Below are 54,806 nucleotides of genomic sequence, written 5' to 3' on the forward strand. Positions count from 1 at the left end.
GCTGACGTTGATCTTACGATCTTGTCGTTTAATTCGTAATTGGTTGTTTTGTTCAGTTTTCAAGAATCAAGTTGTTGCCGCTTGTTTCAGCGACTAGAACATCTTATCATGTCTCGATTGTTTCTGTCAACAACCTTTTTTAAAAAACTTGATAATCTGTTTGGCGTGTTTTTTCGTCTTATCTTAGCGCCGTTTAACAGTATACGATCTATTTCAATATACGTCAACACCTTTTTTCTATTAAAATTCAAAAGCTACCGAGAGGCCCTTCTACGGGGCTCTCAGGCAATGGGTTCGCAGCCTTAGACAACGTACTTATTACCCCATTTTATCATAAAGAAAAGCCCCGTTTAGAACGGAGCTTCCTAGTTATTATCTTCTATTACGTATAGCTTTGATAATCTCCATCAAGATGACCGCTGCTAGAGCAAGCCCTGTTGCGATGGACCAATCTCTCCAACCAAATGCATCGGGAATGGAAAAGATCCTGCGTACTCCCGGCAATACTGTGACCCCGTAAAGCAGAAAGCAAATTGCCACTGCACCGAGCACATACTTGTTAGTAAGAAACCCAACTTTGAAAATGGTCTGCGTATTGGACCTTGCAGAAAACGTTTGGAGTGTCCTGGCCAAAATAAGTGTCGTAAAGGCCATCGCTATTCCCATTTCGGTAGAATGCTGCAATCCAATATAGAAGGAAACAATGACTGCCGCTCCTATCAGCACTCCTCGAACGATTACACTTTGCAGCGTCCCGCCAGAGAATATTCCCTCGTTTATATCACGAGGTTTTCGTTTCATTACGTCCGGCTCTTCCTTCTCCATACCAAGAGCCAACGCCGGCAAGGAGTCATTGATTAAGTTAATGAACAGCAGCTGCAATGCTGTAAATGGATTTGGCATATTCAGAAAGACAGCGAACAGGATAGCAATAATCGCACCCAGGTTCCCAGCAAACAAATAACCTATCGCCTTTTTGATATTATCAAACACCGTGCGTCCTACTCCGACAGCGTTGACAATGGAGACAAAATTATCGTCCGCGAGTACCATGGCAGATGAATCTTTAGCTACATCCGTTCCGCTCCCCATAGCTATTCCTATATCTGCTTGCTTCAGTGCAGGTGCATCATTCACACCGTCTCCGGTCATCGCAGTAATAGATCCTTTGTTCTGCCACGCTCGGATAATTCTGATTTTGTTTTCCGGTGATACGCGGGCATAGACAGAGATTCGACCAAGCTTCTCATCCAATTCTTCTTCAGATAATTTATCCAGTTCCTTACCTGTCAGAGCAAGATCTCCTTCTTCCATCAACCCGATTTCTTTCCCGATTGCCTGAGCTGTAGTTTTATGATCTCCGGTGATCATAATACTGCGTATCCCAGCACTTCTTGCTTCCGCAATGGAAGCAGGAACAGCTTCGCGCGGAGGATCAATCATAGCTGTAAGACCCACTAATACAAGATCTTGTTCATCCTGTTCCTCCAACGAACGCTTATCCTCCGGTATCTTTTTGTAACCATAAGCCAGTACACGAAGGGCATTATCGGAGAATGTTTCGTTCTGATCCATTACTTCTTTAAGAAGCATTTCATCCAATGTTTGTTCTTCTCCATCAATTAAGATATGCGTGCATCTTTCGAACATCACATCGGGTCCGCCCTTAGTCAGCATCAGTCTCTCTCCATCCAAGCGATAGACAGTGGACATCATCTTTCGATCCGAGTCGAAGGGTAGCTCCATTTCCCGTTCCTTCTCTTTTCGGAGCCGAGCTGGATCCAGTCCCATCTTGTTTCCGAAATGAATCAGTGCTGTTTCTGTTGGATCTCCGATTTCCGCGCCTTCTTCACTAACACTAGAGTCATTGCAGAGAACAGCGATATTTAGAAGTAACTGCTCCGATTTGCTCCGTGCTGATTCATCTTCCGATATCCCTTCGCTTTTCCCAGGGACGAATGTATCTGTCACAGTCATCTTGTTTTGTGTCAAAGTTCCTGTCTTATCTGTACAAATTACACGAGTAGATCCTAGTGTCTCCACTGCTGGCAGCCTGCGAATGATTGCTTGTTGCTTAGCCATCTTGGTCGTACCTACTGCCATGACGATCGTAACAATAGAAGATAATGCTTCCGGAATTGCGGCCACCGCTACTGCTACAGAGAAAGTGAAGGCATTAAGAAAGCCTTGGGTCATATCTGCCTGACCATCTCCAAACCAAAGTCGCGCGGCTTGAGCAGCGAAGATCAAAATACACAGCACCAAGACACCAATTCCAAGTCTTTTACTGAATTCATCCAGCTTTTTCTGTAAAGGTGTCTGCTTGGATTCTGCTGTCTCAATCATATTGGCAATCTGCCCAATTTCAGTATCCTGGGCAATCGCTGTCACGATAAAGCTTCCCCGACCGTTCACTACTAGCGATCCACTATGTACCATATTGATACGATCCCCAATAGAAGCATCTTCCTCAATCACTTCTGTCTTCTTATCCGCAGCCTCTGACTCTCCTGTCAGCATCCCCTCATTGATTTTCAGTGATTCGCTGCTGATTAGTCTACCGTCAGCCGGTACATAATCCCCAGCATCCAGCTGCACGATATCTCCTTTTGTCAGTTCCTTGGCCGGCACCGTCTTGCTCTCTCCATCACGCATCACTTTAGCTGATGGAGCTGACATCTCCTGCAATGCCTCTAATGAGCTTTCCGCTTTCTTTGTCTGAACAACACTGATAACACTATTGAGCAAAATGACCAGAAAAATGATGATGGATTCTACCACTTCTCCCAATGCAAGCTGCACAGCTGCTGCTACAAGCAGGACAATGACCATAGCATCCTTGAAAGTGGCAAGGAATAGCTTCCATACTGGATCCTTTTCCTTACTCTTTAATTCATTGTATCCATCCGCGTCCAGCCTCCGTTGGGCTTCTTCCTGCGATATACCTGCTCTTTGAGTCCCCAGTTCCTTTAAAACCTCTTCTGCATCCATGCGGTATGCCTTCACTCCATGCGCCCCTTTCCAGATTCTCTCCTAATTGGTTTCCCCCAAATAAGCACAATGGAATCAGCTTTTTTGTAAAAATGTTGTCATCTCTATTAATAGTTAGCAGACAAGCATCATGTTCACGGACAGGCATGCATAGAATGGAACTACATTACGGAGACAGCGAAGGGAATGATAGGCATGCAGCACTTTTATGTATTCCGTTTCAACAAATGGAAAAGGTGGGCATTTGTCGTAGCAGCAGCAATGTTCACGGCGTTGATTATCTGGATGGAAACGAGCAGTTCGCTTTCCGTCTTTTCCTCTAAGGAAAAACCAGCAGCTTTGACACAAGGGAGTAAGGAAGCTCCTAATATTGCACTCACCTTCAATATAAGCTGGGGAGATACACAAGCTATCCCTATACTGGATGAATTGAAGGAACAGAATGTAAAAGCAACCTTCTTCGTCAGTGGCGAATGGGCCGAGCGCCATCCGCAAATCATCGACCGGATTGTCGAGGATAAGCATGAATTGGGAATGATGGGTTACCGATATAAGAGCTATATCGATCAAGAGCCTGCTCAGATAAGGAAAGACCTTTCCTATGCAAAAGAGATATTCCGTAAACTCGGTCATGAAGATATCGAACTGCTCCGGGCACCAACAGGAGATTTCAACACTGAAATCATCCAATTGTCCGAAACACTCGGTTTGAAAGTCATTCAATACAGTGTTAATCCGCAGGACTGGCGTAATCCAGGAACGCAGCTTATCGTGGATGAGGTCATGGAAGAAGCAAGCAATGGCGATATCATCCAGCTGCACGCTTCCGATTCAGTCAAACAGACTGAAAAAGCTCTGGAGACTATCCTGCCGGCACTGAAAAACAAAGGATATCACTATGTAACGGTCAGTGAACTGATTGCTGGAGGAACTCCTGAATTGAAAGAAGTAAATTAATGCATAAACACTGCTCCTTCTGCGCAAATTAAGCGTACTTACTACAGTGGAAGGAGCACACGTTTATGTTTGTACGGTTAGTGCCGATCTTGTTATTATCCCTATTCGTGCTTACTTCATGCACGGGCGGGCAAGCCGCAGAAAGCAGTCAGCCGGATTATGATACGACCAAGCAAATGGTCGCCGATATATTAAAAACAGATGAAGGCAAAAAAGCCATCTCGGAAGTAATGGCTGATGAGACAATGCAGGATTTGGTCTCCTTAGATGCCAGCAAGGTGGAAGATGCTATCAATAAATCATGGACCTCGGAAGAAGGACAGAAATTCTGGAAAGAACGTTTCGAAGATCCGGAATTCGTCGCAGCCTTCGCGAAAAACATTGGACCAGAGCAGAAGAAGCTCGTCAAAGATCTGATGAACGATTCCGATTTCCAAAAGCAGATGCTGCAGCTCTTACAGGATCCAAAAGTACAAGAACAGATGCTCAATGTCATGAAAAGTCAGGATTTCCGCAAAGAGCTGGAGAAAACAATCCAGGAATCTTCGGAAACGCCAATGTTTGAGCAAAAACTAATGCAGACTGTTCAAAAAGCATTGGAAGAAGCGCAGTCCAAACAAAAGGAAAAGTAAACCCATAAGACCTAGGCAGATTACTTCTGTCTGGGTCTTTTTTATCATCTTCTCTCAAAAGCGTTTCTACCTTTTTTACGGTGGGTAAAAGAAGAACGCTTTCATGAAACTAATCGGAGGGACTAAATTATGAAAAGATTCAGTCTGCTAGCACTTGCATTACTCCTCTTTCTGACAGGTTGTGCTGGATTTACCGGCGGATCAGAGGGAACTCAAGCTTCTGAAGGAAAAACCGAAGATGGCAAAGTAAAGATTGATTTCTGGACATTTTGGGGCTCGGAGATCCGCCGTCCTGTAATAGACAAAATCATCGAAGATTTTAATAACTCGCAAGATGAAATTGTAGTAGAACATACATATATACCATTCGGCGATATCTGGACAAAGGAATTAGCTGCTATCGCGGCAAATAATCCCCCAGATGTTGTCATCAATGACATTAATGCCACTGCCCTCCGCGGACAAGAAGGACAAGCTGAGAACCTGGCGCCCTATTTGGAAAAAGACGATATTTCCGGACGATTCTATGAGAATCTTTGGGACGCAACCTTGTATGAAGGCGATTCCTACGGGATTCCATTCAATACAGACACACGATTGTTGTTCTATAACAAAGATGCATTCAAAGAAGCTGGATTAGATCCGAACAAGCCCCCTGAAACTTGGGAAGAGCTTGAAGAGTATGCTGAAAAACTCGACAAGAAGTCCGGCGATACGTATGAACGAATCGGCTTCTATCCACTTTATGGTGTAGGATCTGACGTGTGGCTATTGAATGGATCTGGAATGAATTATTTCAACGAGGATGATGAACCGGTCATCAATAGTGAAACAAACGTTGATACGATGGAATGGATTAAGAGCTGGAAAGATAAATACGGCGAAGACACCATCAATCGTTACCAATCTCAAATCGACAGTCAGCAGAGCAATCCTTTCTTCAACGGATCGCTGGGTATGATGGCGAACGCTGCAACCTTCTACACACAAATTCGTGACTATGCACCTGACCTTGACTTTGGTGTAGCTCCCTTACCGGAGAAAACATCTGGCAGCGGCAACACAAGCTGGGGCGGCGGATTTGTAGCTGAGATTCCGAAAGGCTCTTCTCACCCAGATGAAGCATGGGAATTCATCAAATATCTAACAGACAAAGAAGCACAGGAATACTGGGCAGTAAAGAACTTCGATAATGTAGCCAACATCGAAGCATCAGAAAGTGCAGCAACATCTGATGAACTATCAGAAAAGGATCAAATGGTCTATGAAATGGCAGCCCAAAACCTGAACAATACATTGCTTACTCCAATGCCTGCTTATGCTCCGGATTATGTGAATCTGATCAATCCGCAGCTCGATGCTATTTTGATAGAAAATAAACCAGCACAGGAAGCATTGGATAAAGCACAGCAGGATGTCGAAGAACTTGTAGAAAAAACAGCACAATAGGGTTTCTTTGTGGGGGGATTCGATGAAAAAGAAAAAATGGTGGACGATGGGAAGACGTGAAAGTCTCCAAGGGTATATTTTCATTGCCCCTTGGGTTATCGGTTTCCTCGCATTCACACTAGGTCCGCTGGCGTTCTCTTTGTACGCCAGCTTTACCGATTACAACATTACATCCCGCATGGACTTTGTGGGTTTACAGAATTATGATCAGCTATTTACAGGGGATGACCTATTTTGGACATCCCTTTATAACACGTTATATTTTGTTATTTTCTCTGTTCCGCTCACAACTATAGGGGCTATCTTCATCTCGATGCTGATGAATCAAAGTCTGCCAGGCATGCGGATTTTCAGAACAATCTTCTATCTTCCAGCAGTTTTATCTGGTGTCGGCGTCTACCTGCTTTGGATGCAGCTTCTGGATCCTGGAACTGGTCTTGTTAACACCATTCTTTCCTGGTTCGGTATCAATGGACCGAACTGGCTGTTCGATCCCGATTGGACGAAACCGTCTCTTATCTTTATGAAGCTATGGAGTGTCGGCGGCAGCATGCTGCTTTATCTTGCGAGCATGCAAGGTATAAGCAAAAATCTGTATGAAGCAGCAGATATCGACGGGGCTGGGACTTGGAAGAAGTTTCTGCATATCACGTTACCACTGATCACCCCGGTCATTTTCTTTGATATCATTACAAGTACAATAGGCAGCTTCCAAATCTTCCAAGAAGCATATGTTATGAGTCAGAACGGCTCTGGAGGCCCAGCAAGTTCCATGCTGTTTTATAACCTTTATATGTGGATCAAAGCATTCCAATCGTTTGATATGGGTTATGCCATGGCAATGTCGTGGATCTTGTTCGTAGTTGTCTTGATCATTACGATCATCAACCTGAAGCTTGCACCAAAATGGGTGCATTATGAGGGGGATGATAAGTGATGGATATTACACAACGAAAACAACTTGCCCAAAAACGAGATCGAAGGAAGCCTGTCCTAAGCAATAATCTGCTGCGGTCGCTGAACTGGATCCTGCTCGTAGTCGGAAGCCTATTCCTGTTATCACCAATCTGGTGGATGATCAGCACCTCTCTCAAACCGATGGAGGAAATCATGCAGTTTCCGCCTACCCTGCTGCCGCAGGAATGGCATTGGGAGAACTATGTACATACATGGCAGGCTGCTCCTTTCACGACATATGCTGTGAACACAATTACCATCACACTCATTTGTGTGGTAGCCAATGTATTTGTAAATGCTTTTATTGCTTACGGGTTCGCTAAGATTCCATTCCCGGGCAAGAATATCCTATTTACAATCGTCCTATCTACTATGATGATTCCTGGCTTTGTAACGCTCATACCACAGTATGTACTGTTTGCTAAGCTAGAATGGCTGAATACATATTATCCGCTCGTAGTGCCTGCCCTGTTTGGCAGTGCGTTCAATATCTTCCTGCTTCGACAGTTCTTCCGGACGATTCCGAACGAAATGATTGAAGCCGCGAAAATGGAAGGCGCAAATCACTTCTATATCTGGAGAAAGATTGCCCTGCCCCTTGTAAAGCCGGCATTGGCAACCGTGGCAATATTCTCGTTCAACGGCGCGTGGAATGACTTCCTTGGCCCCTTGCTATATGTGAACGATGAGAGTCTCTATACATTGCAAATTGGACTGCAAGTATTCAAGGAGCAGGCTAGCACGCAATGGAATTACCTGATGGCAGGTTCGTTGCTTGTCTTGCTGCCTGTGATCATCCTGTTCTTCGTCTTCCAGAAGTACTTTATCAAAGGCGCAAATATCACAGGTTCAAGCAGCTTCGACAAATAGAAAAAGCTGAGAGCAAAAATGCTCTCAGCTTTTTTATTGCATATATTTCTCTAAAATCGCCCTTGCCAAATCATCATACGCATCTCCAAGCGGATGATTTTCTTGATAAACAGCCGGTGCAAAGACGCCTTCTTCCTTGTATGGCTGCGCCAGCGGCAAGCGTCCGATCACTTCTGTTTCAAGTGCATCTGCAAGCTTGTCTCCGCCGCCTTGGCCGAAGACGTATTCTTTCTCACCTGTTGCCTGTACCTCATAGTACGCCATGTTTTCTACAACACCAAGGATTTCATGCTCTGTGCGAAGCGCCATTTGACCAGCACGTGCAGCAACGAAAGCAGCGTTAGGATGCGGCGTTGTGACGATGATTTCCTTGGAGGACGGCAGCATTGTGTGGATGTCTAATGCCACATCTCCTGTTCCTGGTGGAAGGTCGACAAGCAAGTAATCCAAATCTTCGCCCCATTGCACTTCTTTGAAGAAGCTTGTCAGCATTTTACCAAGCATTGGTCCGCGCCAGATGACTGGTCCGTTATCTTCCACGAAGAAGCCCATCGAGATAATCTTCACGCCGAAACGCTCCACTGGTGTAATTTTGTCTTCAACCACTTCCGGCCGTTTCTCGATACCCATCATTTCGGGAACACTGAAGCCGTAAATATCTGCATCAATGATACCGACTTTAAAGCCGATACGCGCAAGTGCTACTGCCAAATTGACAGTAACCGTAGATTTACCGACACCGCCTTTACCGCTGGCGATGTTGATAAACTTCGTCTTTGTATCCTTGTCCAGCAAAGATTTCTGCTTACCGGAAGATTGCGACTGGCTGTAGCGGTCCACTACATCCTGTGGCAGCTGATCGAAGCGCAAACCTACTGTTGCAGCTCCTGCATTCTTCAGGACGTTAACAATTTCCTGCTGCAGCTGCATTTGTTCTGCAGTATTCGCCTTGCCAACCAAAATCTTCACGCTGACATGCCGTTTTTCTTCTTTGATCCGGATATCCGCGATAGCGCCAGTTTCTCCTAGCGTCGTATGTAGAAAAGGATCTTCGATATCATTCAGAAGCTCCCGTACTTTTTCTTCTGTTACCATGTGAACGCCCCCTACCTAGCTTGTTCCGGAAAACGTTTTCCAGATTGCTTTTACCGCTAGTATAACACATTCTCAAGACAGCTAGGCAAGCGGCGCTCGGTCATTCATCTTCCGGCATCTTCTCGGTTGTATAACGGAGGATTCCCTCATAAATACTGAAAGCCATCTGTTCCTGATAAGGGGAATCCTTCAAGAGTTCAAGCTCCCGCGGATTTGACATGAATCCAATTTCGACAAGCGCGCCGGTCGGCTTCGTATGCTTCAGCAGATACATCGTATTCAATGCCAGCGGCACCCGCGTCGTGTTTTCCAAGTTACGTTTGATTTCATCCTGGATAAAAGTTGCTAATGCTTTACTGCCTGCATTATCTTCATTGAAAAACGTCTGGGCTCCTGACCATTGGGAAGAAAGCAATGCGTTCGTATGAATGCTGATATAAAAGTCTGCTTCCTTTTCTTCGATGAAGGCTACCCGATTCCTTATATCCTCTGATTTCCGGCGGGATAGCCCTTTTGTATCTTCATCCGCCAGATCCACATCATCTTCTCTTGTTAGATAGACCAGCGCACCTGCCTGTTGCAAATAGTCTCGCAGCATTTTTGAGACTGCTAATGTAATTCCCGCTTCCTGTGTTCCATCTGAACCTTCCGCCCCGCCGTCGACACCACCATGCCCCGGATCTATTACAATCGTCTTGCCAGCTAACGGCAAGGACCAGGAATGAGAAGATTCCTCTGTCGTGACAATCTTCGGTACGTAGTAAGCGAGCAGCATGATAAACAGCGCAGCTGCTACGGCTCCTGCAATCCATCTTCTAGTCATTCGTGCTTCCTCCCATACCGCGCATTTGTACACTATATGGGACAACCATACTGGATATACGCTCTTCTTTGGAATTTATGCGGGCACTGGTATAATGAAGCTAGTATTAATAAGAATGACAGAAAAGGACGTACAAAATGAATTTCGATAATCAGACGAAACGCTTATATTTGAATGTTGGTATTTATGTCGTGCTGGGCGGATTGAGCTTTTTGCTTTACTTACTTCATGATAACTTGATCATTGTGGGAATCTGTTTGCTCGTCAGCTACTTGATCAGTTATGGTATCTCCAATTCTCTTTTTCCTCGCAGCAAAGATACCTTCTACCCGAAGGATGAAAGGAAGTAATAACGTTGGCCAACTATATCATGGACTTACGTGAAACAGTCGGCAGCCGGCCGCTAGTCATGGCCGGTGCCGGTGTAATCGTCCGGAATGAATTCGGTAATCTGCTCTTACAGCTCAGAGCGGATACAAAGGATTGGGGACTTCCCGGCGGCGCTTTGGAGCTCGGAGAATCACTGGAAGACACAGCTAGACGAGAGCTTTTTGAGGAAACAGGACTGCATGCAGAGCGATTCAGCTTTCTGCGTATGTGTTCAGGGCCTGAGTTCTATGCCAAGTATCCAAACGGTGACGAAGTGTACAACGTCATATCTGTTTATGAGGCTTACGACGTTTCAGGCGAATTCACTATGCTTGATGGAGAAAGCCTTGATTTACGGTATTTCCCTCTAGATGACCTGCCCGAACTCAACCATATCACCCAGAAGATGCTTTCTGGCCTACTCACTCCATAAAGGGGCACGATTATGACAAGAAAAACCTGGATGTACTTATTCATCATGCTAGCCGGCTTATCCATGGGCTTGTATAATAACTTCACCAACATAGGAACGTTGTTGCTCATGATCCTGCTTAGTGCCGCTGCCGTGATCATGATCATCTTTAACATCAGTGTAGGGCTCAAAAACCGGCGACAAAAAAAACAATAGGAGTGTTTGCCGAAATGAACCAGATCAATTTGATTTGCTTAGGTGTTAATGACATGCAAGCTTCACTTGCTTTCTACCGTGATGGCCTGGATTTCAAGACAAGCGTGAAAGAGAACTCACCGAATATCGTCTTCTTCAATAACAGAGGAACGAAGCTGGAATTGTTTCCGCTTGATGCATTACGCAAGGATATCAATCCGGATAATCCTCCTGAAACAGGAACTGGATTTCCTGGGTTCACCCTTGCTTATAATGCCAAGACGGCACAGGAAGTCGACTATGTAATTGAAAAAGCGGCACGTGCTGGTGCTACAATTGTCAAACAGCCGCAACGTGTGGATTGGGGTGGCTACAGTGGTTATTTCACTGACCCTAACGGCTATTATTGGGAAGTAGCGTTTAGTGAGCATTGGAAGTTCGACGAAAACAATATGCTGATCATTGATTAAAGCAAAAAGCCAGAAGCATGTTCGCTTCTGGCTTTTTATTGTGGTTCAACATGAACATTTACCCAATAGACGTCATGCTCTCGCTTCAACGTCTTCTCAACTGTTGTTGCTACATCATGGGCTTGCCGGATGTCCAGCGTGGAATTGACCAAGATCTCTGTATCAACGATGGCATTATTGCCGTAGCTTCTTGCTTTCATCGTCTTTATGCCCTTTACACCTTGGATTTTCATTATTGTCTCCGTATACGAAACCATTAGTGTTTCATCGAATCCATCGGTCAGCTGATGAGAAGAAGAAGTGAAGATATCCCAAGCCGTCTTACAGATAATCAAACCAACAATAATTGCTGCCAGAGGGTCGAGCCAAGGCAACCCGAGCTGCGAGCCAACGATACCAACTACAGTACCTACACTTACAAGTGCATCCGATAGATTATCTTTTGCTGCTGCCTTTACAGATTGACTGTTTATTTTCGAACCCAGCCGCATATTATAGCGATAGACAAAAAACATAACGATTGCCCCGAATACGCCTGTCCAGGCTGCCATCATATCTGGTGCCTCGTTCGACCCATCAAATACATTCAGCACAGCTGTATATAGTACTTGCAGACCGACCGTCATCATGATAAAGGAAGCAATAAGACTTGCGACCGTCTCCGCCTTCCAATGACCGTAAGGATGATCTGCATCAGGTGGCTTCCTCGCCAGTTTTAGCCCGATCAATACAGCAACAGAAGCGACAATATCTGTAGCATTATTTAAACCGTCCGCCCGCAAAGCAGCCGATCCACTTAAAAATCCAACAATTAGTTTCAAAGAGGACAAGACAAGATAAGCACCGATACTAATATAAACTCCGCGCTCTCCCATCTTCAGTTCTTTGTATTTTTCATTCTCCAACGCCTCGTCAGCCCTTTCATTCCAGTTCCATCATCATATCAGCCCAACATTGGGTGGGTCTACAGCAACGTTTTTTCTAGATGCCATATGAATAGCCACAAGCTAATAGTTTTTCCCTTAGCAAAAGCGCTGACAATTCACAAAAGGAGAGCTAGTCAAACGATTGATCAAGATAGGCACCAACCGCCCATAGGTGCATAAGCTAGCGTGAGGAAGGAGCGATGATAAGTTGAATAACAATAACAACGATACTGTCATTGTCGAAGAGGAAAGATATGAGTTCATCGCCACGGTGATATCTTATATAGGCCTAATCCTGTCCCTGATCGGAGCAACAATTGCACTTTACATTTCCTATGCCTCTTATAAAAGATCTGTACAGAATAAAGGAAGCGGAAACGGGTATGGCGCCGTCACAACTGCTGTTATTGCATAAGCATGAAAAAGCCTCTTGTTTACTAAAATGGTACAGAGGCTCTTTTATTAAGAGTTCTGAAGACAAGCCTAAGGAGGATGAAGGATGAAAGAAGATCTGGAACAGCGCATCCGTCTGCTCGAGCTGGAATTAGATAAAATGAAAGAGGAAAACAAGCACCCCCGACACAGCTGGATATGGGCTTTTGTGCCGATACTAGCATTGCTTATCCCGATAGCGGCCATCCTCCGCGATACATTCAATTAAAAAAGCCGAATTATTTGGGCTGCTGTCCTGCGCCTTCCGCTCTTGCCCGTCATACACTGGCACAGAAAGGAAGGTGTTTTTCATGCAAGAACAAAATCAAGATTTTGTACCTTATCACGCTGACGAGCAAGTTCAATATTCTTATCCCGTTTATACGGATGAATACCGACGCCGTCCTGGATATGGCTTCGGTGGCTTCGGTCGTCCTGGATTCGGTTATGGCCGCCCTGGGTTCGGCTACGGAGGCGGACCATTTCTAGGTGGTGTCGTCGGCGGACTTATCGGCAGCAGCTTGCTTTATCCGCCTTATTATAACCGGCCACGGCCTTACCCATACTATCCTTATCCATACCCTTACTATAACTATCCTTACTATGGTTACGGATACGGATATTAATATACGAAGAGGGATAACAGTCCCTCTTTTTGTTATGTTTTCATCACGCATAGGAAAGCTTATGTCGTCAGACAAAGGTGACGGAAGTTGCGTGTTATCATATTACTGATAATATTAATTAGAAATTTAGCGCATTAGGTAGATGGAGGAGAAAAGATGAAGGAGGAGCAAGATGACGAAACAATATAACCAAGTGAAAGAATTCCATAAAGCATTCGATCTTTTACACAATGATAATCCAACTCCTATGAGTAAGGAGATAGCTTTAAAACGTGCCGTATGGTCAGGTGAGGAATTAATTGAATTTCTATATGCTACCGTAGGCGGAAACATCTCTGAGTTCGAAAAGCTCTATGAACAATTCATGGCAGGGTTAGACAATGCTAAATCCAAAATACGCGAAGAGCAAAAACCAGTAGAAGACATTCTTGTTGCACAAGCAGACGCACTGATCGATGAAGCCTACTTTAACAATGGTTCCTTTACTATTCTAGGTGTTAAGCCTGAACCACTATTTGATATTGTACATGAAGCTAATATGGGCAAGTTGCACAATGGTATTGCTAAGTATCGAGAAAGTGATGGCAAAATAATCAAACCGGAAAACTGGGAAAGAGATTTTGCTCCTGAAAAAAGATTGAAAGTTGAAATTGATCGTCAAGCAAGTACATAACAGTACACTAACATTTCCACAAAAAAGCATACCCTTATTGGTATGCTTCTTTCAGTATTGGCTTCCTTTACGGGTCATTTTGACAAATGCGGCGATGAGCATCAGTACACCAGGTAAGAGGAAGTATAATAGCACTGCATAGATACCTACTGCTGCCGCTACAATAAGGAGAACACCACCAAGAACCGATTTCCGATCAAGCAAGAATGCGGCGATGATGCCTAGGACACCAGCTGCAATTCCAAGTAATCCGAAGTTCCCGACTGTATACGTATTTTCAATTAAGGTAAAGAACATAGCTAGAAGTGAGGCAATGATACCAAAAATGCCTCCTACAATTGCGACTGTTTTCATAGTTAATACTCCCTTCATTGCTGCATTAACTTCCTATCTCTATATCACTCCAGCGTGAAGCTAAACATTTGGACGCAAAAAAGGGAGTAAATCACTAGTAGTGATTTACTCCTTTATCTCCATCTTATTTGCCAAAAAGGCCGGATCATCCGAGAAAATTCCATCTACTTCGTATTGAAGCATCTTCTCTGTCCATTCCTTTTCATCTCCTCGGTAATAGGCATGAATCTCGAGCTTATGATTCTGTATTAAATCAACTACTGATTCTTCTAGAATGCCGGCATAGATACCCACACCAATTGCAATATCTTTTATTGCTTGAAGATCTTCCCTATCCAACTGCTCCACATCTTTTTTCTTCAGCAGCTGAACCAACGTAAGCTCAGGATCGAGTTCGTGCAGTGCATTGATGCTGTCTTTGCTGAATGATTGCAGAATGACTTGATCCTGTGGGATAGCATACTGCTTTAGCAATTGCAGTAGTTGCTCCTCCATGACAAGCTTTCCCTTATCATCTTCGCGTGTCTCAATATAATAATGTACTTCGCTGCCATATCGTTTCAGAATCTCTTCCATAGTCGGTACTGTCTGCCCTTCTCCCGCATCAAGTGCCTTTACCTTTTTCAAAGTAAGCTCTTCGACCAATCCCTTTCCGTCAGTTGTCCGATCAACTGTTTCATCATGCATTGCAACCAATTCTCCATCCGCTGTCCTGCGCAAATCGATTTCGATATAATCCGCTTCATCATCTATGGCCTGATCATAAGAAAGAAACGTATGCTCAGGCTCAACGGCAGATGCTCCGCGATGTGCAATGATTAGTGGACTATAGTCAGAACCACCATTGGCAGCTTCTGTATGGATTGAGGAGCAGCCCGCCAGCAAAAGCACACATATTAATAAGAATGTATTAGATTTTCTCATACAGCTAACTTAAAGGAGCTTGATATAGATTACCATGCATCCAGTGTTAAGAATGAAAGCACAGGTCGATTTCTATTTACATTGTCTTTATATTTGGATAATAGGTATCAATCCATGGATAGAATTTCGTACATAGATTCGATAATTGTCGCTCGTCTGTCATTACCAAATCAAACACATCCGCACTGATCTGAAACACCCGGTCTTCTGTATAAAATATAAGAGATGAACACTTCCGGCCCCGGGCAGTTTGTTTGCATAAAGCATACACGTTTTGTGTTGTAATACCCTCAACCGTCATCCAGAAAAATCTTTCTCCCTCACCATCATACACGTAGGTCTCCTTCCAATTGGAAAGCTCGATGATATTCTTAAGGTATTGTTTATCCCATATCCGCTTTGGACCTATATAATATCCGCTAAATCCCATCATGGAAATAAGTGTATGCACGGAGAAGATAGAGTGAACAAAATCTCGGAGAATAGGTAAGTTAGAATGATCTTCAAAATGAGAAGTGGCTATCCGCAGGCGATGGGAAGCTGGTGCTTGAAAATAAATTGTTGAATCTGTTTCGTAAAGGTTGAGCTGTTCCGTCGAAAAGTGCATACATAACTCCTTCTCTTTTATATATGATATTTTTCAAATATAAGGGATGGACAAACATGACATTCAGTATAGAGTGATAGACTACTTTAAGATTTTACTTCATAATGCAGTTCCGCAAACTGATTAAATGTTCTTGTCCCTTTTAAAGTAAATTCAGCTTGATACTGCCCTTCCTTGAAAAGAGGTATACCGCTGCCAATAATCACAGGTGCAATAGTAAGTATCATTTCATCTATCAGTTGCTCCTCCATGAACGAAGACAACAGCTCTCCTCCACCGACTATCCAGATATTCCTGCCTTCTTGTTGTTTTAGCTGATTTGTGAAACTCACGATATCATCCTTAATAAACTGTACGTGCTCTGTATCCTTCACATCTGAACGCGTAAAGACATAACATGCTTTATTTTGGTAAGGAAAATCTTCTATATGGTTTATCACCCAGTCATACGTCTTCTTGCCCATAATAACCGTATCAACTGTATCGTAGAATTCCGAATACCCGTTATCTCCTTCACCTTCCACCGAAAAGAGCCATTCCAGTGATTCCTCTTTGGTTGCGATATAACCATCCAGACTTGCGGCAATAAACAGTACGAGCTTACGTTTCTGCATCTGCATCCTCCTATTAGATTTAGATATGTACTTCTGATTAAATGCCAAACTTATATATACCATACACTATTAGCTAAAATAAAAAAGACTCTAATCAAGTGAGAGTCTTTAGAAGACGAATTAGCCACCTATCCAAATCTTAATTGTTAGGATTTGTTATGAAGTTCTACGTTTATAATGACATTCCCTTTCTTGTGCCCCTTCTCGACATAACGATGTGCTTCCACTATCTCTTCAAAGTCAAAAGACCTATCAATTATCACTTTCAATTTTCCCATCTCTACTAGTTCTCCGAGGAAGTTTAGTGCTTCTGGTGTTTCAGGTGCATTTCGACTTAATATTAATTTCTTTCCAGTTGTCAATGTCGTCCATAACATAAGAAAACTCGGCAGCGGCTCTGTGATATTTATATAAGTGCCATCCTTTTTTAGCACTTTTATGCAATCGGTAAAGGAGCTTTTGTTAACTGCTTCAAAAATAACGTCATATAACTCAGCACCCGTAGAAAAGTCTTCGCTGGTATAATCTATTACCTTGTCAGCTCCTAATGATTTCACCCATTCCAAATTTGACGTGCTACAAACTCCTGTTACGTTTGCTCCGAAATACTTGGCAATCTGAACTGCATAGCTGCCCACACTTCCTGATGCTCCATAGATCAGTACCTTTTGACCACTTTGAATCTTAGCTTTTCGCAAAAAGTACAATGCTGTTCGTGCTCCTATTGGAATGGCAGCCGCTTCTGCATAAGAGATATTCGAAGGTTTGATGGATACAGGACCATCTTCCGATAAACACTTATACTCTGCATAAGCACCGAACTCTTCAAGAGATGCCGCAAAAACTTGGTCACCTTCCTTAAACCGCTTAACATCTTTCCCTACTGACACAATCTCTCCAGCTAACTCAACTCCCAACACCTCTTTTTTGGGTTGTCTAAAACCAAGTGTAATTCGGGCAGGCAGCCAAAAGAACGCTGGAACGGTGAAACTTCGAGCTCGAATATCTGCTGCTGTTACAGTTGTCGCTTTTACTTTTACTAATATTTCATGATCTTTAGGAATCGGTTCTGCTGTCTTTTTCAGTTGAAGAACGTCTGGGGGTCCGTACTTTTTGTATACAATGGTTTTCATGTCCCACCTCTGATTCGTTATATTCGTAATATAATACGAATACTGAGGGCAAATAGACCAATAGGTTCAGTCTTTCAGTACTTTTCTTAAATCTCAGCTCGGCATAGGGTATAAAAGTACAAAAAAAGACCCCCAACCAATAGGTTGAGAGTCTGTTGTAAGTGCCCAAAAATTAACGTTTTGAGAACTGTGGAGCGCGACGTGCACCTTTAAGACCGTATTTTTTACGTTCTTTCATACGTGCGTCACGAGTTAGGAAGCCAGCTTTTTTAAGTGTTCCGCGGTATTCTGGATCCGCTTCAAGAAGCGCACGAGAGATACCGTGACGGATAGCACCTGCTTGTCCTGTGAATCCACCACCCTGTACAGTTACAAGAACGTCGTAGTTGCCAGCAGTTTCTGTTGCAACTAGAGGTTGGTTGATGATTGTACGAAGTGTTTCGTATGGGAAGTAATCTTCCGCACTACGGTTGTTTACTGTTACTTGACCTGTGCCTGGTACTAGACGTACGCGGGCAGTAGAGCTTTTACGGCGACCGGTGCCGTAGTATTGTACTTGTGCCACGATTGTTTACCTCCTTTTTATTAACCGCGAAGTGTATAAGCTTCTGGTTGTTGTGCTTGGTGTTTGTGCTCAGCGCCACGGTATACGTGAAGCTTTTTGATCATTTTACGTGCAAGTGGACCCTTAGGAAGCATGCCTTTGATAGCAAGCTCAAGCATTTGCTCAGGGTATTTTGTACGCATTTCGTCAGCTGTACGCTGTTTCAAACCACCTGGGTGGTTAGAGTGACGGTAGTAGATCTTGTCAGCAAGTTTGTTACCAGTAAGTTCGATTTTCTCAGCGTTGATGATGATTACGTTATCACCAGTGTCGGCATGTGGAGTGTAAGTTGGTTTGTGCTTACCACGTAGGATAGCAGCAACTTCACTTGCAAGACGACCAAGAGTTTGGCCTTCTGCATCCACAACAAGCCATTTGCGTTCGATATTGCTTTCGTTCGCCATGAATGTTGTACGCATGTCATTTCCTCCATTTTTTCGATTGAATCGTTCATTTATTATTCTACACAATTAGTCTTCCGGGGCTAACCGTGGTATAGAAATAAAATGCCATAAACCATAGTATATCATCATAGTCCCTCATGTCAAGAGCATGTAACACCCGAATGCGTTGTTTTACAAAAATAGTTTTCAGTAGTCCACTTTCCATAGGCAAAGTCCGCTCGCAGCAGCGGTTTTACTCGCCAAGTGCCGATCCTTCGATTCTAGTATTCTTGCCATGTCTTCCGGCTCCTTGCGTGCGTTTGCGATGTCGATTAGTGTACCTACAAGGATACGTACCATATTGTATAGGAAGCCGCTTCCTGTGAAGGTAAAGACGAGCATGTCGTCCTGCTTTTCACATACAGCTTCATAGACCGTCCGGACCTTGTCACCTTTGACTCCTGTACTCGCGGAACAAAAAGCACTGAAGTCATGCGTTCCCTCGATAGCTGTGATAGCTCGCTGAATCCTATCTAGCTCGAGCTTATAAGGTACATGATGCACATAATGACGCTTGAACACATCCTGTTCAGGAGCATTGAGGACAAAGTACTTATACTGCTTCTGTTTTACACTGTAGCGTGCATGGAAATCTTCATCAGCTTTTGCTATGTCTATTATCCGCACATCATCCGGCAGCAAGGCATTGAGCGCCTTACGCCAATTATAGTCTCCCATACGAATCTCCGTATCAAAATGGATAACCTGCCCTCTGGCATGCACACCTGCGTCCGTACGACCCGAGGCTTGAATCCTTATTGTCTGTCCTTTATGAATCATCATAAGTGCCTTCTGCAGCTCTCCTTGGACCGTTCGTTGGTTGTCTTGGACCTGGAAGCCGGAAAAGCGTGTACCGTCATAGCTGACAGTCGCCTTTATACGTTGCGTCATCTTTGTAACTCCTAACTATAATCTCTCGTTATCAAGGTTGCAGCAACCACTATAATGAAGATGAGGAGTGCCGCAACATCCCGCTTCATCACTTGCAGCTCTCGAAGCTTCGTACGTCCTTCTCCTCCTCGATAGCCTCTTGCTTCCATCGCCATAGCAAGCTCCTCCGCCCGCTTAAAGGCACTGACAAACAAAGGCACCAGCAAAGGAATTACAGCCCGTACCCGCTCCCTAAATGGCCCTGTACGGAAATCTACACCTCTGGAAGCCTGAGCGTTGGAAATCTTCTCGGTTTCCTGAAGCAAAGTTGGAATAAATCGTAATGATATAGACATCATCAACGCCAGTTCGTGTACAGGGAACTTGAATCGGCGCAGTGGTCCGAGTAGGGATTCAACTCCGTCTGTGATTTCTATCGGCGTAGTCGTTAACGTCAGCAGAGATGTCAAAAGGATAAGCAAAAAGAAACGCAGCGAGATGACAGCTCCTTGTTCCAGTGCTCCGCTATAGATCGGCAATCCCAATACATTAACCAATACAGTGCCTTCCTTTGTAACGAATAAGTGCAGGATAAACGTGAAGACAATCAGAAACCATACTGGTGTCAGCCCCTTGGCGATAAACCGCCATGGCACCTTCGTCAGAAGTGTCCCTCCGACCGCAAACACAGTGAACAGCGCATAGCTGACGACGTTATTGGCAAAGAAAATAAAAATTACATAAAAGAAGATGATAAGCATCTTGATTCTCGGATCCATCCGGTGAACGATGCTATTGGTCGGAACATACTGACCAACAATCAGAAGATTGTTCATTTTCTATCACCTGCCAAATCTGCCAGCTGCTCAGCGAGCCTGTCAACATTCTCTCCCTCATAAGCTAACTGTTTGCCAAAGCGTTCCGATGTCTTCTGAAGAAACTGGAATATCTCCGGCACATCAAGCTGAACCTGCTGAAGAGCTTGCCGATCTTGAAAGACATCTACAGGAGTTCCTTCCATATACTTTTCTCCTTTATCGAGTACAAGCATATGATCGGCGTAAGTCAGCGCGTCCTCCATGCTGTGTGTTACCAGTATCGTTGTCAGCTGCTGTTCTTTATGAAGCCGGTAAAACATATCCATGATTTCTCGCTGACCGCGTGGATCTAATCCTGCTGTCGGTTCATCCAGAACGAGTACTCGAGGTCGCACAGCAAGCACACCTGCAATTGCAACACGCCGCATTTGCCCGCCGCTTAACTCAAAGGGGGAACGACTCAGTAAAGATAGATCCAATCCTACAGCCTCTGCACTTTCTTTAACACGCCTTGAGATCTCATTCTCAGCTACTCCGAAATTCCGCGGGCCAAAGGCGATATCCTTCTCTACTGTTTCTTCAAATAACTGATGCTCCGGGTATTGGAACACTATACCTACTTGTTTGCGTAGCTCTTTCGCTTGCTTAGGCTTCTTCTTCGGCTCCAGCGTATGCTCACCAATCTGCACGCTTCCGCTGGTAGGTCTGACTAGTCCGTTCAAATGCTGCAATAAAGTAGATTTACCACTGCCAGTATGCCCGACTATAGCCGTGAAGCTCCCTCCTGGCAGATGGAAGGTAAGATCCTTTAGCGCTTTATGCTCAAACGGGGAGTTTGCCTGATACGTATAATCTACTTGTTTGAATGTAATGTCCATAATGCATCTAACAACTCCTCGTGATCAATCGGCTGCTCGGCCAGGTTAATACCTTGTCTTACCAAAGCATGAGCAAGCTGCGTAACAAACGGCACGTCCAAACCGATCTGCTGCAGTTCAGTCTGTCTTTTTACTAATTCTCTCGGTACAGTAGTCGTCCATATTTCTCCATCGTTCATAACCAACACCCGATGCGCCTGCATCACTTCATTCAGATCGTGGGTAATAGTAATCAAACCTAGCTGCTGCGCTGCTTGAACACGATGAACAGTATCAAGGATTTCCTTCCTGCCAAGTGGGTCCAGCATCGCTGTTGCCTCATCCAGGATAATGACACTAGGAGATATAGCAAGTACACCTGCAATAGCCACACGCTGCTTCTGACCGCCAGATAATCGGTATGGTTCATGCAGCAGGTAGTCCTGCATGCGTACCTGCTCCAATGAAGAAGTGATCCGATCCATCATTTCAGCACGAGGCACACCACGGTTCTCCAAGCCAAAAGCTACATCATCACGAACAGTTGTACCAACGAATTGATTATCTGGATTTTGGAATACCATACCTACCTGGCGTCGTATCTCCCATATATTCTCTTCGTTTAATGGTATGCCATTAATAATGATTTCCCCCTCAGTCGGAAACAGCAGTCCATTCATTAGCTTGGCAATCGTTGACTTGCCTGAGCCGTTGTGACCGATGATCGCCAGCCATTCCCCAGCTTCTACTTGAAAACTGACATTGCGAAGTACATAGGGCTGCTCTTCCTCGTATCGGAAAGAAACATTCTTAAATTCAATCGCGTGCATGCTATTCGAGCTCCTTCGTCATTACCCGACTATTTCCGGGGAAATACTAAACGTGTTTGTCCGTTCCTGTCATTTCTATAGCTAGTATAAAGAATCCAGACAAAAAAGAAAAGCAAGCGCTAATGTTGGCGCTTGCTTTGTCTGCAAAAGAAAAAGGGCCGGAATACACCTCGTGGTAGAGATTTTCCTGCCCTTGTTATTACATTATACTAGTTCAATGATTGCCATAGCGGCACCGTCACCACGACGCTGTCCAAGTTTCAACACGCGTGTGTAACCTCCTTGACGTTCTTCATAACGTCCGGCGATATCGCTGAATAGTTTTTGTACTGCATCTTGGTTCTCGTCCGCTTTCGTACCGTACAAGAAAGAAGCAGCTTGACGACGAGCGTGAAGATCTCCACGTTTGCCAAGAGTGATCATTTTTTCTACTACAGAACGAAGCTCCTTAGCTTTCGCCTCCGTTGTTTCCAATCTTTCGTGAACGATAAGATCAGTCGCAAGGTTACGCAAAAGCGCCATACGAGCATCCGTAGTACGTCCTAACTTTCTAGCCATAGGTTATCCCTCCCTTTCCTGGTGTCAAATGCTCCGCTAGGCGGGATCAGTCTTCTTTACGAAGACCAAGTCCTAAATCGATTAGTTTCTTTTTAACTTCTTCTAATGATTTACGTCCTAGGTTACGCACTTTCATCATGTCTTCTTCAGATTTATTAGCAAGTTCTTGTACCGTGTTGATACCAGCACGTTTCAGACAGTTGTAAGAACGAACAGACAAGTCCAATTCTTCAATTGTCATCTCAAGAACTTTCTCTTTTTGGTCTTCTTCTTTTTCAACCATGATTTCGGCATTTTGCGCTTCATCAGTAAGACCTACGAAGATATTCAAATGCTCCGTATAGATCTTTGCACCAAGAGAAACTGCCTCTTCAGGTCGGATACTGCCGTCAGTGAATACATCCAACGTCAGCTTGTCGAAGTTAGCCAACTGGCCAACACGCGTATTTTCCACTTGATACGTCACTTTTGAAACTGGCGTAAAGATGGAGTCAATTGGAATGACACCAATCGGCTGATCTTCATGGTTATTCTGATCAGCTGGACGGTAGCCGCGGCCGCGTTCTGCCGTAAGCTTCATGTGCAAATGAGCATTCTTGCCCAAAGTTGCAATATGAAGATCCGGATTCAGTACTTCTACATCGCTATCGAAAGTGATGTCAGCAGCAGTTACTTTCCCTTCACCTTGTACATCGATCTCTAATGTTTTTTCTTCATCAGAGTAGATTTTAAGAGCCAGTTTTTTCAAGTTCAAAATGATGGTTGTCACGTCTTCTACTACGCCTTCAATCGTAGAGAATTCATGGAGCACGCCATCAATTTGAATGGAAGTTACAGCAGCGCCAGGAAGTGAGGATAATAGGATACGACGCAAGGAGTTTCCTAGTGTAGTACCATATCCACGCTCAAGCGGTTCTACAACGAACTTTCCAAATGTAGCATCATCGCTGATCTCAACCGTTTCAATCTTTGGTTTTTCAATTTCGATCATTATAAAGCCCTCCTTTAAAACGTCGAAACCCCGGTTAGAATTGCTCCTAACCGAAATTCCCCATATTGCGGTTCCCGTTTCTGCATCTTGACGATACGTTCCTTACTGTATGACCTGATCGCTTTTAAGCTATCATAACCCATTATAGACAGGGATACAAATTCTATACAGCAAGTAGGAAAAACTTATACGCGACGACGTTTAGGCGGACGGCAGCCGTTATGTGGAACTGGAGTGACGTCACGGATCGCTGTCACTTCAATACCTGCAGCCTGAAGTGAACGGATCGCAGCTTCACGACCAGCACCAGGGCCTTTAACTGTTACTTCCAAAGTCTTCATGCCGTTTTCTACAGCAACTTTAGCAGCAGCTTCAGCAGCCATCTGTGAAGCGAATGGAGTAGATTTACGGGAACCTCTGAAACCAAGGGAACCTGAGCTGCTCCAGCTGATTACGTTACCTTGTACATCAGTAATCGTAACGATTGTGTTGTTGAAAGTAGAACGGATGTGAGCAATACCAGTCTCGATATTCTTTTTCACACGACGTTTACGAGTTTGTTGTTTACGAGCCATGTTTGTTTACCTCCTTACTTATTTTTTCTTGTTAGCGATTGTACGGCGTGGGCCTTTACGAGTACGAGAGTTGTTCTTCGTTTTCTGACCACGAACCGGCAATCCACGACGGTGGCGAAGACCACGATAAGAACCGATTTCAATTAGACGCTTGATGTTAAGAGATACTTCACGGCGAAGATCCCCTTCAGTAGTGTAGCTGTCAATTGTTTGACGAATTCTGGATAGTTCGTCTTCTGTAAGATCACGAACACGTGTATCTTCAGAAACGCCAGCTTCTTTTAGTACCTTTTGCGCTGTGTTTTTTCCAATTCCATAGATGTATGTTAGGGAAATAACAACGCGTTTGTCACGCGGAATATCAATACCTGCTATACGTGCCATTAGCTACGTGCACCTCCTTGTATTATCCTTGTTTTTGCTTATGCTTAGGATTTTCACAGATTACCATTACTTTGCCTTTACGACGAATGACTTTACATTTTTCGCAAATCGGCTTTACAGATGGTCTTACCTTCATCATCTATTCCTCCTTTAGTATCGGAGCTAGTCAAATTATTTATAACGGTACGTAATACGTCCTTTAGTTAAGTCATAAGGGGAAAGCTCTACCGTTACTTTATCTCCAGGAAGAATTCGAATAAAGTGCATACGAATTTTACCGGAAACATGTGCTAAAACGGTGTGGCCATTCTCTAACTCCACCTTAAATTGCGCATTAGGCAATGTATCGGTGACAGTTCCTTCTACTTCAATTGCATCATCTTTCGCCATCGGTCTATCTCCCTTCTTCAAATCTCTTCACGGTATGATTGACATAAGTAGATATCGCAAATCGCAGTTTACCATTGGTTACGCGACCAGCTTCTAGAAGGCTGCGGCGGACTTCCGGTGATACATACGGCAGTGGATCCACATGACGCAAAGCTTTGCGCTTCGGTGAATCATACTTTCGTTTCTCTCCGTCAGCAAGCAACACAAAACGACTGTCAATTTTTCGAATGACAATCGCAAGCTGACCTGCTTCTCGCCCATGTGCGATACGAACAACCTGACCAATCCGTGGACTTGTATCCGTTTCGCTCAAACATGATCACCTTCATCATAGCTTTTTTCGAAGCTGTGCGTAAGTTAGCATTCTATGCTGCAAACAAGGAGCATATTCTACCACTTTTCTGTCTGAAAGTCCAGGTTAGAAAAGCTGCATGTTAGGGAATCTATATTAAGTCCACAAATTGAGTCACAATTTGTTTCATGATTGTTCATATTCAGCCTTGTCAATTAGCGTCAGGATATCAGTAAGGCACGGTTCCGATGATGGAAGCTTGAACGAATTGCGAGTCGCAAATCGTTTCAACTCTACCACGAGGTCTATTATACTCTATCAAGGGATAGAATGCATCCTTACGCTATCTCGAGCCTAAAGAGCAATTCCACCCGTACTAAAAGAGTATAGCTTGCACACCTGTATCAGCGAAGATTATTCAAGCGCTGATCGATGTCGTGGAAGACCTGATCGATTGCTTGGTCACCGTTCACTGTTACAAGATAGCCCTTATCGTTGTAGAAGTCCAATATCGGTTTCTGCTGCTCGATATTGACTTCCAAACGTTTTTTCACCGTTTCCGGCTTATCGTCGTCTCGCTGGATCAGCGCAGTACCATCCTTGTCACATACCCCTTCTTCTTTCGGAGGGTTATAGACGGTATGATACGTAGTGCCGCATGTCGGACAAACCCATCTGCCAGATAAACGCTCCACCAAATTCTCCTGAGGAACCTCTACATGTAAGACGTAATCTACATTAGCATTCAAATCGTCCAGCAATACGTCAAGCGCTTCTGCCTGAGCAAGCGTACGAGGAAAACCGTCAAGTAAAAATCCGTTGTTGGTGTCATCCTTACCTAAACGGTCTCGGACTATACCAATCGTTACTTCATCCGGAACTAGTTTACCCTGGTCCATGTAAGCTTTCGCTTCACGGCCAAGCTCCGTTCCTTCTTTTATTGCAGCTCGGAACATATCTCCTGTTGAGATATGAGGGATGCTATATTTATCTACAATCTTCTCTGCCTGTGTACCTTTACCGGCACCCGGCAGACCCATAAGAATTAAATTCAACGAAATTCCCCTCGCTCTCGTCTGTTTGTAGACTGTTCTCTATTTCATGAAGCCTCGGTAATGACGCTTCACTAACTGGCTTTCTAGCTGTTTCATCGTCTGCAACGCTACCCCTACCACGATCAGCAGGCTCGTTCCTCCGATTTGGACAGAAGTCGGCAAGTTGGCAATAGAGCCTAAGATAATAGGCAATACAGCTACAGCAGCCAAGAAGAGAGACCCAACGAAGGTTAAACGATACATCACACTGGTGAGGTACGTTTCCGTGCTTTTCCCTGGGCGAATACCCGGGATGTAGCCACCTTGCTTGTTTAAGTTCTCTGCCATTTGTTCCGGGTTGACCTGAACAAATGTATAGAAATAACTAAATGCAAGAATCAGGACTACATAGATTACCATCCCAATTGGTTGCGTATAATCGAATACGTTCTCGATCGTAGTTGCTACATTTCCTTCAAAGAAACTCGCGATAGTACGCGGAGCATAGATAAAGGAAACTGCGAAAATTACAGGGATTACTCCAGCAGCGTTTACTTTAATCGGCAAGTGGGTGGACTGACCGCCTACTTGTGAGCGACTAGTGGTACGCTTCGAATACTGGATTGGAATTTTACGAAGTGCTTGCGTGATATAAATCACACCAACAATTACGGCAATGATCACGATAGCGATAATTGCAACGATCACGACATTTAGGAATAAATCATCACCAGGATTGCTGAAGTACTGCTCCCAAAGCTGGTTTAAACCATTTGGAATTGCAGCAGCGATACCGGCGAAGATAATAATGGAGATACCATTACCTACACCATGAGCTGTGATCTGTTCTCCTAACCACATCAAGAATGCTGTTCCTGCAGTCAATACGATTGTAATGACAGCGAACTTATAAAAACTTGGATCGGAAATGAGCATACCGCCGGATAACTGATTGAATCCGATGGACATACCTACCGCCTGAATTAACGCTAGCACGATAGTGGCATAACGAGTCACTTGTGCCAACTTACGACGTCCCATCTCTCCTTGCTTTTTCCACTCACTGAATGTCGGGATGACATCCATTTGCAGAAGCTGCATGATGATCGAGGCAGTGATGTAAGGCATGATACCCATCGCAAGGATGGAGAAGTTCTGCAATGCACCGCCGCCAAAAGTATTCAGAAATCCGAATACGTTCTGCTGATTCATAAAGTCGATCGCGGAACGATCGGTAAATGGAACAGGAATGAACGTACCGAGTCTGAAAATGATCAGCATTAGCAATGTAAAGATGATTTTATTTCGTATATCTTTTACACGCATAAAATTGGAGATTGTACGAAACATTAGATCACCTCTGTTTGACCGCCCGCTGCCTCAATGGCTTCTTTAGCAGAAGCTGAGAACTTGTGAGCTTTAACAGTAAGTTTCTTTTCGATGTTTCCGTTTCCTAGAACTTTAATACCGGCTCTCAATTTGCTAACAACTCCGCTTTCAAGTAGAAGCTCTGGAGTTACCTCTGTACCCTCTTCAAAACGGTTAAGGGTTTCAAGGTTAACAATTGAGTACTCAGTACGGTGGATGTTTGTGAATCCACGTTTAGGAAGACGTTGGAATAGTGGCATTTGGCCACCTTCGAAACCTAGACGTACACCGCCGCCAGAGCGTGCATTTTGTCCTTTATGTCCACGGCCGGATGTTTTACCGTTACCTGAAGACATACCGCGACCTACACGATTGCGAGTTTTACGTGTTCCTTCTGCTGACTTCAATTCATGAAGTTTCATAATGGCACCTCCTCTTTTACATTTAAATCATTATACTTCTTTAACTGATACTAGATGAGAAACTCTGTTGATCATGCCGCGAACAGTTGGATTGTCTTCCAAAACAACTGACTGACGGATCTTTCTAAGGCCTAGAGCAGCAACAGTTTTGCGCTGTTTTTCTAGTCTTCCGATCGTACTGCGCGTGAGGGTGATTTCTAATTTGTTAGCCATGTGCTTTCCCTCCTTATCCTAACAGTTCTTCTACAGACTTTCCACGAAGTTTCGCAACTTCTTCTGCACGTTTCAATCTGCTAAGTCCGTTAAGTGTTGCACGAACCATGTTGATTGGAGTGTTAGAACCAAGTGATTTAGAAAGGATGTCTCCGATACCACCAAGCTCAAGTACCGCACGTACAGGTCCACCGGCGATAACTCCAGTACCTTCTGCTGCTGGCTTCATCAAGATGTTGCCGGCGCCGAATTCACCGATGATTTCATGTGGAATAGTTGTACCAACGATAGGTATAGTAATTAGATTTTTCTTCGCGTCTTCAATAGCTTTACGGATCGCTTCTGGTACTTCTTGTGCTTTACCAGTACCGAAACCTACATGGCCGTTTTTGTCGCCTACTACTACAAGAGCAGCGAAACGGAAACGACGACCACCTTTTACTACTTTAGCAACACGGTTAACCGTTACTACGCGTTCTTCAAGATCAAGTTTGTTCGGGTCAATTGTTGTACGCAAGTTGTGTCCCTCCTTTTTAGATTAGAATTTAAGACCAGCTTCACGAGCTGCTTCAGCCAATGCTTTAACACGTCCGTGGTAAAGGTAGCCTCCACGGTCAAATACGATTGTTGTTACGCCAGCTTCTTTCGCACGGTTAGCAACTGCTTCTCCGACCTTTTGAGCTGCTTCAACATTGCTTGTAGATTCTAGGCTAAGGCTAGCATCCTTAGTAGAAGCACTTGCAAGTGTTTTACCAGTTGTATCATCGATCAACTGTGCGTAAATGTGCTTGTTAGAACGGAAAACGTTCAAACGAGGACGCTCAGATGTTCCTGAAATGCTTTTACGAACACGATTATGTCTTCTCTTACGCGATTCGTTTTTTGCAACTTTTGTAATCATTCAGGTCACTCCTTTCTGGTTTAACGAAAACCTTATTTCGCTGTTTTACCTTCTTTACGACGTACGAATTCGCCTTCGTAACGGATTCCTTTACCTTTATAAGGCTCTGGAGGACGGATTGCACGGATGTTAGCAGCTACTGCGCCAACAGCTTCCTTATCGATACCTTTAACAACTACACGAGTGTTAGAAGGAACTTCGATTTCAATACCATCACGGTGTTCAACTTCAACTGGATGTGAATAACCAGCGTTGACCACGACTTTGTTGCCTTGTTTAGTAGCACGATAACCTACACCGATGATTTCAAGAGCTTTCTCATAACCAGCGTGTACGCCTTGTACCATGTTTCCAAGGATAGAACGAGTAGTTCCGTGAAGAGCACGGTGTTCCTTGCTGTCAGTTGGGCGTTCAACAGTAAGAACGTTCTCTTCAACTTTGATCACCATATCTTGGTGGAATGTACGAGTCAATTCACCTTTAGGACCTTTTACAGTCACAGTGTTGTTTTCATTTTTGAATTCAACGCCTGCAGGGATTTCAAGAATCTTTTTACCTACGCGGGACATATGTGCACCTCCTTACTAATTGTTGGGAATTACCAAACGTATGCTAGCACTTCGCCGCCGACAGCTTGCTCACGTGCTTCTTTATCAGACAATACGCCTTTAGAAGTTGAAACAACTGCGATACCAAGTCCGTTAAGGACACGTGGAATTTCAGTAGATTTCGCGTAAACACGAAGACCAGGTTTACTGATACGTTTAATACCAGTGATAACACGCTCGTCGTTTTTACCATATTTCAAAAAGATGCGTAGAACACCTTGTTTGTCATCTTCTACGAATTCGTAATCACGAATAAAGCCTTCACGTTTAAGGATATCAGCAACATCCTTTTTCAACTTAGAAGCAGGAAGCTCCAGTTTTTCATGACGAACAGTGTTTGCATTACGAATACGAGTTAGCATATCTGCGATAGGATCTGTCATAACCATTAATCATTACCTCCTTCCCTGATTTAGGGGATTACCAGCTTGCTTTTTTAACGCCAGGAATTTGACCTTTATAGGCTAGTTCGCGGAAACAAATACGGCATAGCTTGAATTTACGTAGTACAGAGTGTGGACGTCCGCAACGTTCGCAGCGTGTGTACTCTTGTACTTTAAATTTCTGTGGGCGTTGTTGTTTCACGATCATAGATTTTTTAGCCACAATATTCCCTCCTTTTTACCTTTATTTTTGGAAAGGCATGCCTAGCTGAGTAAGTAGCTCACGAGCTTCTTCGTCAGTGTTGGCTGTAGTTACGATAACGATGTCCATTCCACGTACTTTGCTTACTTTATCGTAATTGATTTCTGGGAAGATTAACTGTTCTTTAACACCTAGTGTATAGTTACCACGACCATCAAACGCTTTGTTTGAGATACCACGGAAGTCACGTACACGTGGAAGGGAAACTGCGACTAGTTTTTGAAGGAATTCGTACATACGCTCTCCGCGCAATGTAACTTTCGCTCCGATTGGCATACCTTCACGAAGACGGAAACCTGCGATAGATTTCTTAGCTTTCGTGATGATTGGCTGCTGACCAGCAAGCAAAGACAATTCCTCTACTGCAGAATCAAGTGCTTTAGAGTTTTGAACGGCGTCACCGACACCCATATTAATAACGATCTTTTCGATCTTTGGTACTTGCATTACAGATTTATAGCTGAATTTTTCCATTAGAGATGGAGAAATCTCGCCTTGATATCTTTGTTTCAATTCATTCATCGAGTAGCCCTCCTTTCAGAAGAAATTATTTATCGATAGCTTGACCGGATTTCTTAGCGATACGGACTTTTTTGCCGTCTTTCACTTCGTAGCCTACGCGAGTTGGCTCTCCAGTTTTAGGATCGATCAGCATTACGTTAGAAACGTGAATCGCTGCTTCGATTTCAAGGATTCCGCCCTGCGGGTTATCCTGAGAAGGTTTCGCGTGTTTTTTGACGATGTTTATTCCTTCGACAAGAACACGGTCTTTCTTCGGATAAGCTTCAAGGATGGTACCTTCTTTACCACGATCTTTACCAGTGATTACTTTAACTTTGTCACCTTTTTTAACATGCATGTGTACTGCACCTCCTTAACAAGGCATTAAGAGTTTTTACAATACTTCAGGAGCAAGGGAAACGATCTTCATGAACTTAGCATCACGCAATTCACGTGCAACTGGTCCGAAGATACGAGTTCCTCTTGGGCTCTTGTCATCTCTTACGATAACAGCTGCGTTTTCGTCGAATTTGATGTAAGAACCATCTTTACGACGAACACCGCTTTTCGTACGTACGATTACAGCTTTAACAACTTCACCTTTTTTGACAACGCCACCAGGTGTTGCTTGTTTCACCGTACAAACGATTACGTCACCAATGTTAGCTGTTTTACGACCAGATCCGCCTAGCACTTTAATTGTTAGGACTTCACGAGCACCAGAGTTATCAGCGACTTTCAAACGAGTCTCTTGTTGAATCATACGAGTGTTACCTCCCTTCGGAATCCTTCCGAGCGATCTTAAATTAGATAATTACTGCTTCTTCTACTACTTCAACCAAACGGAAACGTTTCGTTGCAGATAAAGGACGAGTTTCCATTATACGAACCAAGTCACCAGTTTTTGCTGTACCGTTTTCATCATGCGCTTTTAGTTTTTTAGAATACTTAACGCGCTTGCCGTACAGCGTGTGAGTTTTGTAGGTTTCAACAAGAACAGTGATTGTTTTATCCATTTTATCGGATACAACACGTCCAACGTAGACTTTACGATTGTTACGTTCACTCATGTCGCGAACCTCCTCTCGGAATTTAGTTATTTACGCTTAATTCTCTTTCACGAACAACTGTCTTCATGCGAGCAATTGTCTTACGGACTGTGCGAATACGTGCTGTATTCTCAAGCTGTCCAGTAGCTAATTGGAAGCGCAGGTTGAAAAGTTCTTCTTTTAGAGACTTAACTTTTTGTTCAATTTCGGCAGTGGTCAGTTCTTTGATTTCATTAGCCTTCATTGATTTCACCACCAATTTCTTCACGTTTTACAATCTTAGTTCTAATTGGCAGTTTGTGAGAAGCAAGACGCAATGCTTCGCGAGCCACCTCTTCAGATACTCCAGCAATTTCGAACATGATCTTACCAGGTTTCGTTACAGCAACCCAGCCTTCAGGAGAACCTTTACCGGAACCCATTCGGACTTCTAGAGGTTTTTTAGTGTATGGCTTATCTGGGAAGATTTTGATCCATACTTTACCGCCACGTTTCATGTAACGAGTCATAGCGATACGAGCAGATTCGATTTGACGGCTAGTGATCCAAGCTGGATCAACAGCTTGTAGACCCCATTCACCAAATGCAACTTCTGTACCGCCTTTAGCACGGCCATTCAATTTACCACGGTGTTGTCTACGATATTTTACGCGTTTAGGCATTAACATAATGCTTTTCCCCCTTCCTTATCGGTTGTTTTTAGTTGGAAGGACTTCGCCACGATAGATCCATACTTTAACGCCAAGCTTACCATAAGTTGTATCAGCTTCAGCTGTGCCATAGTCGATGTCAGCACGTAGAGTATGAAGTGGAACTGTTCCTTCGCTGTAAGATTCTGCACGAGCGATATCTGCTCCGCCTAGACGACCGGAAACTTGTGTACGGATACCTTTAGCACCAGCACGCATTGCACGTTGCAATGTTTGTTTCTGTGCACGACGGAATGAGATACGGTTTTCAAGTTGACGAGCGATGTTGTCTGCTACCAATTTAGCATCAAGATCTACACGTTTCACTTCAACGATGTTGATGTGAACACGTTTGCCAGTCAGGCTGTTCAATGCTTTACGAAGTGCTTCCACTTCAGAACCGCCTTTACCGATTACCATACCAGGTTTACCAGTGTGAATAGAAATATTTACACGGTTAGCAGCACGTTCGATCTCCACTTTAGAAAGTGCAGCATCTTTCAAACGTTGTTCTAGATAATCACGAATTCTGATATCTTCATGTAGTAAATCAGCGTAATCTTTGCCACCGTACCACTTGGATTCCCAGTCACGGATGACGCCGACGCGAAGACCTATCGGATGTACTTTTTGACCCACTGCTTAACCCTCCTTCTTTTCTGTAACAACCACTGTAATGTGGCTAGTACGTTTGTTGATTTGGCTTGCGCGGCCTTGAGCGCGTGGACGGAAACGTTTCAATGTAGCACCTTCGTTAACGAATGCTTCAGAGATAACAAGGTTATCCGTATCCATTTCATAGTTGTGCTCTGCGTTAGCAACTGCAGAACGAAGTACTTTTTCTACTGCCAATGATGCACCACGCTGAGTGTGACGCAAAATCGCAACAGCTTCTCCGACATTTTTTCCTCGAATTAAATCAACAACTAAGCGGACCTTACGAGGAGCAATGCGAACTGATTTTGCCATAGCTTTTGCTTGCATTTAGGATTGCCTCCCCTCTTAGCGTTTTGTTTTCTTGTCGTCCGCTGCGTGACCTCTGTACGTGCGAGTTGGCGCGAATTCACCAAGTTTATGACCTACCATATCTTCAGTAACATAAACAGGTACGTGTTTACGGCCATCGTACACAGCGATTGTGTGTCCAACGAATGTTGGGAAAATAGTAGAACGACGGGACCAAGTTCTGATAACTTGTTTCTTGTCATCTTCGTTCAATTTGTCGACTTTCTTCAGCAAATGATCATCTGCGAAAGGTCCTTTTTTCAAACTGCGACCCATACATAAACCTCCCTTTGCGATATCGAGACGGGTGAAAATCCCCGCCTTGCTACCACATTATTTTTTACGCTTACGTACGATAAATTTATCGGACTGCTTATTACGTTTACGTGTTTTGTAACCAAGTGTTGGTTTACCCCAAGGAGACATTGGTGATTTACGTCCGATTGGAGCGCGTCCTTCACCACCACCGTGTGGGTGATCATTAGGGTTCATTACAGATCCGCGGACTGTTGGGCGTTTGCCTAACCAGCGAGAGCGTCCTGCTTTACCAATTACGATTAGTTCATGTTCCAAGTTACCAACCTGACCTACTGTAGCACGGCAAGTACCTAGTACTAGACGTACTTCACCAGAAGTTAGTCTTACAAGAACATATTTACCTTCACGGCCAAGGATTTGAGCTTGTGCACCAGCAGAACGAGCTAGCTGAGCACCGCGGCCAGGTTTCAATTCGATGTTGTGGATGATCGTACCAACTGGGATTGTAGCAAGCTCCATAGCGTTACCCACTTTGAAGTCAGCACCTTCACCAGAAATGATCTCAGTTCCTACTTCCAAGCCTTTCGGAGCAAGGATGTAGCGTTTTTCACCATCAACATAGTGAATTAGAGCGATGTTCGCAGTACGGTTTGGATCGTACTCGATTGTAGCAACGCGTCCTGGTATTCCATCTTTGTCGCGTTTGAAGTCGATAATACGGTATTGACGTTTGTGTCCACCACCTTGGTGACGTACAGTCAATTTACCTTGGTTGTTACGTCCGCCACGTTTATGAAGCGGTGCAAGCAATGATTTCTCAGGCTTGTCAGTTGTAATTTCGGCAAAATCCGATACAGACATGTTACGACGTCCGTTAGTAATCGGTTTATACTTTTTAATCGCCATCGTTGTTTCCCTCCTTCTCTATTATTTCTTAAACACCTTCGAAGAAGTCAATTTCTTTGCTGTCTTCTGATAGTGTTACTACTGCTTTTTTACGATCTGGGCGGTATCCGCCGTAACGACCTTGACGTTTGAATTTACCTTTAAGGTTTTGAGTGTTCACTTGTTCCACTTTTACACCAAAGATTACTTCAACCGCTTGTTTGATTTCGATCTTGTTAGCACGTTTGTCAACTTCAAACGTGTACTTCTTATCAACCATAAGGTCAGAAGAATGTTCCGTAATTACAGGGCGCTTAATAATATCACGTGGTTCTCTCATTATGCAAGCACCTCCCCTGCTTTTTCAGCTGCCTCTTTCGTTAAGATCAGCTTATCATGCGTAAGCAAGTCAAGAACGTTAACTTCGCTTTGTTTCAATACTTTTACGTTTTTAAGGTTGTTTGCAGAACGTACAACAGTTTCGTCTTTATCTGCAGTAACGATCAATACCTTTTTATCAACGTTAAGTGCATTAAGCATAGCAACGACATCTTTTGTTTTAGGAGCATCGAATGCAAGGCTCTCTAGAACTAAGATGTTTTCTTCTTGTACTTTAGAAGATAGTGCTGATTTAAGCGCTAGACGACGAACTTTTTTAGGTAGTTTGTAGCTGTAGCTGCGTGGAGTCGGTCCGAAAACTGTTCCACCGCCAACCCATTGTGGTGAACGGATGGATCCTTGACGTGCGCGGCCAGTACCTTTTTGACGCCATGGCTTTCTTCCACCGCCTCGTACTTCAGAACGTCCTTTTACTTTATGCGTACCTTGACGCATAGAAGCACGTTGCATTAGTACTGCTTCGTGTAATACGTGTGTGTGTGGCTCGATACCGAAAACGGAATCGTTCAATTCGATTTCTCCGACTTGAGATCCGCTCTGGTTGAATAGTGCTACTTTAGGCATGATATATCCTCCCTTCGTATTGTGAATTAGTTACCTTTTACGGCACCTGATACTTTCACGTAAGATTTTTTCGCACCAGGTACGTTACCTTTAACAAGGATAAGGTTGCGCTCAGCGTCAACTTTAACGATCTCAAGGTTCTGAACAGTGATTTGCTCTCCGCCCATTTGTCCTGGTAGTGCTTTACCTTTGAAAACGCGCATAGGGTCAATTACACCCATAGAACCTGGTCTTCTGTGGTAACGTGAACCGTGTGACATAGGTCCGCGGGATTGGTTGTGGCGCTTGATTGCACCCTGGAATCCTTTACCTTTAGAAGTACCTGTTACATCTACTGTTTCTCCAGCTGCGAAAATCTCTACGCTAACCTCTTGTCCAACTTCGTGTTCGTCAAGAGCAGCGTCACGGATTTCACGAATGTAGCGCTTAGGTGTTGTGTTTGCTTTCTCAGCATGGCCTTTAGCAGGTTTGTTTGCGTTGTTTGCTTTCTGATCAGCAAATCCTAGTTGCAATGCGTTGTAACCGTCAGTTTCAACAGTTTTCTTTTGAAGAATTACGTTTGGTTCAGCTTGGATAACTGTTACAGCTTGAAGTTCACCACTTTCAGTGAATAGCTGTGTCATGCCGATCTTGCGTCCCAAGATTCCTTTCGTCATCCGTTACACCTCCTATTTTGTGTAAAATTATAGTTTAATTTCGATGTCCACACCGGACGGTAAGTCAAGTCTCATCAATGAATCAACTGTTTGCGGTGTAGGACTAACGATATCGATAAGACGTTTGTGAGTGCGCATTTCGAACTGCTCACGAGAGTCTTTATATTTGTGCACCGCACGTAGAATTGTGTATACAGATTTCTCTGTAGGAAGCGGAATCGGACCTGATACGTTAGCACCAGAACGTTTCGCTGTATCTACGATTTTTTCTGCAGACTGATCTAGGATTCTGTGATCGTATGCTTTTAGACGGATTCTGATTTTCTCTTTTGCCATTATTTTCCCTCCTTTATCGCCCTTATTCTTTAGGACATTCTCAGCGGAAATTAACTTGACCACCCTGCCATGGCAAAGGGGCCTGGTGTGCCAACAACCTCCCGCATCATCGCCTTTAAATGACCAACATTATAATTATATAGAAAAAATGCGGTCAATGCAAGTCTTATCTAGTTTTACAGCTTAAAAGTCTGTATTCCTTCATAAGATGACACTTTATGTATTATACATAGGCTTTATGCTGTTTTCAAGTCATTTCGGCTTTTTTTACAATTTACTGGCGCTGCCAATCTTTGGGTCTAAGTATATAAAAAAACAGACAGCACGTCTGCTGTCTGTTTCTTCTATATTGTTATATCAGCTTACGCTTCGATAACAGATACAACGCCTGATCCAACAGTACGTCCACCCTCACGGATAGAGAAGCGAGTACCATCTTCGATAGCGATTGGAGAGATAAGCTCAACAGACATCTCTGTGTTATCGCCAGGCATGATCATTTCAGTACCTTCTGGAAGGTGAACTACGCCAGTTACGTCAGTTGTACGGAAGTAGAACTGTGGGCGGTAGTTAGTGAAGAATGGAGTGTGACGTCCACCTTCTTCTTTAGAAAGAACATAAACTTCAGCTTTGAACTTTGTGTGTGGAGTGATTGTACCTGGTTTAGCAAGTACTTGTCCACGGCTGATATCATCACGGGATACACCACGAAGTAGAGCACCGATGTTATCGCCAGCTTCAGCGTAATCAAGAAGTTTACGGAACATTTCTACACCAGTAACGATTGTTTTCTTAGGAGCTTCGTTAAGACCGATGATATCAACTTCGTCACCGACTTTAACTTCTCCACGCTCAACGCGGCCTGTAGCTACAGTACCACGACCAGTGATAGAGAATACATCCTCAACTGGCATCATGAATGGTTTTTCTTTGTCGCGTTCTGGAGTTGGGATGTACTCATCAACAGCGTCCATAAGTTCGAAGATTTTAGCTTCGTAATCAGCGTCACCTTCAAGAGCTTTAAGAGCAGAACCTTTGATAACTGGTACATCGTCACCAGGGAAGTCATATTCGCTTAGAAGATCGCGAACTTCCATTTCAACAAGTTCAAGAAGTTCTTCATCGTCAACCATGTCGCATTTGTTTAAGAATACAACGATCGCAGGAACACCTACGTTACGAGAAAGAAGGATGTGCTCACGAGTTTGTGGCATTGGACCATCAGCAGCAGATACTACTAGGATAGCTCCATCCATTTGTGCAGCACCAGTGATCATGTTTTTAACATAGTCAGCGTGTCCTGGGCAGTCAACGTGTGCATAGTGACGAGTATCAGTTTCGTACTCTACGTGTGCAGTTGAGATAGTGATTCCACGTTCTCTTTCTTCTGGAGCACCATCGATTTGGTCGTAAGCCATTGCTTGACCAGAACCTGATTTCTTGTGAAGTACAGTTGTGATAGCTGCAGTTAGTGTTGTTTTACCATGGTCAACGTGTCCGATTGTACCAACGTTAACGTGGGATTTGGAGCGGTCGAATTTTTCTTTACCCATTAGTAATTCCTCCTTAAATATGGAAATATCTCATGTATTAGATAGTATGTTTCTTGTATTGCAGAAGCATGCGTGCACGCACGCTTCCAATACAAGTTATACTCGATTACTGTCCAAAAATCAATTATTGTCCAGCGTTTTTCTTGATAATTTCTTCTCCAACGCTTTTCGGCACTTCTTCATAGTGGTCGAATGTCATTGTGTAAGTTCCACGGCCTTGTGTGTTGGAACGCAACGCTGTTGCGTAACCGAACATTTCAGCAAGTGGCACAAATGCATTAACTACCTGAGCAGGTCCGCGTGTATCCATACCTTCAACACGTCCGCGACGGGAAGTGATATCGCCCATGATGTCTCCCATGTATTCCTCTGGGATAACAACTTCCACTTTTACAAGTGGTTCCAAGATGACAGGGTTACATTTGCTCTTAGCGTTTTTAAGCGCCATTGAAGCAGCAACTTTAAATGCCATCTCGTTGGAATCGACATCGTGGTAGCTTCCATCAAATAATGATGCTTTAACGTCGATTAGCGGATAACCAGCCAATACACCGTTTTGCATGGATTCTTTGATACCAGCTTCAACAGATGGGATGTATTCACGAGGAACTACACCACCAACGATTTTATTTTCGAACTCGAAACCAGCGCCTTCTTCGTTTGGCTCGAATTTGATCCAAACGTGTCCGAACTGACCGCGACCACCGGACTGACGTACGAATTTACCTTCGACTTCAGCAGATGCACGGAATGTTTCGCGGTATGCTACCTGTGGAGCACCTACGTTAGCTTCTACTTTGAATTCGCGACGCATACGGTCAACGATGATATCCAAGTGAAGCTCACCCATACCGGAGATGATAGTCTGACCAGTTTCTGGGTTAGTTTCAGTTCTGAATGTAGGATCTTCCTCAGCTAGTTTACCAAGTGCAACGGACATTTTATCTTGGTCCGCTTTTGTTTTTGGTTCGATCGCAACAGAGATAACTGGCTCTGGGAATACCATAGACTCAAGGATAACTAGTGATTTTTCATCACATAGCGTATCACCAGTCGAAGTATCTTTCAAACCAACTGCTCCTGCGATATCACCAGCGTAAACTTTGGAAATCTCTTCACGAGTGTTTGCGTGCATTTGTAGGATACGGCCTACGCGCTCACGCTTGTCCTTCGTAGAGTTTTTCACGTAAGAACCTGCTTCCAATGTACCAGAGTACACACGGAAGAAAGTAAGTTTACCTACGAATGGGTCAGTTGCAACTTTGAAAGCAAGTGCACTGAATGGTTCGCTGTCGCTGGATTTACGTACAATCTTATCTTCAGTACCAGGAACGATACCTTCGATAGCTGGTACGTCAGTTGGTGCAGGCAAGTAATCAACAACACCGTCGATTAAAAGCTGAACACCTTTGTTTTTGAATGCTGAACCACAGAATACTGGGTAGAATTCAACACTTAGAGTCGCTTTACGAACAGCTTGTTTAAGCTCTTCGTTAGAGATCTCTTCCCCTTCAAGGTAGCGTTCCATAAGATCTTCATCTTGTTCCGCTACTGCTTCGATAAGGTTTGTACGGTACTCATCCACAAGATCTTGCATATCTGCAGGGATCTCACGAGTCTCGTACTTTTGTCCAAGATCATCAAGGTAGAAATGAGCTTCCCCAGTGATTAGGTCGATGATTCCTTCGAAATCATCTTCCGCACCGATTGGAATTTGTACTGGGTGCGCGTTAGCGCCCAGACGTTCATGCATCGTCTTAACTGAATAAAGGAAGTCTGCACCTGTTTTATCCATTTTGTTAACGAACACGATACGTGGTACACCGTAAGTTGTAGCCTGACGCCAAACAGTTTCTGTTTGCGGCTCAACACCGGACTGTGCATCAAGCACAGCTACCGCTCCATCAAGTACGCGCAGGGAACGTTCAACTTCAACAGTGAAGTCTACGTGTCCTGGTGTATCGATGATGTTGATACGGTGGTTTTTCCATTGAGCAGTTGTTGCAGCAGATGTGATAGTAATACCACGCTCTTGCTCCTGCTCCATCCAGTCCATTTGAGAAGCACCTTCATGAGTTTCTCCAATTTTGTGGATACGTCCTGTATAGAATAAAATACGCTCTGTTGCAGTTGTTTTACCAGCATCGATGTGAGCCATGATACCGATATTACGCGTATTTTCTAAGGAGAACTCTCTAGCCATACGGTCTTTCTCCTTCCTAGAGTGAATTTAAGATATATCTTACCAGCGGTAGTGAGCAAACGCTTTGTTTGCTTCCGCCATTTTATGCATATCTTCACGTTTCTTAACAGCAGCACCTGTGTTGTTAGACGCATCAAGAATTTCGTTAGCAAGACGCTCTTCCATTGTTTTTTCACCGCGTAGACGGGAATAGTTAACAATGTAACGAAGACCTAGTGCTTGACGACGCTCTGGGCGTACTTCAACTGGTACTTGGTAGTTGGAACCACCAACACGGCGTGCGCGTACTTCAAGTACAGGCATAACGTTCTTCATGGATGTTTCGAAAACCTCCATTGGATCGTTTCCACTACGTTCTTTAACTAGTTCGAATGCTGCATAAAGAATCTTTTGAGCTTTACCGCGTTGTCCGTCAACCATGATTTGGTTGATCAAACGAGTTACCAATTTAGAGTTGTACAACGGATCTGGCAACACGTCACGTTTCGCTACAGGACCTTTTCTTGGCATATATTCTCCTCCTTTCTGATGATGGTTATATTATGTTGATCTTATTTTTTAGGGCGTTTAGTACCATATTTAGAACGACCTTGTGCGCGGCCGTCAACACCTGAAGTATCAAGCGCACCACGTACGATATGGTAACGTACACCCGGTAAATCTTTTACACGTCCGCCGCGGATCAAAACAACACTGTGCTCTTGCAAGTTGTGTCCGATACCAGGAATGTAGGCAGTAACCTCGATTCCGTTTGTCAAACGTACACGTGCATATTTACGCAATGCGGAGTTTGGTTTCTTCGGAGTCATTGTACCAACACGAGTACAAACACCACGTTTTTGTGGAGAAGACTGGTTAGTCAATGATTTCTTGAAACTGTTGTACCCTCTGTTCAATGCTGGAGAGTCAGATTTCTTTGTTTTGCTTACGCGACCTTTGCGTACTAATTGATTAATAGTAGGCATGTTTTTTCCTCCTTTCAAAGCTTTTTTGTAATACCACACATCCAGGTGGTTCATTTTCGGGCAAAAAACAAAGCTTTCACGAGCTGAGCTAGCATCAGCTTCGCCAAAACTATCTTTTGATTGCCACAGTAGCTGTCCCTACATCTATGCCACAAGCTTCACCTAAGCGCTTCATAGAATCCACTTGGATCGCTGGTATGCCTAATTCTTCTGCCAACTTTATTACCTGGCTGGTAATATGCTCGGCAGCGTCATTTGCAATGACAACTGAGTTCACTTGGCCTTGCTTCATGGCCTTGAGTGTTTGTTTGGTTCCGATAACGATTCCCGTATTAGCTTGCGCTACTTTTTCATAAGACATATGCATATCCTCCAAAGTAAACAAGGAGAATCGGAAGCACCTTGATTATAGTATCACTCTAGTAAGCTGATGTCAATCACCTTAACGAGAGATTTACAGTGCTTCCGACAATTATTTTGTTTCCTTGTGTATTAGGGTCACCGTTACGGTGTTACAGTTTCAACTTCCTGACCTTCTGTTACTTCTTCAGGTGTATCAAGTTTCGCTTTGATCTTACGGTACTGCGGCATACCAGTACCAGCAGGAACAAGCTTACCAATGATAACATTCTCTTTCAAGCCAAGAAGCTCATCGCGCTTACCTTTGATTGCTGCATCGGTAAGGACACGAGTTGTTTCCTGGAAGGAAGCGGCAGACAAGAAGGAATCCGTTTCTAGAGAAGCTTTCGTAATACCAAGCAATACTGGTTTACCACTTGCTGGCTGGAAGCCTTCTCTTAGGACTTCACGGTTTGCTTCCCGGAATTGATGGATCTCAAGAAGTGAACCTGGCAATACATCTGTTTGACCAGAATCGATAACACGTACTTTACGAAGCATCTGACGAACCATTACTTCAACGTGTTTATCACCGATTTCTACCCCTTGCATCCGGTATACTTTCTGTACTTCTTTTAATAGATACTGCTGAACGCCAGCTACACCGCGAACTCGAAGAAGTTCTTTCGGATCTACAGAACCCTCTGTCAGTTCTTGACCGGCTTCGATTGCGTCACCTTCAGCAACACGCAGGCGTGCACCATAAGGAGCTGTGTAAGTCTTCGTTTCAACTGTACCTTGAATTGTAACCTCTTGCTTCTCTTTTACATCATTGACCTCGATAACTGTTCCTTTGATCTCGGAGATGACAGCTTGACCTTTAGGGTTACGCGCCTCGAACAACTCCTGGATACGCGGCAAACCTTGTGTGATATCGTCACCGGCTACCCCACCTGTGTGGAACGTACGCATTGTAAGCTGTGTTCCTGGTTCACCGATGGATTGTGCAGCGATGATACCGACTGCTTCGCCGACTTCGACGTCGCTGCCAGTTGCAAGGTTGCGGCCGTAACATTTCTTACATGCACCATGCTTCGTGTTACATGTGAAGACAGTACGGATTGCCACTTCTTCGATACCTGCATCTACGATTAGTCTTGCTGTATCTTCGCCGATCAATTCGTTCTTAGCAACGATTACATCACCTGATTCAGGATGTTTGACATTCTCGAACGCTGTACGTCCTACAAGGCGGTCATACAGAGGCTCGATCATTTCAGTTCCTTCAGTCAGTGCACGGACTCTCAGGCTGCGGTCAGTACCACAATCTTCTTCACGGATGATAACATCCTGTGCTACGTCAACAAGACGACGAGTCAAGTAACCGGAATCGGCAGTTTTCAGTGCTGTATCGGCAAGACCTTTACGCGCACCGTGTGTAGAGATGAAGTACTCGAGTACTGTCAGGCCCTCACGGAAACTGGACTTGATCGGCAACTCGATGATTCGTCCTGCCGGGTTGGCCATTAGACCACGCATACCAGCAAGCTGCGTGAAGTTAGATGCGTTACCACGGGCACCGGAATCACTCATCATGAAGATAGGGTTACGGTTGCTCAAGGATTTCATCAGGCGCTCCTGAATGTCATCCTTCGCTTTAGACCAGATAGAGATAACACGGTCATATCGCTCTTCTTCCGTAATCAAACCCCGACGGAACTGTTTCAACACTTTATCCACGCGGGATTGTGCTTCATCAAGGATCTTTGTTTTCTCTTTCAATACAACGATATCAGAGATACCAACCGTAATACCTGCTTTAGTAGAATAACTGAATCCAAGGTCCTTCATGCGGTCAAGCATTTTGGACGTTTCACTGATTTTGAAGCGTTTGAACACTTCCGCGATGATGTCGCCCAGGAAACCTTTCTTGAACGGGGAGATAATGTCGCGTTTCGCGATCTCCTCTTTGATATTCGCACCCTTTTCAACAAAGTAGTGAGCAGGTGTTTTTTCTTCTAAGTTCTCACGAGTCGGTTCGTTCATGTAAGGGAACGAGCTCGGCAAGATTGTATTGAAGATGAGTTTACCTACTGTTGTAAGCAGGATTTGGTTTTTTTGCTCTTCTGTGAACGTTTCATTGTTCAATGAACCGGCATCTACTGCTACACGAGTGTGCAAATGTACATAACCGTTCTGATAAGCAAGCATTGCTTCGTTTACATCTTTGAAGACTTTACCTTCGCCGATAGCATCTTCACGCTCAAGTGTTAGGTAGTAGTTACCTAGTACCATATCCTGAGATGGAGTTACGACTGGTTTACCGTCTTTCGGGTTCAAGATGTTCTGTGCAGCAAGCATAAGGATACGAGCCTCTGCCTGTGCTTCAGCTGATAAAGGAACGTGGACAGCCATCTGGTCACCATCGAAGTCAGCGTTATAAGCTGTACATACTAGCGGGTGAAGACGGATTGCGCGACCTTCTACCAATGTCGGTTCGAATGCCTGGATACCTAGGCGGTGAAGCGTAGGTGCACGGTTAAGCAATACTGGATGCTCACGGATTACTTCTTCGAGCACATCCCAGATTTCCGGATGCAGACGTTCGATTTTCCGTTTCGCAGATTTAATATTATGCGCAAGGCCTTTTTCCACCAATTCTTTCATGATGAATGGTTTGAATAGTTCAAGCGCCATTTCTTTCGGAAGACCACACTGATACATCTTCAGATGCGGACCTACGACGATTACGGAACGTCCGGAATAGTCTACACGTTTACCAAGCAAGTTCTGACGGAAACGTCCTTGTTTACCTTTCAGCATGTGAGAAAGAGATTTCAATGGACGGTTACCAGGACCTGTAACAGGGCGACCGCGACGACCGTTATCGATTAACGCATCAACAGCTTCCTGAAGCATACGTTTTTCGTTTTGTACGATGATGCTAGGTGCACCAAGGTCCAACAAGCGTTTCAGACGGTTGTTCCGGTTTATCACTCGACGATAAAGATCATTCAAGTCAGATGTAGCGAAACGGCCACCATCAAGCTGTACCATTGGACGAAGCTCAGGAGGAATGATCGGAAGTACATCCAACACCATCCAAGAAGGTTCGTTTCCAGAGTGACGGAATGCTTCCATTACTTCCAAGCGCTTAATCGCACGCGTTCTGCGCTGACCTTGTGCTGTTTTCAATTCTTCGCGAAGTGCTTCCACTTCTTTCTCCAATTCGATATCTTGAAGAAGCTTACGGATTGCTTCGGCACCCATTTGAGCTTGGAACGTGTTACCGTATTTTTCACGATAGAGGCGATATTCTTTCTCAGAAAGAAGCTGCTTCTTCTCAAGTGCTGTATCACCAGCATCTGTCACGATGTACGCTGCAAAGTAGATAACTTCTTCCAACGCACGAGGAGACATATCCAGTACAAGACCCATACGGCTCGGAATACCTTTGAAGTACCAAATGTGAGACACAGGAGCTGCTAGCTCGATGTGTCCCATACGCTCACGGCGTACTTTGGCTTTGGTAACTTCTACGCCACAACGATCACATACAACGCCTTTATAGCGAACGCGTTTGTATTTACCGCAATGACATTCCCAGTCTTTTTGAGGACCGAAGATGCGCTCACAGAACAAACCGTCTTTTTCAGGCTTTAACGTACGATAGTTGATCGTTTCCGGCTTTTTAACTTCTCCATAAGACCATGAACGAATCTTATCAGGTGAAGCCAAACCTATTTTCATAAACTCAAAATTATTTACATCTATCAAGGGGCCTACCTCCCTTTTAGTATCCCGTTACTGCTATGCAGTCGATGTTGTGCCGCCTTACCCTTCCTGTACATCAAGATTGATGCGGTCAGGTGCTTGCGTCTCGTCTTCATCTTCGAGTTCTCTTAATTCTACTTCTTCTTCTTAACCGTTGAGGATTTTAACATCCATACCAAGACTCTGAAGCTCTTTAATTAATACTTTAAATGATTCTGGTACACCTGGTTCTGGTACATTATCGCCTTTAACAATAGCTTCATATGTCTTCACACGACCGACAACGTCATCGGATTTAACTGTAAGAATCTCTTGCAAGGTATATGCTGCACCATAAGCTTCAAGTGCCCAAACCTCCATCTCACCAAAACGCTGTCCACCGAACTGTGCTTTACCACCAAGCGGCTGCTGCGTTACTAGTGAATATGGACCTGTAGAACGTGCATGCAGCTTGTCATCAACCATGTGCGCAAGCTTGATCATGTACGATACGCCGACAGAGACACGGTTGTCGAATGGTTCACCGGATCTTCCATCATAAAGGACTGTCTTCGCGTCACGCGGCATACCAGCTTCTTCTAGCGTTTCCCAAACATCTTCCTCACGCGCACCATCAAATACTGGTGTTGCAACGTGGATGCCCAGTGCACGAGCTGCCATACCCAAGTGAAGCTCAAACACCTGTCCGATATTCATACGTGATGGTACCCCTAGTGGGTTAAGCATGATATCAACTGGTGTGCCATCTGGCATGAATGGCATATCCTCTTCTGGAAGTATCTTAGAGATAACCCCTTTGTTACCGTGACGTCCAGCCATCTTATCCCCTTCAGAAATCTTACGTTTCTGAACGATATAAGCACGTACAAGCTGGTTTACACCTGGTGGTAATTCATCGCCATCTTCACGGTTGAAGATCTTAACATCCAATACGATACCGCCGGCACCATGAGGTACACGAAGAGAAGTATCACGAACTTCACGAGCCTTCTCACCGAAGATCGCATGCAATAGGCGTTCTTCTGCAGATAGCTCAGTTACACCTTTAGGCGTTACTTTACCAACAAGCAAATCACCATCAGAAACTTCAGCACCAACACGGATGATTCCGCGCTCGTCAAGGTTCTTCAGTGCGTCTTCCCCTACGTTAGGAATATCGCGTGTGATTTCTTCTGGTCCTAGCTTTGTATCACGTGCTTCAGACTCATATTCCTCGATATGGATAGATGTGTAAACATCATCTTTCACAAGGCGTTCGCTCATGATGATAGCATCCTCGTAGTTGTAACCTTCCCATGTCATGAAGGCAACAAGAACGTTACGTCCAAGTGCAAGCTCTCCATCCTGCATGGAAGGTCCATCGGCAAGGATTTCACCTTTTGTCACACGGTCGCCTACGCTGACGATCGGACGTTGGTTATAGCAAGTTCCTTGGTTGGAACGATTGAATTTCTGCAGACGATAACGATCTGTATCGCCTTTCACTTCACTGCCGCCTACTTCTGTTACACGGCGCACAATGATTTCTTTCGCTTCAACGCGCTCTACAATACCTTCTGCGCGGCAGATAACAGCTGCACCGGAGTCTTTTCCGGATACATATTCCATACCAGTACCTACGATCGGTGCTTCTGGCTGCATCAACGGTACTGCTTGTCGCTGCATGTTCGCACCCATCAATGCGCGGTTGGAGTCATCATTTTCCAAGAACGGGATACATGCTGTCGCAGCAGATACAACCTGTTTCGGTGATACGTCCATGTAATCGATACGTTCACGAGCTACGATTGTATTCTCCTCACGGAAACGAGCAACGACTTCTTCGTTTGCGAAGCCGCCATCTTCTGTTAGCGGAGAGTTTGCCTGTGCGATAACGTAGTTATCCTGCTCATCGGCAGTAAGGTAATCAATATGTTCCGTTACAAGGTTTGTCTCCGGATCAACACGACGGTAAGGTGTCTCGATGAAACCGAATTTGTTCACTTTCGCATAAGTGGAAAGGGAGTTGATCAAACCAATGTTCGGACCCTCTGGCGTTTCGATCGGACACATTCTTCCATAGTGGGAGTAGTGTACGTCACGAACTTCAAAGCCAGCACGTTCCCGAGTCAAACCACCAGGCCCCAAAGCAGAAAGACGACGTTTATGCGTCAATTCACCTAGCGGATTCGTCTGGTCCATGAACTGGGAAAGCTGGGAGCTTCCGAAGAATTCTTTAATAGATGCAATCACCGGGCGGATATTGATCAGCTGCTGCGGTGTGATTGCTGACGTATCCTGAATGGACATACGCTCGCGTACCACACGTTCCATACGGGATAGACCAATACGGAATTGGTTTTGCAGCAATTCACCTACTGAACGCAATCTTCTGTTACCAAGGTGATCGATGTCATCTGTGTCGCCAACTTCATACAATAGGTTAAAGAAGTAGCTGACTGCTGCTACGATGTCAGCAGGGTCCAGATTCTTCACACTGTCATCAACTGTAGCATTACCAGTGACACTTAGTGTACGTTCGCCTTCTGGATCAGTTGGGTCGACGATTTTAATTGTTTGCACGACAATCTGATCTTGTACTACACCGTCATGCGGCTCCAAGATATTCTCGCCGAACTTGCCGTTTGAACCGTCAAGATAAGGAAGAATCTTATCAAGCAGACGACGATCTAACTTATCGCCTTTTTGTGCAAGTACTTCACCAGTCTCTTCATCGACGATTGGCTGTGCCAATGTCTGGTTGAACAAACGGTTTTTAATATGAAGCTTTTTGTTCATTTTGTAGCGGCCTACATGTGCTAGGTCATAGCGTTTTGGATCGAAGAAACGAGAAACAAGCAAGCTTTTCGCGTTCTCTACAGTAGGCGGCTCTCCTGGACGAAGACGCTCGTAGATTTCAAGCAATGCTTTTTCAGTAGTTTCTGTGTTATCTTTCTCCAATGTGTTACGCAAGTACTCATTCTCACCAATCAAATCGATGATTTCCTGATCACTTCCGAATCCAAGCGCACGAAGCAAGACAGTGATAGGAAGTTTACGTGTACGGTCGATACGGACATGGACTACATCCTTCGCATCCGTCTCGAACTCAAGCCATGCACCACGGTTCGGAATAACAGTTGCCGTATGGCCACGTTTTCCGTTCTTGTCGAATTTCTCACTGAAATAAACACTAGGGGAGCGAACAAGCTGTGATACGATAACGCGTTCAGCACCGTTGATGATGAACGTTCCTGTATCTGTCATCAATGGGAAGTCACCCATGAATACTTCCTGTTCTTTTACTTCGCCTGTCTCGTTATTCAACAAACGGACTTTCACACGAAGCGGAGCGTTATAGGTAACGTCTCTTTCTTTTGCTTCATCTACTGGATATTTCGGTTCGCCAAGGCTATAGTCGACAAATTCCAGCGATAAATTACCCGCGAAATCCTCGATCGGGGAAATATCCTGGAACATCTCTCGTAATCCTTCTTCTAAGAACCATTCATAAGAAGCGGTTTGAATCTCGATAAGATTCGGTAACTCTAGCACTTCACTAATACGTGCATAGCTTCTGCGCTGGCGGTGTCGTCCATACTGAACTACTTGACCTGTCAACAGCTTCACCCCTCAAATCAAACATTAGTAATGTATTCAAGCTGCAATCCGTAGACTGCAGTAAATCAACATCCTGCAGCAGAAATCTCCTGCTGTGAGTCTCTCACTTGACCGACCTTTTTCGGATGAAGGTCTGCCTGAATTGCCGGAATGCCGATTGACTTTCCAAGCAATAAATTATATATTGTAGCTAACATAAATGAATCGCCACAATATTTGCATTGTTCACATCTTCTGTTTACATAGAAAAGCATTCGCATAAATACGAATGTGATGTGAATGTTGTAATGAAACGGGCTTCCCTTCCTGTTTAACAGAAATCAGAAAGTGGTATAGTTCCAACAGCGTAACACTCCTACTGTCCTTCCTGCGCCGCCTTCAAGCTAAAAACGAAAAAGGTTTTTACATAAAAACCGTTAAAAATTCAGCTTGCTAGCTCCTCCGAATGGCGACATAACCCTGATCATACATATTTAGATAAAATCGACGAAGGCAAAAACATAATAATGATAGCAGTCTTGCCAAGCGGCCGACAGTTTAAACACGATTCTCTAAGAAAATTATAATCCTCTCCGAGTATCGTTATCTATTGGCATTTTACAATACTACCACAAGCATTTATGCGAGTCAATCTTTTTTAGCTAATAGAATGTAATAGCCCTTTTCCTTCTTGACGATTTCACACGAGCCGAAAAGCTGATTCAATTTTTCCTGAGCAGATGGGGCGCCTTGTTTCTTTTGAATGACAACCCAGAGCTCTCCTTGAGGAAGCAGCGCTTGGTAGCTCTCTTCAAATAACTGATGTACAACCTTCTTGCCTGCTCGGATTGGAGGGTTAGTAGCAATTGCCGCGAACTTTCGGTCCGAATAAGCGGTTAAGCGATCACTCACATAAAAATGCGTATTATTCGCTCCATTCGCCTCAGCATTCTGTTTCGCAAGTGATACCGCGCGCTCATTAACGTCACTCATCACAATCGCGCGATTTGCGAATGCTTTCGCAAATGAAATGCCGATCGGTCCATATCCACAGCCAAGATCCAGTATATCCCCTTCTATTTCAGGCTCCCTGAAGACATCAATCAAAATCCTGGAACCAAAATCCACTTCTTTCTTGGAGAATACCCCGGTATCCGAAGTGAACACAAGTTCATTGCCTTTTAAAGTGAATCGCCATGTAGCAGGAGCACTTTTAGATTGCGGCTGATTGGTATAATAATGATCCGACATAATTGGTCACCTTCTTTATTCAGGATCCATTCACGATTGCCATGGAGAGATAGATAAAAGGAAAGCTCGCCCGAAGGCGAGCTTTCTTGTTATTACTTAACTTCTACAGAAGCTCCAGCTTCTTCAAGTTTAGCTTTAAGTTCTTCAGCATCAGCTTTAGAAACGCCTTCTTTGATGTTTCCAGGAGCGTTATCTACAAGATCTTTAGCATCTTTAAGACCTAGACCAGTTGCTTCGCGTACAGCTTTAACAACTTTGATTTTAGAAGCGCCAGCGCTTGTAAGAACAACGTTAAATTCAGTTTGCTCTTCAGCAGCTTCAGCAGCTCCGCCACCAGCTACAGCTACAGGAGCTGCAGCAGTTACGCCGAATTCTTCTTCGATAGCTTTAACAAGATCGTTCAATTCTAGAACGGACATACCTTTAATCTCTTCAATGATTGTCTCTTTAGACATGATATTTCCTCCTTGGGGAATGTTTTATTTTGTTTTGAAGTCTCAGGCAGCCTTAAGCGCCTTGCTCTTCTTTTTGTTCTGCGATTGCTTTCGCAGCGTATGCGAAGTTGCGAACTGGTGCTTGTAGCACGCTAAGCAACATAGAAAGCAAACCTTCGTAGTTCGGTAGATCTGCAAGTTCTTTAACTTGCTCTACAGAAGCCACGTTGCCTTGGATGACACCAGCTTTGATTTCTAGTGCTTCGTTCTTTTTCGCGAAGTCGTTCAAGATCTTAGCAGGAGCAATTACATCTTCATTACTGAAGGCAATAGCAGTTGGGCCTGTCAAGTTCTCGTCTAGTTCTGTCAAACCAGCAACTTCCGTAGCACGGCGAGTCAATGTGTTTTTGTAGACTTTGAAATCCACACCAGCTTCACGAAGCTGTTTGCGTAGTTCAGTCACCTCAGAAACAGTAAGACCACGGTAGTCTACTACGATTGTAGATTGGCTCGCTTGGAATTTCTCAGCGATTTCAGTTACAACCTGTTGCTTTTGTTCGATGATCTTGGACATATGTTCCACCTCCTGTTAGCTTGTTCACCATTATACCTGGAGTTAACATGAAAAATGCCTCCATTCGACATGGAGGCATGATCACAAGGAACAGTCGGAACAGACTGCCTTTATATCTCACACACCTCGGCAGGAGATTAAGCCCTAGGGCACCTGCTGTCTTAGGTATAACGTTTATTAGATTTTAACCACAGTTGATTATATAGTGTTTCCAATTAGATGTCAACAGACAATTAACGGAATGGTGCTACGTCAACTTTGATTCCAGGACCCATAGTAGAAGCGATTGCTACGTTCTTCATGTAAAGGCCTTTGGAAGCTTGTGGTTTAACTTTAATAAGTTGTTCGATCAATGCAACAAGGTTTTCTTCCAATTTCTCTTCAGAGAAGGAAGCTTTACCGATTGGTACATGGATGTTGGACTGTTTGTCAACGCGGTACTCAACTTTACCAGCTTTGATTTCCTGGATAGCTTTTTCTACGTCAAATGTAACAGTTCCAGTTTTAGGGTTAGGCATAAGACCTTTTGGTCCTAGTACACGGCCCAATTTACCAACTTCAGCCATCATGTCCGGAGTTGCAACGATAACGTCGAAATCGAACCAGCCTCCGTTGATTTTCGCGATTAGATCTTGTTCGCCTACGAAGTCAGCACCAGCAGCTTCCGCTTCTTTTGCTTTATCGCCTTTAGCGAATACCAATACGCGTTGAGATTTACCAGTACCGTGCGGCAATACCATTGCGCCACGAATTTGCTGGTCAGCTTTCTTAGGGTCTACTCCCAAACGGAAAGCAGCTTCGATTGTTTCGTCAAATTTAGCAGTAGCTGTCTTTTTGACAAGCTCAACAGCTTCTTTTACTTCGTACAATGCTGTACGGTCAACAAGCTTAAGTGCTTCTTGTTTCTTTTTGCTTTTTACAGCCATTTCCTTTTCCTCCTCGGATTGTGGTTTTAACGGTAGGACCTCCCACTTGTTAAAGCGGAGCGGACAAGTGTCCGCTGTCAGCCGGGAAATGCCGGCTTTTAAAAAGGCTGCGAAATGGTATACTCCATTCACGCAACCTCGTCAGTTTCTATGATTGAATCAGAATTAGTCTTCGATGACAATTCCCATACTGCGAGCAGTACCTTCAACCATACGCATTGCTGATTCAACGTTTGCAGCATTCAAGTCAGGCATTTTTGATTCCGCAATCTCTTTTACTACATCGCGTTTAACTGTAGCAACTTTGTTACGGTTCGGTTCGCCTGAACCTGATTCGATACCAGCTGCTTTCTTAAGCAAGACTGCAGCAGGCGGAGTTTTAGTGATGAATGTAAATGAACGGTCTTCGAATACCGTGATTTCAACTGGAATGATCAAGCCAGCTTGCTCTTGCGTGCGGGCGTTAAATTCCTTACAGAATCCCATGATGTTCACACCTGCTTGACCTAGTGCCGGTCCAACTGGTGGAGCTGGATTCGCTTTAGCTGCAGGGATCTGCAATTTCACAACTTTGATTACTTTTTTAGCCACGAGACACACCTCCTTAAGTCCGTGATGTGGTAATAGGGTTTTTCACCCTCCCACTCAACATGTCTGTATAGCTATATATTATAGACTATAGTCATTAACATTAAGATTCTAGCATTTATCTATAAACAATGCAAGGGGCTTCCAAATAAATTCCGATTGCAGGATTATAATTTCTCGATTTGTGAGAAATCAAGCTCCACTGGCGTTTCCCGTCCGAACATATTTACATGAACTTTCACTTTCTGTTTATCCATGTCGATATTTTCGATTGTTCCAGTAAAGTCGTTGAACGGTCCATCAGTAACACGAACACTTTCCTTCTCTTCGAAGTCGAATTCTGTAAGTGTCTCTTCCATGCCCATCCGTTTGAGGATTACTTCGACTTCTTCCTCCAAAAGCGGTGTCGGCTTGGAACCTGAACCCGTGGATCCGACGAAACCAGTTACGCCCGGTGTATTACGAACTACATACCAGGAATCATCCGTCATGACCATTTCAGTCAATACGTAACCAGGGAAGACTTTCTTCATCGCTGTCTTACGTTTACCGTTCTTGATTTCTGTCTCTTCATCCTCAGGAACAACGACGCGGAAGATTTTATCTTCCATTCCCATGGAATCGAGTCTTTTCTCAAGGTTGGCCTTTACTTTATTTTCATATCCAGAATAAGTGTGTACGACATACCATCTTTTTTCCATGCTGTCAGGACAAGCGCTTGTCCTTCCCTCCCTTTGGTTTAGTTATTGTCGATGCTGGGCAAAAAGACCAATTTAAAAAACCCGTACAGAACGGGTTTTTTTCTACGAGCAATATTTAATACCATTATAGCATATATCAGCGGGCATTATTCAAAAGAATAAATTTAAAATCTCAGAGATCCCTAAATCAACTAAACCGAAGAATATAGCAGCGAACACGACTGTTAAAACTGTCACGATCGTATAGCGATATAGTTCTTTACCGGTTGGCCAGCTTACCTTCTTCATCTCTTTAGATACATTTTTCAAAAACGTAACAGGATTCATGGTACTACCCCCAAACTCTCGCCGACAGGCATTGTTGTCTATTTTGTCTCCCGATGGACAGTATGCTTGTCGCATCGTTTGCAGAATTTCCTAGTCTCTAAGCGTTCTGATTGATTCCCACTCTTTGCTGTGGAATAATTGCGGCTCAAACATTCCGAGCACGCTAATGTAACTGATTTACGCAAAACTCTTCACCCTCTCGGGTATTTTGACACAATTTTACTGTAGCACGCATGAAAAGGCTTGTCAACGAGGCTTATAGCGTTACTTCGCTGATTTCAAGATAACGCTCAAGCTTTCGCTTCACACGCTGCAGGGCATTATCAATCGATTTGACATGCCGCTTCAATTCCTCAGAAATCTCTTGATAAGATCTGCCGTCCAGATAGAGAGCCAATACCTGTCTCTCTAGTTCACTGAGCAGCTGCGCCATCTTCTGCTCCATATCAAGGAACCGTTCCTGATTGATCAAGACGTCTTGCGGATCACCCGCTTTAGAGCTGACTATGATATCAAGCAGAGTCCTGTCGGATTCCTCATCATAGATTGGCTTGTCCAGCGATACATAAGAATTAAGCGGAATATGCTTCTGTCTTGTCGCCGTCTTGATTGCTGTGATGATCTGCCTGGTCACACAAAGTTCGGCGAACGCCTTGAATGAAGCAAGCTTCTCTCCATTAAAATCACGGATGGCCTTATAAAGACCAATCATCCCTTCCTGGACAATGTCTTCCCGGTCGGCTCCAATCAGAAAATACGTACGAGCTTTCGCTCTGACAAAATTTCGATACTTGTTAATCAGAAAATCTAGGGCATCAACATGACCTGCTTTGACTAAATCTACAAGAACACTATCTTCCATCACTGCGTAATCCTGGTCTACCGTCCGTTGCTTGACAATTGTCACTTAAGGATTCCCCCTGACCATGTATACCGCG

General features: G+C 44.2%; 73 protein-coding genes, 2 pseudogenes and 1 other annotated feature. Of the genes and pseudogenes, 13 read left to right on the plus strand and 62 right to left on the minus strand.

What is annotated here, in order from left to right:
• Positions 1–372: 372 nt before the first annotated feature.
• Positions 373–3,006: a cation-translocating P-type ATPase gene (locus AE2B122_RS17860; protein ID WP_305852013.1), complete on the minus strand. Its 2,634-nt coding sequence runs from the start codon at positions 3,004–3,006 to the stop codon at positions 373–375.
• 180 nt (positions 3,007–3,186) lie between these two features.
• On the opposite strand from AE2B122_RS17860, the gene pdaB reads away from it, so the two are divergent.
• The 5 genes from pdaB to AE2B122_RS17885 all read left to right on the plus strand — a co-directional run bounded on the left by pdaB (position 3,187) and on the right by AE2B122_RS17885 (position 7,856).
• The gene (gene pdaB / locus AE2B122_RS17865; RefSeq protein ID WP_095220682.1) at positions 3,187–3,948 is read left to right on the plus strand and encodes a polysaccharide deacetylase family sporulation protein PdaB; all 762 of its coding nucleotides are present in this window, start codon (positions 3,187–3,189) and stop codon (positions 3,946–3,948) included.
• 65 nt (positions 3,949–4,013) lie between these two features.
• Positions 4,014–4,580, plus strand: coding sequence for a spore germination lipoprotein GerD (gerD, locus tag AE2B122_RS17870; RefSeq protein ID WP_095220678.1), 567 nt, complete (start codon positions 4,014–4,016; stop codon positions 4,578–4,580).
• 129 nt (positions 4,581–4,709) lie between these two features.
• Positions 4,710–6,029 (plus strand): ABC transporter substrate-binding protein, encoded by a 1,320-nt coding sequence (locus AE2B122_RS17875; RefSeq protein ID WP_175074950.1) that lies wholly within the window; start codon positions 4,710–4,712, stop codon positions 6,027–6,029.
• A gap of 22 nt (positions 6,030–6,051) precedes the next feature.
• Positions 6,052–6,966 carry a carbohydrate ABC transporter permease gene (locus tag AE2B122_RS17880; protein WP_095220676.1) on the plus strand — a complete coding sequence of 305 codons (915 nt, stop codon included), beginning with the start codon at positions 6,052–6,054 and terminating at the stop codon, positions 6,964–6,966.
• Complete coding sequence (locus AE2B122_RS17885; RefSeq protein ID WP_095220675.1) at positions 6,966–7,856, plus strand: carbohydrate ABC transporter permease; 891 nt, start codon at positions 6,966–6,968, stop codon at positions 7,854–7,856. The genes AE2B122_RS17880 and AE2B122_RS17885 overlap by 1 nt, the downstream gene beginning before the upstream one ends.
• A 33-nt stretch (positions 7,857–7,889) precedes the next feature.
• On the opposite strand, the gene AE2B122_RS17890 is transcribed toward AE2B122_RS17885, so the two are convergent.
• Positions 7,890–8,951: an Mrp/NBP35 family ATP-binding protein gene (locus tag AE2B122_RS17890; protein WP_095220674.1), complete on the minus strand. Its 1,062-nt coding sequence runs from the start codon at positions 8,949–8,951 to the stop codon at positions 7,890–7,892.
• A gap of 100 nt (positions 8,952–9,051) precedes the next feature.
• Positions 9,052–9,774: an N-acetylmuramoyl-L-alanine amidase CwlD gene (gene cwlD / locus AE2B122_RS17895; protein WP_095220673.1), complete on the minus strand. Its 723-nt coding sequence runs from the start codon at positions 9,772–9,774 to the stop codon at positions 9,052–9,054.
• Between the two features lie 137 nt (positions 9,775–9,911).
• Here cwlD and AE2B122_RS17900 point away from each other — a divergent pair, with 137 nt between their 5' ends.
• From AE2B122_RS17900 to AE2B122_RS17915, 4 genes are read left to right on the plus strand one after another with little or no spacing between them, the layout of a single operon-like run.
• On the plus strand, positions 9,912–10,124 hold the full coding sequence (locus AE2B122_RS17900) for a hypothetical protein (RefSeq protein WP_095272852.1): 213 nt from the start codon (positions 9,912–9,914) through the stop codon (positions 10,122–10,124).
• Between the two features lie 20 nt (positions 10,125–10,144).
• Positions 10,145–10,576: an NUDIX hydrolase gene (locus tag AE2B122_RS17905; protein ID WP_095272859.1), complete on the plus strand. Its 432-nt coding sequence runs from the start codon at positions 10,145–10,147 to the stop codon at positions 10,574–10,576.
• A 12-nt stretch (positions 10,577–10,588) separates the two neighbouring features.
• Positions 10,589–10,771, plus strand: a complete 183-nt coding sequence (locus AE2B122_RS17910) for a hypothetical protein (RefSeq protein WP_095272850.1) — start codon at positions 10,589–10,591, stop codon at positions 10,769–10,771.
• A 14-nt stretch (positions 10,772–10,785) separates the two neighbouring features.
• Positions 10,786–11,220: a VOC family protein gene (locus AE2B122_RS17915; RefSeq protein WP_095220670.1), complete on the plus strand. Its 435-nt coding sequence runs from the start codon at positions 10,786–10,788 to the stop codon at positions 11,218–11,220.
• Positions 11,221–11,255: 35 nt separating this feature from the next.
• Here AE2B122_RS17915 and AE2B122_RS17920 read toward each other — a convergent pair whose 3' ends face one another.
• On the minus strand, positions 11,256–12,125 hold the full coding sequence (locus tag AE2B122_RS17920) for a cation diffusion facilitator family transporter (RefSeq protein WP_095220669.1): 870 nt from the start codon (positions 12,123–12,125) through the stop codon (positions 11,256–11,258).
• 229 nt (positions 12,126–12,354) lie between these two features.
• Here AE2B122_RS17920 and AE2B122_RS17925 point away from each other — a divergent pair, with 229 nt between their 5' ends.
• The 4 genes from AE2B122_RS17925 (at position 12,355) to AE2B122_RS17940 (ending at position 13,877) form a co-directional block, all read left to right on the plus strand.
• Positions 12,355–12,561: a hypothetical protein gene (locus tag AE2B122_RS17925; RefSeq protein ID WP_095220668.1), complete on the plus strand. Its 207-nt coding sequence runs from the start codon at positions 12,355–12,357 to the stop codon at positions 12,559–12,561.
• Positions 12,562–12,645: 84 nt separating this feature from the next.
• Positions 12,646–12,807 carry a hypothetical protein gene (locus AE2B122_RS17930; protein ID WP_175074951.1) on the plus strand — a complete coding sequence of 54 codons (162 nt, stop codon included), beginning with the start codon at positions 12,646–12,648 and terminating at the stop codon, positions 12,805–12,807.
• 82 nt (positions 12,808–12,889) lie between these two features.
• On the plus strand, positions 12,890–13,204 hold the full coding sequence (locus AE2B122_RS17935) for a hypothetical protein (RefSeq protein ID WP_175074952.1): 315 nt from the start codon (positions 12,890–12,892) through the stop codon (positions 13,202–13,204).
• A gap of 172 nt (positions 13,205–13,376) precedes the next feature.
• Positions 13,377–13,877: an HAD family hydrolase gene (locus AE2B122_RS17940; RefSeq protein ID WP_175074953.1), complete on the plus strand. Its 501-nt coding sequence runs from the start codon at positions 13,377–13,379 to the stop codon at positions 13,875–13,877.
• 51 nt (positions 13,878–13,928) lie between these two features.
• Here the strand turns inward: AE2B122_RS17940 and AE2B122_RS17945 are convergent, their stop codons facing one another.
• The 58 genes and pseudogenes from AE2B122_RS17945 to sigH all read right to left on the minus strand — a co-directional run bounded on the left by AE2B122_RS17945 (position 13,929) and on the right by sigH (position 54,775).
• Positions 13,929–14,231, minus strand: coding sequence for a hypothetical protein (locus tag AE2B122_RS17945; protein ID WP_095272841.1), 303 nt, complete (start codon positions 14,229–14,231; stop codon positions 13,929–13,931).
• 105 nt (positions 14,232–14,336) lie between these two features.
• Positions 14,337–15,155: a glycerophosphodiester phosphodiesterase family protein gene (locus tag AE2B122_RS17950; protein WP_175074954.1), complete on the minus strand. Its 819-nt coding sequence runs from the start codon at positions 15,153–15,155 to the stop codon at positions 14,337–14,339.
• Between the two features lie 76 nt (positions 15,156–15,231).
• Complete coding sequence (locus AE2B122_RS17955) at positions 15,232–15,762, minus strand: hypothetical protein (protein WP_175074955.1); 531 nt, start codon at positions 15,760–15,762, stop codon at positions 15,232–15,234.
• Positions 15,763–15,848: 86 nt separating this feature from the next.
• Positions 15,849–16,382 carry a dihydrofolate reductase family protein gene (locus AE2B122_RS17960; protein WP_095220663.1) on the minus strand — a complete coding sequence of 178 codons (534 nt, stop codon included), beginning with the start codon at positions 16,380–16,382 and terminating at the stop codon, positions 15,849–15,851.
• A gap of 140 nt (positions 16,383–16,522) precedes the next feature.
• On the minus strand, positions 16,523–17,509 hold the full coding sequence (locus AE2B122_RS17965) for an NAD(P)-dependent alcohol dehydrogenase (protein ID WP_175074956.1): 987 nt from the start codon (positions 17,507–17,509) through the stop codon (positions 16,523–16,525).
• A gap of 172 nt (positions 17,510–17,681) precedes the next feature.
• Entirely contained in the window at positions 17,682–18,074 is a 393-nt protein-coding gene (rpsI, locus tag AE2B122_RS17970; RefSeq protein ID WP_038565267.1) for a 30S ribosomal protein S9, read from the minus strand.
• A gap of 20 nt (positions 18,075–18,094) precedes the next feature.
• Positions 18,095–18,532, minus strand: a complete 438-nt coding sequence (gene rplM / locus AE2B122_RS17975; protein ID WP_095220661.1) for a 50S ribosomal protein L13 — start codon at positions 18,530–18,532, stop codon at positions 18,095–18,097.
• A gap of 171 nt (positions 18,533–18,703) precedes the next feature.
• A complete protein-coding gene (gene truA, locus AE2B122_RS17980) occupies positions 18,704–19,447 on the minus strand; it encodes a tRNA pseudouridine(38-40) synthase TruA (RefSeq protein WP_175074957.1) in 744 nt (247 codons plus the stop codon).
• A gap of 11 nt (positions 19,448–19,458) precedes the next feature.
• On the minus strand, positions 19,459–20,262 hold the full coding sequence (locus tag AE2B122_RS17985) for an energy-coupling factor transporter transmembrane protein EcfT (RefSeq protein WP_175074958.1): 804 nt from the start codon (positions 20,260–20,262) through the stop codon (positions 19,459–19,461).
• A complete protein-coding gene (locus AE2B122_RS17990) occupies positions 20,259–21,122 on the minus strand; it encodes an energy-coupling factor ABC transporter ATP-binding protein (RefSeq protein ID WP_175074959.1) in 864 nt (287 codons plus the stop codon). The genes AE2B122_RS17985 and AE2B122_RS17990 overlap by 4 nt, the downstream gene beginning before the upstream one ends.
• Positions 21,098–21,931, minus strand: a complete 834-nt coding sequence (locus AE2B122_RS17995) for an energy-coupling factor ABC transporter ATP-binding protein (RefSeq protein ID WP_095220657.1) — start codon at positions 21,929–21,931, stop codon at positions 21,098–21,100. Before AE2B122_RS17995 ends, AE2B122_RS17990 begins: the two co-directional genes overlap by 25 nt.
• Positions 21,932–22,135: 204 nt before the next feature.
• The gene (rplQ, locus tag AE2B122_RS18000; protein WP_077304172.1) at positions 22,136–22,489 is read right to left on the minus strand and encodes a 50S ribosomal protein L17; all 354 of its coding nucleotides are present in this window, start codon (positions 22,487–22,489) and stop codon (positions 22,136–22,138) included.
• A 46-nt stretch (positions 22,490–22,535) separates the two neighbouring features.
• Positions 22,536–23,480, minus strand: a complete 945-nt coding sequence (locus AE2B122_RS18005; protein ID WP_038565251.1) for a DNA-directed RNA polymerase subunit alpha — start codon at positions 23,478–23,480, stop codon at positions 22,536–22,538.
• A gap of 185 nt (positions 23,481–23,665) precedes the next feature.
• Positions 23,666–24,055 (minus strand): 30S ribosomal protein S11, encoded by a 390-nt coding sequence (gene rpsK, locus AE2B122_RS18010; protein ID WP_038565248.1) that lies wholly within the window; start codon positions 24,053–24,055, stop codon positions 23,666–23,668.
• Between the two features lie 18 nt (positions 24,056–24,073).
• Positions 24,074–24,439 (minus strand): 30S ribosomal protein S13, encoded by a 366-nt coding sequence (rpsM, locus tag AE2B122_RS18015; RefSeq protein ID WP_038565245.1) that lies wholly within the window; start codon positions 24,437–24,439, stop codon positions 24,074–24,076.
• 22 nt (positions 24,440–24,461) lie between these two features.
• Positions 24,462–24,575, minus strand: coding sequence for a 50S ribosomal protein L36 (gene rpmJ, locus AE2B122_RS18020; protein ID WP_003156543.1), 114 nt, complete (start codon positions 24,573–24,575; stop codon positions 24,462–24,464).
• A 35-nt stretch (positions 24,576–24,610) separates the two neighbouring features.
• The gene (gene infA, locus AE2B122_RS18025) at positions 24,611–24,829 is read right to left on the minus strand and encodes a translation initiation factor IF-1 (RefSeq protein ID WP_038565240.1); all 219 of its coding nucleotides are present in this window, start codon (positions 24,827–24,829) and stop codon (positions 24,611–24,613) included.
• Between the two features lie 4 nt (positions 24,830–24,833).
• Positions 24,834–25,142, minus strand: a complete 309-nt coding sequence (locus AE2B122_RS18030; protein WP_095220656.1) for a KOW domain-containing RNA-binding protein — start codon at positions 25,140–25,142, stop codon at positions 24,834–24,836.
• A gap of 383 nt (positions 25,143–25,525) precedes the next feature.
• Positions 25,526–26,176, minus strand: a complete 651-nt coding sequence (locus tag AE2B122_RS18035) for an adenylate kinase (RefSeq protein WP_095220655.1) — start codon at positions 26,174–26,176, stop codon at positions 25,526–25,528.
• 39 nt (positions 26,177–26,215) lie between these two features.
• On the minus strand, positions 26,216–27,505 hold the full coding sequence (gene secY / locus AE2B122_RS18040; RefSeq protein ID WP_038565234.1) for a preprotein translocase subunit SecY: 1,290 nt from the start codon (positions 27,503–27,505) through the stop codon (positions 26,216–26,218).
• Positions 27,505–27,945: a 50S ribosomal protein L15 gene (gene rplO / locus AE2B122_RS18045; protein WP_038565232.1), complete on the minus strand. Its 441-nt coding sequence runs from the start codon at positions 27,943–27,945 to the stop codon at positions 27,505–27,507. Before rplO ends, secY begins: the two co-directional genes overlap by 1 nt.
• A gap of 30 nt (positions 27,946–27,975) precedes the next feature.
• Positions 27,976–28,158 carry a 50S ribosomal protein L30 gene (gene rpmD, locus AE2B122_RS18050; protein WP_095220654.1) on the minus strand — a complete coding sequence of 61 codons (183 nt, stop codon included), beginning with the start codon at positions 28,156–28,158 and terminating at the stop codon, positions 27,976–27,978.
• Between the two features lie 13 nt (positions 28,159–28,171).
• Positions 28,172–28,675 carry a 30S ribosomal protein S5 gene (rpsE, locus tag AE2B122_RS18055; protein WP_038565226.1) on the minus strand — a complete coding sequence of 168 codons (504 nt, stop codon included), beginning with the start codon at positions 28,673–28,675 and terminating at the stop codon, positions 28,172–28,174.
• A 21-nt stretch (positions 28,676–28,696) separates the two neighbouring features.
• Positions 28,697–29,059: a 50S ribosomal protein L18 gene (gene rplR, locus AE2B122_RS18060; RefSeq protein ID WP_038565223.1), complete on the minus strand. Its 363-nt coding sequence runs from the start codon at positions 29,057–29,059 to the stop codon at positions 28,697–28,699.
• Between the two features lie 32 nt (positions 29,060–29,091).
• A complete protein-coding gene (gene rplF / locus AE2B122_RS18065; RefSeq protein ID WP_095220653.1) occupies positions 29,092–29,628 on the minus strand; it encodes a 50S ribosomal protein L6 in 537 nt (178 codons plus the stop codon).
• Between the two features lie 29 nt (positions 29,629–29,657).
• A complete protein-coding gene (gene rpsH, locus AE2B122_RS18070; RefSeq protein WP_038565217.1) occupies positions 29,658–30,056 on the minus strand; it encodes a 30S ribosomal protein S8 in 399 nt (132 codons plus the stop codon).
• Positions 30,057–30,087: 31 nt separating this feature from the next.
• A complete protein-coding gene (locus AE2B122_RS18075; protein WP_038565213.1) occupies positions 30,088–30,273 on the minus strand; it encodes a type Z 30S ribosomal protein S14 in 186 nt (61 codons plus the stop codon).
• Positions 30,274–30,294: 21 nt separating this feature from the next.
• Positions 30,295–30,834, minus strand: a complete 540-nt coding sequence (rplE, locus tag AE2B122_RS18080; protein ID WP_038565210.1) for a 50S ribosomal protein L5 — start codon at positions 30,832–30,834, stop codon at positions 30,295–30,297.
• 25 nt (positions 30,835–30,859) lie between these two features.
• The gene (gene rplX / locus AE2B122_RS18085) at positions 30,860–31,171 is read right to left on the minus strand and encodes a 50S ribosomal protein L24 (protein ID WP_038565207.1); all 312 of its coding nucleotides are present in this window, start codon (positions 31,169–31,171) and stop codon (positions 30,860–30,862) included.
• A 36-nt stretch (positions 31,172–31,207) separates the two neighbouring features.
• Positions 31,208–31,576 (minus strand): 50S ribosomal protein L14, encoded by a 369-nt coding sequence (rplN, locus tag AE2B122_RS18090; protein WP_038565204.1) that lies wholly within the window; start codon positions 31,574–31,576, stop codon positions 31,208–31,210.
• 43 nt (positions 31,577–31,619) lie between these two features.
• Complete coding sequence (rpsQ, locus tag AE2B122_RS18095) at positions 31,620–31,883, minus strand: 30S ribosomal protein S17 (RefSeq protein WP_095220652.1); 264 nt, start codon at positions 31,881–31,883, stop codon at positions 31,620–31,622.
• 22 nt (positions 31,884–31,905) lie between these two features.
• Positions 31,906–32,106 carry a 50S ribosomal protein L29 gene (gene rpmC, locus AE2B122_RS18100; RefSeq protein WP_038565198.1) on the minus strand — a complete coding sequence of 67 codons (201 nt, stop codon included), beginning with the start codon at positions 32,104–32,106 and terminating at the stop codon, positions 31,906–31,908.
• A complete protein-coding gene (gene rplP / locus AE2B122_RS18105; RefSeq protein ID WP_095220651.1) occupies positions 32,096–32,530 on the minus strand; it encodes a 50S ribosomal protein L16 in 435 nt (144 codons plus the stop codon). The genes rpmC and rplP overlap by 11 nt, the downstream gene beginning before the upstream one ends.
• Positions 32,524–33,190: pseudogene (gene rpsC / locus AE2B122_RS18110) on the minus strand (30S ribosomal protein S3). The gene rplP and the pseudogene rpsC overlap by 7 nt, the downstream one beginning before the upstream one ends.
• Before the next feature lie 3 nt (positions 33,191–33,193).
• Entirely contained in the window at positions 33,194–33,535 is a 342-nt protein-coding gene (gene rplV, locus AE2B122_RS18115; protein ID WP_038565189.1) for a 50S ribosomal protein L22, read from the minus strand.
• A gap of 18 nt (positions 33,536–33,553) precedes the next feature.
• Positions 33,554–33,832 (minus strand): 30S ribosomal protein S19, encoded by a 279-nt coding sequence (gene rpsS / locus AE2B122_RS18120; RefSeq protein WP_038565186.1) that lies wholly within the window; start codon positions 33,830–33,832, stop codon positions 33,554–33,556.
• 57 nt (positions 33,833–33,889) lie between these two features.
• Positions 33,890–34,720, minus strand: coding sequence for a 50S ribosomal protein L2 (gene rplB / locus AE2B122_RS18125; protein WP_038565183.1), 831 nt, complete (start codon positions 34,718–34,720; stop codon positions 33,890–33,892).
• 28 nt (positions 34,721–34,748) lie between these two features.
• The gene (rplW, locus tag AE2B122_RS18130) at positions 34,749–35,039 is read right to left on the minus strand and encodes a 50S ribosomal protein L23 (RefSeq protein WP_038565180.1); all 291 of its coding nucleotides are present in this window, start codon (positions 35,037–35,039) and stop codon (positions 34,749–34,751) included.
• Entirely contained in the window at positions 35,039–35,662 is a 624-nt protein-coding gene (gene rplD, locus AE2B122_RS18135) for a 50S ribosomal protein L4 (protein ID WP_175074960.1), read from the minus strand. The genes rplW and rplD overlap by 1 nt, the downstream gene beginning before the upstream one ends.
• A 26-nt stretch (positions 35,663–35,688) precedes the next feature.
• Positions 35,689–36,318: a 50S ribosomal protein L3 gene (gene rplC / locus AE2B122_RS18140; RefSeq protein ID WP_095220650.1), complete on the minus strand. Its 630-nt coding sequence runs from the start codon at positions 36,316–36,318 to the stop codon at positions 35,689–35,691.
• A 27-nt stretch (positions 36,319–36,345) separates the two neighbouring features.
• Positions 36,346–36,654 (minus strand): 30S ribosomal protein S10, encoded by a 309-nt coding sequence (gene rpsJ / locus AE2B122_RS18145; protein WP_038565171.1) that lies wholly within the window; start codon positions 36,652–36,654, stop codon positions 36,346–36,348.
• 362 nt (positions 36,655–37,016) lie between these two features.
• Positions 37,017–38,207 carry an elongation factor Tu gene (gene tuf, locus AE2B122_RS18150; protein WP_038565169.1) on the minus strand — a complete coding sequence of 397 codons (1,191 nt, stop codon included), beginning with the start codon at positions 38,205–38,207 and terminating at the stop codon, positions 37,017–37,019.
• Positions 38,208–38,331: 124 nt separating this feature from the next.
• On the minus strand, positions 38,332–40,410 hold the full coding sequence (gene fusA, locus AE2B122_RS18155) for an elongation factor G (protein ID WP_095220649.1): 2,079 nt from the start codon (positions 40,408–40,410) through the stop codon (positions 38,332–38,334).
• A 39-nt stretch (positions 40,411–40,449) separates the two neighbouring features.
• On the minus strand, positions 40,450–40,920 hold the full coding sequence (gene rpsG / locus AE2B122_RS18160; protein WP_038565166.1) for a 30S ribosomal protein S7: 471 nt from the start codon (positions 40,918–40,920) through the stop codon (positions 40,450–40,452).
• A 41-nt stretch (positions 40,921–40,961) separates the two neighbouring features.
• Positions 40,962–41,375, minus strand: a complete 414-nt coding sequence (gene rpsL, locus AE2B122_RS18165) for a 30S ribosomal protein S12 (RefSeq protein ID WP_038565163.1) — start codon at positions 41,373–41,375, stop codon at positions 40,962–40,964.
• A 109-nt stretch (positions 41,376–41,484) separates the two neighbouring features.
• Entirely contained in the window at positions 41,485–41,736 is a 252-nt protein-coding gene (locus AE2B122_RS18170; RefSeq protein WP_095272830.1) for a 50S ribosomal protein L7ae-like protein, read from the minus strand.
• Between the two features lie 143 nt (positions 41,737–41,879).
• Positions 41,880–45,491: a DNA-directed RNA polymerase subunit beta' gene (rpoC, locus tag AE2B122_RS18175; protein ID WP_095220647.1), complete on the minus strand. Its 3,612-nt coding sequence runs from the start codon at positions 45,489–45,491 to the stop codon at positions 41,880–41,882.
• Between the two features lie 57 nt (positions 45,492–45,548).
• Positions 45,549–49,088 (minus strand): annotated as a pseudogene (gene rpoB, locus AE2B122_RS18180) (DNA-directed RNA polymerase subunit beta).
• A gap of 65 nt (positions 49,089–49,153) precedes the next feature.
• On the minus strand, positions 49,154–49,285 hold the full coding sequence (locus AE2B122_RS19400) for a hypothetical protein (RefSeq protein ID WP_255212186.1): 132 nt from the start codon (positions 49,283–49,285) through the stop codon (positions 49,154–49,156).
• A 430-nt stretch (positions 49,286–49,715) separates the two neighbouring features.
• On the minus strand, positions 49,716–50,318 hold the full coding sequence (locus AE2B122_RS18185) for a class I SAM-dependent methyltransferase (protein ID WP_175074962.1): 603 nt from the start codon (positions 50,316–50,318) through the stop codon (positions 49,716–49,718).
• Positions 50,319–50,410: 92 nt separating this feature from the next.
• Complete coding sequence (gene rplL / locus AE2B122_RS18190; RefSeq protein WP_095220645.1) at positions 50,411–50,773, minus strand: 50S ribosomal protein L7/L12; 363 nt, start codon at positions 50,771–50,773, stop codon at positions 50,411–50,413.
• 52 nt (positions 50,774–50,825) lie between these two features.
• On the minus strand, positions 50,826–51,326 hold the full coding sequence (rplJ, locus tag AE2B122_RS18195) for a 50S ribosomal protein L10 (RefSeq protein WP_038565146.1): 501 nt from the start codon (positions 51,324–51,326) through the stop codon (positions 50,826–50,828).
• A gap of 40 nt (positions 51,327–51,366) precedes the next feature.
• Positions 51,367–51,510: a sequence feature (ribosomal protein L10 leader region), on the minus strand.
• A 49-nt stretch (positions 51,511–51,559) separates the two neighbouring features.
• A complete protein-coding gene (gene rplA / locus AE2B122_RS18200) occupies positions 51,560–52,252 on the minus strand; it encodes a 50S ribosomal protein L1 (protein ID WP_095220644.1) in 693 nt (230 codons plus the stop codon).
• A 165-nt stretch (positions 52,253–52,417) separates the two neighbouring features.
• Positions 52,418–52,843, minus strand: coding sequence for a 50S ribosomal protein L11 (gene rplK / locus AE2B122_RS18205; RefSeq protein ID WP_038565141.1), 426 nt, complete (start codon positions 52,841–52,843; stop codon positions 52,418–52,420).
• A gap of 164 nt (positions 52,844–53,007) precedes the next feature.
• Positions 53,008–53,541 (minus strand): transcription termination/antitermination protein NusG, encoded by a 534-nt coding sequence (nusG, locus tag AE2B122_RS18210; protein ID WP_038565138.1) that lies wholly within the window; start codon positions 53,539–53,541, stop codon positions 53,008–53,010.
• 150 nt (positions 53,542–53,691) lie between these two features.
• The gene (secE, locus tag AE2B122_RS18215) at positions 53,692–53,868 is read right to left on the minus strand and encodes a preprotein translocase subunit SecE (RefSeq protein WP_038565135.1); all 177 of its coding nucleotides are present in this window, start codon (positions 53,866–53,868) and stop codon (positions 53,692–53,694) included.
• 38 nt (positions 53,869–53,906) lie between these two features.
• The gene (gene rpmG / locus AE2B122_RS18220; RefSeq protein WP_084160788.1) at positions 53,907–54,053 is read right to left on the minus strand and encodes a 50S ribosomal protein L33; all 147 of its coding nucleotides are present in this window, start codon (positions 54,051–54,053) and stop codon (positions 53,907–53,909) included.
• Positions 54,054–54,124: 71 nt separating this feature from the next.
• On the minus strand, positions 54,125–54,775 hold the full coding sequence (sigH, locus tag AE2B122_RS18225; protein WP_095220643.1) for an RNA polymerase sporulation sigma factor SigH: 651 nt from the start codon (positions 54,773–54,775) through the stop codon (positions 54,125–54,127).
• Positions 54,776–54,806: the final 31 nt, after the last annotated feature.

Origin of the sequence: Terribacillus sp. AE2B 122 (assembly GCF_902497585.1) — a bacterium.
In the GTDB taxonomy this organism is placed as follows: domain Bacteria; phylum Bacillota; class Bacilli; order Bacillales; family Amphibacillaceae; genus Terribacillus; species Terribacillus saccharophilus_A.

Excerpts from the sequence above, each read along its gene's own strand:
- pdaB (WP_095220682.1), top strand. The coding sequence starts at position 3,187 with ATGCAGCACTTTTATGTATTCCGTTTCAACAAATGGAAAAGGTGGGCA.
- gerD (WP_095220678.1), top strand. The coding sequence starts at position 4,014 with ATGTTTGTACGGTTAGTGCCGATCTTGTTATTATCCCTATTCGTGCTT.
- AE2B122_RS17875 (WP_175074950.1), top strand. The coding sequence starts at position 4,710 with ATGAAAAGATTCAGTCTGCTAGCACTTGCATTACTCCTCTTTCTGACA.
- AE2B122_RS17880 (WP_095220676.1), top strand. The coding sequence starts at position 6,052 with ATGAAAAAGAAAAAATGGTGGACGATGGGAAGACGTGAAAGTCTCCAA.
- AE2B122_RS17885 (WP_095220675.1), top strand. The coding sequence starts at position 6,966 with ATGGATATTACACAACGAAAACAACTTGCCCAAAAACGAGATCGAAGG.
- AE2B122_RS17890 (WP_095220674.1), bottom strand. The coding sequence starts at position 8,951 with ATGGTAACAGAAGAAAAAGTACGGGAGCTTCTGAATGATATCGAAGAT.
- cwlD (WP_095220673.1), bottom strand. The coding sequence starts at position 9,774 with ATGACTAGAAGATGGATTGCAGGAGCCGTAGCAGCTGCGCTGTTTATC.
- AE2B122_RS17900 (WP_095272852.1), top strand. The coding sequence starts at position 9,912 with ATGAATTTCGATAATCAGACGAAACGCTTATATTTGAATGTTGGTATT.
- AE2B122_RS17905 (WP_095272859.1), top strand. The coding sequence starts at position 10,145 with ATGGACTTACGTGAAACAGTCGGCAGCCGGCCGCTAGTCATGGCCGGT.
- AE2B122_RS17910 (WP_095272850.1), top strand. The coding sequence starts at position 10,589 with ATGACAAGAAAAACCTGGATGTACTTATTCATCATGCTAGCCGGCTTA.
- AE2B122_RS17915 (WP_095220670.1), top strand. The coding sequence starts at position 10,786 with ATGAACCAGATCAATTTGATTTGCTTAGGTGTTAATGACATGCAAGCT.
- AE2B122_RS17930 (WP_175074951.1), top strand. The coding sequence starts at position 12,646 with ATGAAAGAAGATCTGGAACAGCGCATCCGTCTGCTCGAGCTGGAATTA.
- AE2B122_RS17935 (WP_175074952.1), top strand. The coding sequence starts at position 12,890 with ATGCAAGAACAAAATCAAGATTTTGTACCTTATCACGCTGACGAGCAA.
- AE2B122_RS17940 (WP_175074953.1), top strand. The coding sequence starts at position 13,377 with ATGACGAAACAATATAACCAAGTGAAAGAATTCCATAAAGCATTCGAT.
- AE2B122_RS17945 (WP_095272841.1), bottom strand. The coding sequence starts at position 14,231 with ATGAAAACAGTCGCAATTGTAGGAGGCATTTTTGGTATCATTGCCTCA.
- AE2B122_RS17950 (WP_175074954.1), bottom strand. The coding sequence starts at position 15,155 with ATGAGAAAATCTAATACATTCTTATTAATATGTGTGCTTTTGCTGGCG.
- AE2B122_RS17955 (WP_175074955.1), bottom strand. The coding sequence starts at position 15,762 with ATGCACTTTTCGACGGAACAGCTCAACCTTTACGAAACAGATTCAACA.
- AE2B122_RS17960 (WP_095220663.1), bottom strand. The coding sequence starts at position 16,382 with ATGCAGATGCAGAAACGTAAGCTCGTACTGTTTATTGCCGCAAGTCTG.
- AE2B122_RS17965 (WP_175074956.1), bottom strand. The coding sequence starts at position 17,509 with ATGAAAACCATTGTATACAAAAAGTACGGACCCCCAGACGTTCTTCAA.
- rplM (WP_095220661.1), bottom strand. The coding sequence starts at position 18,532 with ATGCGTACAACATTCATGGCGAACGAAAGCAATATCGAACGCAAATGG.
- truA (WP_175074957.1), bottom strand. The coding sequence starts at position 19,447 with ATGACGCAACGTATAAAGGCGACTGTCAGCTATGACGGTACACGCTTT.
- AE2B122_RS17985 (WP_175074958.1), bottom strand. The coding sequence starts at position 20,262 with ATGAACAATCTTCTGATTGTTGGTCAGTATGTTCCGACCAATAGCATC.
- AE2B122_RS17990 (WP_175074959.1), bottom strand. The coding sequence starts at position 21,122 with ATGGACATTACATTCAAACAAGTAGATTATACGTATCAGGCAAACTCC.
- AE2B122_RS17995 (WP_095220657.1), bottom strand. The coding sequence starts at position 21,931 with ATGCACGCGATTGAATTTAAGAATGTTTCTTTCCGATACGAGGAAGAG.
- rplQ (WP_077304172.1), bottom strand. The coding sequence starts at position 22,489 with ATGGCTAGAAAGTTAGGACGTACTACGGATGCTCGTATGGCGCTTTTG.
- AE2B122_RS18005 (WP_038565251.1), bottom strand. The coding sequence starts at position 23,480 with ATGATCGAAATTGAAAAACCAAAGATTGAAACGGTTGAGATCAGCGAT.
- rpsK (WP_038565248.1), bottom strand. The coding sequence starts at position 24,055 with ATGGCTCGTAAACAACAAACTCGTAAACGTCGTGTGAAAAAGAATATC.
- rpsM (WP_038565245.1), bottom strand. The coding sequence starts at position 24,439 with ATGGCACGTATAGCAGGTATTGATATTCCGCGTGACAAACGCGTTGTT.
- rpmJ (WP_003156543.1), bottom strand. The coding sequence starts at position 24,575 with ATGAAGGTAAGACCATCTGTAAAGCCGATTTGCGAAAAATGTAAAGTC.
- infA (WP_038565240.1), bottom strand. The coding sequence starts at position 24,829 with ATGGCGAAAGATGATGCAATTGAAGTAGAAGGAACTGTCACCGATACA.
- secY (WP_038565234.1), bottom strand. The coding sequence starts at position 27,505 with ATGTTTCGTACAATCTCCAATTTTATGCGTGTAAAAGATATACGAAAT.
- rplO (WP_038565232.1), bottom strand. The coding sequence starts at position 27,945 with ATGAAACTTCATGAATTGAAGTCAGCAGAAGGAACACGTAAAACTCGC.
- rpmD (WP_095220654.1), bottom strand. The coding sequence starts at position 28,158 with ATGGCTAACAAATTAGAAATCACCCTCACGCGCAGTACGATCGGAAGA.
- rplR (WP_038565223.1), bottom strand. The coding sequence starts at position 29,059 with ATGATTACAAAAGTTGCAAAAAACGAATCGCGTAAGAGAAGACATAAT.
- rplF (WP_095220653.1), bottom strand. The coding sequence starts at position 29,628 with ATGTCCCGCGTAGGTAAAAAGATTCTTGAAATCCCTGCAGGCGTTGAA.
- rpsH (WP_038565217.1), bottom strand. The coding sequence starts at position 30,056 with ATGGTTATGACAGATCCTATCGCAGATATGCTAACTCGTATTCGTAAT.
- rplE (WP_038565210.1), bottom strand. The coding sequence starts at position 30,834 with ATGAATGAATTGAAACAAAGATATCAAGGCGAGATTTCTCCATCTCTA.
- rplX (WP_038565207.1), bottom strand. The coding sequence starts at position 31,171 with ATGCATGTTAAAAAAGGTGACAAAGTTAAAGTAATCACTGGTAAAGAT.
- rplN (WP_038565204.1), bottom strand. The coding sequence starts at position 31,576 with ATGATTCAACAAGAGACTCGTTTGAAAGTCGCTGATAACTCTGGTGCT.
- rpsQ (WP_095220652.1), bottom strand. The coding sequence starts at position 31,883 with ATGAGTGAACGTAACAATCGTAAAGTCTACGTTGGACGTGTTGTATCC.
- rpmC (WP_038565198.1), bottom strand. The coding sequence starts at position 32,106 with ATGAAGGCTAATGAAATCAAAGAACTGACCACTGCCGAAATTGAACAA.
- rplP (WP_095220651.1), bottom strand. The coding sequence starts at position 32,530 with ATGTTAATGCCTAAACGCGTAAAATATCGTAGACAACACCGTGGTAAA.
- rplV (WP_038565189.1), bottom strand. The coding sequence starts at position 33,535 with ATGCAAGCAAAAGCTATGGCAAAATCAGTTCGCATTGCTCCTCGTAAG.
- rpsS (WP_038565186.1), bottom strand. The coding sequence starts at position 33,832 with ATGGGTCGCAGTTTGAAAAAAGGACCTTTCGCAGATGATCATTTGCTG.
- rplB (WP_038565183.1), bottom strand. The coding sequence starts at position 34,720 with ATGGCGATTAAAAAGTATAAACCGATTACTAACGGACGTCGTAACATG.
- rplW (WP_038565180.1), bottom strand. The coding sequence starts at position 35,039 with ATGAGAGAACCACGTGATATTATTAAGCGCCCTGTAATTACGGAACAT.
- rplD (WP_175074960.1), bottom strand. The coding sequence starts at position 35,662 with ATGCCTAAAGTAGCACTATTCAACCAGAGCGGATCTCAAGTCGGAGAA.
- rplC (WP_095220650.1), bottom strand. The coding sequence starts at position 36,318 with ATGACGAAAGGAATCTTGGGACGCAAGATCGGCATGACACAGCTATTC.
- rpsJ (WP_038565171.1), bottom strand. The coding sequence starts at position 36,654 with ATGGCAAAAGAGAAAATCAGAATCCGTCTAAAAGCATACGATCACAGA.
- tuf (WP_038565169.1), bottom strand. The coding sequence starts at position 38,207 with ATGGGTAAAGAAAAATTCGACCGCTCCAAATCCCACGTTAACGTTGGT.
- fusA (WP_095220649.1), bottom strand. The coding sequence starts at position 40,410 with ATGGCTAGAGAGTTCTCCTTAGAAAATACGCGTAATATCGGTATCATG.
- rpsG (WP_038565166.1), bottom strand. The coding sequence starts at position 40,920 with ATGCCAAGAAAAGGTCCTGTAGCGAAACGTGACGTGTTGCCAGATCCG.
- rpsL (WP_038565163.1), bottom strand. The coding sequence starts at position 41,375 with ATGCCTACTATTAATCAATTAGTACGCAAAGGTCGCGTAAGCAAAACA.
- AE2B122_RS18170 (WP_095272830.1), bottom strand. The coding sequence starts at position 41,736 with ATGTCTTATGAAAAAGTAGCGCAAGCTAATACGGGAATCGTTATCGGA.
- AE2B122_RS19400 (WP_255212186.1), bottom strand. The coding sequence starts at position 49,285 with ATGTTAGCTACAATATATAATTTATTGCTTGGAAAGTCAATCGGCATT.
- AE2B122_RS18185 (WP_175074962.1), bottom strand. The coding sequence starts at position 50,318 with ATGTCGGATCATTATTATACCAATCAGCCGCAATCTAAAAGTGCTCCT.
- rplL (WP_095220645.1), bottom strand. The coding sequence starts at position 50,773 with ATGTCTAAAGAGACAATCATTGAAGAGATTAAAGGTATGTCCGTTCTA.
- rplJ (WP_038565146.1), bottom strand. The coding sequence starts at position 51,326 with ATGTCCAAGATCATCGAACAAAAGCAACAGGTTGTAACTGAAATCGCT.
- rplA (WP_095220644.1), bottom strand. The coding sequence starts at position 52,252 with ATGGCTGTAAAAAGCAAAAAGAAACAAGAAGCACTTAAGCTTGTTGAC.
- nusG (WP_038565138.1), bottom strand. The coding sequence starts at position 53,541 with ATGGAAAAAAGATGGTATGTCGTACACACTTATTCTGGATATGAAAAT.
- secE (WP_038565135.1), bottom strand. The coding sequence starts at position 53,868 with ATGAATCCTGTTACGTTTTTGAAAAATGTATCTAAAGAGATGAAGAAG.